Genomic DNA, 57,671 nt, shown 5'->3' with positions numbered 1-57,671 from the left:
TCAGCATCAGTTACCCTTTGATTTACCCGATATTCCTGCCACCTTTACGCAATTTAGAAAAGCGGTCGAAAAGCGCGACATTCCGCCACGTTTGCCGCTTGCGGTGCCAGAGTCCTTACCGCGCCCTATCGATGGCATAGTTACCGAGCCCGCGCCTTTATCGGATCGCCGTATTGCCCCTTATCAAGGTGGAGAGATTGCTGGTCGCGCGCAACTGAATCATTACTTGTGGGATACCCATCGTATTCAACGCTACAAAGAGACGCGAAATGGTTTGGATGGTTGGGATTTTTCATCCCGCTTATCCGCATGGCTAGCCAATGGTTGTTTGTCTGTGCGTTGGGTCGCTGCAGAGCTGGACCGTTATGAGCGCAATGTGGAGAAAAATGAGTCCACCTATTGGCTCTATTTTGAGCTCCTATGGCGGGAATATTTCCAGTGGATGTTGTATCACTACGGAGCGCGCTTTTTCCGCTTTAAGGGCATTGCCGATAAACGTCCGCTCACTACGTTTTATGCCGAAGCCTTTATGGCATGGCGTGAAGGCAATACCGATTTTCCGATCGTCAACGCTGCCATGCGCCAGCTAAAACACACAGGCTGGATGTCGAACCGGAGTCGTCAATTAGTCGCGAGCTGCTTGGTGWATGAGCTAGGTGTGGACTGGCGTTACGGCGCTGCTTACTTTGAGCAACAACTGATTGATTTCGATGTCGCCGCTAACTATGGTAATTGGCAATACCTCGCCGGTGTCGGTGCAGATCCTCGCGGCAGTCGTCGGTTTAATCTCGACAAGCAAACTGCACAATACGACCCTGAAGGAACGTTTATTGCTCGCTGGCTCGCCGATGAGGTTCCGTCACATTAGCGTTAGGGTTCAACTTGTGCGGCAGGTTCGGAAGCAGGCTGGTAGCTGTCGATAATGGCGATCACTTTATCGCTCACCCGACGAGAAAAAAGCAATGCAATGTGGGTGAGCGGAAAGATATCATGACTGCTCATGCCTTCGATTTTAGTTTCTTCGACCAGCACAGTGCCGTCGCAAACTTGGTTCTTTATCAGCAGCGATACTGGGCCCCACGGGCAATTTCCGGCAATACTGTGCAAAGGCGGTAATCCCTGCCAGGGCATCACCTCATCGGGCAATAAAATAGATTGGCTCCGTTGGAACAGCCAGCCGCCCCACCCTAAATCCTCAAATACTTTGGCCAGTGTTGCGCCTTGATGGGGGGTGCCGAGGGTAATCACCGCGTGCACCGCATCAGCAGGGTTATCGTCTAGTTGCGCACTCTGCTCCAAATAGCGGCGAATAATCAGCCCGCCCATCGAGTGGCCGATTAAAATCGTGGGCTGATGATCAATAAACGCATTGATGCGACGAGCAATTTGCTCAAAGTCCGGATCTAGGGTGTTATAAGAAAGGTTGAGCACCTCATGTCCTTGCTTTTCTAGGCGTTCACTTAGCGGGATCAAAAACACACCGTGCATGTACAGCCCATGAAGTGTCACTATTTTCATCCCATCTCCTTATTAAACCCTTACCGCTCATCATGTTGGTGATAGATGAGGGGTAACATGCCAGATAGTTCGCGCGCATTTACCATACCAAGCATAAGGTGCTACTGCATGAATTCGTGACCCAAAAAAAACGCCTCACGTTGAAAACGCGAGGCGCTTAACAGACTGTTCTTGGCCTATCGGCTTAGAAAATCAAATGTGCGACACCCGCGATCACCGGTAAGGTCACCAAGGTACGCAAAATAAAGATCACAAACAGTTCCCAGATTTTGACTGGAATTTTACTGCCTAGCAGCAAAGCACCAACTTCTGACATGTAAATCAGCTGGGTGACAGACATCGCTGCAATCACAAAGCGGGTCATTTCGTTGTCAATTTCCGCGGCAAGAATGGCAGGGATAAACATATCCGCAAAACCAATCACCATAGTTTCTGATGCTTTGACCGCCTCGGGAATATGCAGTAGCTCAAGCAAAGGAACAAACGGTGCACCCAGTACGTTAAAGATACTGGTGTACTCAGCCACCATCAATGCCGCTGTACCAATCGCCATCACAACAGGGAGTACGCCCAGCACCATATCAACCGCGTTTTGAGCCCCTTCTTTGAGCACGCTGTTCACCGAGCGAATTTTTTCAGCACGGTTAAGCGCGCACTGTAAGCCGTAGCTCAGCGTGGTATGGCCTTCAGGTAACACTTCTTCGTTCGATTGGCGGGTTGAGCCGTCAATCAACTCGTCTTTTTTCCAGCAAAGCGGCGGAAGACGAGGAACGATAATCGCTGCAGCAATCCCCGCCAGACACACTGCTAAATAGAACCAAGTAAACATGTGCATCAAGTCAACTTGGGCAATCACAACCAAGCTAAAGCTAATCGATACCGCAGAGAAGGTGGTGCCGACAACCGCAGCTTCACGCTGTGTGTAAAAACCTTGCTCGTATTGCTTGCTCGTCATCAAGATACCGACACTGCCGTCGCCTAACCAAGATGCCGCACAGTCAACCGCCGAGCGGCCAGGCAAGCCAAATAATGGACGCATCACTTTAGTGAAAACGGCGCCTAACATTTCCAGCAGGCCAAAACTGGTCAGCAATGGCAACAGCAATCCGGCAAAAATAAACACAGAAAGCAGGATAGGCAGCAAATCATTAAGCACGAACGCGCCAGTGAGCTCACCCATGATAAGTTCAGACCCGTAACCGAAGAAGGTCATGGCAACAAATACACCACCGATCACACGGGTGGCTAGCCAAATCGGTGAAACATTGAATAGGCCGTTGAGAAAACCGTGGCGAGTAATAAAGCGGGGTTTTGTTAGCGTAACAATCAATGAGGTGACCGCACTGAAAACCACCAATGCGGTGACCACAGCAGTTGCCGAGCCGCCCAATAAATCAAGAACGCTTCCGGCCATGACCGCAATGGGAATAGTGACACCATCGCCGAAGTTTACCGGCGTCATAAAGAGAAGTAAGCCAAGAAGCGATGGGATGGCGAACATCAGAATATTTCTCATCGAAGGCACCGTCGTCGAGAGAGAGTCAGTTTTTTGCATACGTCTGAATCCTGAATTTTTATTTGTATCACCGTGACAAAACGACGAATTGTCGATTAATTATTCACTCACAGTGACTATCTGCAATCGAGATTACCGAATCATGCATGCGATGTAAATGTTTATTTAGTCATAAATACTGAATAAATACATCTGTAGAGCACAACTACCACGGCTCAATTGCGTTTTATAGTTCATCAAACCTTCATTTGTGAAAAGTTTGTTACACTATTTTATTGACCAAGATCAGATTCCGTTAGCAACTTGTAGGGTATAAGGTGGGCCAGCTCACAGATTATCGTAACCACGTTTTTGGATAACGAGCTGATATACACTGCGTATTGGTCCTGCTAACCGATTTTAAAGTCAATACGTGCATATTCTTTGATCAACCAGTCACCAAAGTCATTGAGGAGCATCATAACAGCACGTTTTTTTACAGGTTTGCGATCTAGCAGGATAAAAAGTCGCTCAATTGCTTGTTGTTTAGCAGGATAATGCTTAATAAACAACTCTGCACAGTCAGGTAGTGATTCCGTCCACGTCCCTTCTTTATGCAATACCAAACCAAACGCACCACGAATTAAGGTATCGGCAATGCGCTGTGCTGCAGTCAGTTGCGTATTCCATGTCGTGGCCGCTTGTATTTTATGCTTGGCACGTGCGAGTTTACCGCTCAAATCGGGATTCATCGCTTTCGCCACTTCCCAACTCGCCTCGAAATGGCCAAAACTCTCGGAAAGATCTTGGCCATACAGGCACATTGCACGATGTTTAAAAAAGAAGCCCCAGTGAAAGATTTCGGCCAAATCACGAACTTGTGACACTGTCACTGTGTCGATATGACAGCCATCGATGACTTTGCTATGACTGGTTTTAATTCGCCACAATAAGGTATTCATGGCACTGGATTGGTCAAGCGTTAGTGGTTGGTGGCATACCACGGTTAAATGCAGGACAGACTCCCCCACTATCGCACGACGCCAGACAATATCGCCGCTCACGTAGACACTGTGAAGCCGCTTACCGATCAAAGCACGAAGCTGTTTGATCGCTTTGACCATGACAGGGATAAATTCGGGTTGTAACGGCGAGCGCCGATCCGGCTCTGGTAAATAAGCCGTTTGAGATTGCAACTGAGTCACGACTTTCACACAAGGTTGAATGCGTGCGCTATTGTTGGTCATCTGCATGGACAAATCAACGCTCTACCACCGAATCTCACCCTGTATCAACGCGCTTGCTTAAATTGAGTACAGGCGTTTGCGTAAAGTTAAGCATAATCCTTGCCAGCTGTCGCGTTGGATAATTGACGGGCTGAGAATTCGTAACCACCGTGGTATAGTCCGAGCACGCCCAGAACGAATAGAGAACACCCAATGACGCAATCAGCGCTAATGAGCTTGGATGAGATCCTCGAAACCGCCTTTGAGATCTTCGCGGAGATGGCACCAGATAATTTGGAGTATGACGATTTGGCGGCATACGAATCCCATTTTGAGGAAGACGGCGGCGCCATCGTGGTTGAAGTCGGCAGCGATTGGCCTGAGCATGTCGGGCCTGACATCAACCTCGCCCACTGTGCGGAAGTACAAATTGGGATGGCAAAAGAAGGCGCCTTGGCCGATGTGTTTGTGCGTATGCTACTCAGCCGTGATCCGGAAGAAAAATTCTGTCACTTACTATGGAAACGCAGCCCCACACAACTGCACTGATGGCAGACCTCACGTCTATGATTGACGTGGCAGCTCGCCTTTCTCGACCGCTATGGTCAGGATGAGAAATTAAAAACGGCAGCCCATGCTGCCGTTTGCATTTGTATCCTTAGTGGACTGGTGCCGAGGTGGGATCGTCCCCGTGTTGGTCCGCACGATAACTCATCATTAAGCCAATGCTCGCGAGTATGCCGAGAGCAAGCATCATTGAGCCCAGAGAAAGTTGACTCGCGACACCTAATCGACTGGCCGCTAGCGTCACAAGACCCGCAAGCAGGTTTTGAGCGCCCCCCAAGATAGCACCGGCTGTGCCCGCATGATAAGGAAATGGGCTCAGTGCCCCCGTGCTGGCCGCTGGGAATAACACGCCTGCACCGGCAAAATACACACAACCGCCACCAATTAAGCTATACACAGAAATCTCGCCCATTAGTCCTGATACAACAAGGATCCCTGCTCCCATTAATGCCATTACGCTACCCAGCGTCAATGTCGCGTAGTAGCCTATGGTATCGGCAAAGCGGCTAGATAGGCCCGATCCCACTAAATAGGCAGGCAGTGGCGCGACAAAAAGGACACTGATCAGCGTCGGTGATAATTGTAATCCATCAGACATAATCACCCCAGCGGCCGCTTCAAAGACCGACACGCCCGAGAAGACCGTAATCAAACACAATAGGTAACCTCGAAAACGCCGCGAGCTCATGACATGGCGGTAACGACCGATAAAATTACCGGGCTGACGAGCCTCTTGCGGTAACGTTTCGGTAAAACGCAGCGCCATCACTGCATAGACCACGATCGCTAGCAGCAGCAAGAAAAAGTAACTCGCCCGCCAGTTCAACACCTCGGTAAGGTATCCTCCTAATAAAGGCGCCATTAATGGTGAGAWAATAAGCCCCATACTCACCAAACTGTTGGCACGGTGCAACTTCGCGCCAGAGAAACAATCTCGGGTTAAGGTTCGCGCCATGGCGCCACCACAGCCAATCCCAGCGCCTTGCACCACACTACCCACTAAAAACCACGAATAGGAATGTGCTAACAGCGTGATCCCTGTCCCGACCAAGAATAAGGCAAGCCCGGCCAAAATAACGGGCTTACGCCCAATGCGGTCGGAGATGGGGCCATAAATAAACTGAGACAGCCCGTACGGGATCAAGTAGCACGCCATCACCGCCTGCAATAGCGCCGGTGATACCGAGAAATCTGCGGCCATCGCTGCAATCGATGGAACATACATGGTTTGAGTCATTTGACCCACCGCAGCCAGCATTACAATGAGCAGCAACAACTTACCCATAGGCATTGCCGAAGACATTCCTACACTCCTAAAAATGAATTATGCGAAATAATGATTTGATAAGTGGATGTTGCAAAGCTTTACGCTAGAAACACGAAAAACATCACAACCAAAGACAGCGCGATAATAGGCCTGAGCAGTGAGGAAAGCAATGGGCGATGAGTCGCCGCAACACGATTCTTTATCATAGTTGAGATTAGTTTTTATAATCTCAAATCCAGCGTCTGACGTGTGCCCGATATTCAGCAAATGCGTCAGGCCAATGCGCAGCGAGTCGCCGCTCTTCAGAGAAGATAAAGGTCATTGACAGGTAGGCCATATAGGCGGGAACCAAGCCCCAACACCAAAGAGAGTTAAAGTAGAATCCAGCGCTAACGATGAGCAATACCAAAGCGAGATACATCGGATTGCGCGTATAGGCATAAATGCCGGTTGTAACCAGGGCTGATGGCTCTTTGATTGGATCAACGGTGGTGTGATGACGATGAAATGCCCATTTCGCCGCCACCAGCAATCCAATGGCGAGCGTAAGAGGAAATACAGCCCAATATGGCGAACCTAATGTGAACGGAAAAGAAAAATAGTGGTTGAGCAACACACCGAAGCCCACGGTAAGTAACATCGCAATGGGCGGCAAAGGTGGGAAAATATACTGCCAAAATTGCGTTTTCATGACTCGTCCTTGAGTGAAAGCTTATATATCGCGCCGCACTGTATCGAAAAAGGGCAGTGACTGTCACTGCCCTTCCGTAAAGTTTGCGACTAAGCACAACTCACTACCACTTAGTCTTGCTCGATATTCAGACGATGTTTGCCATACTCAATTTTAGCTTTTAAATAATTGCGATTACCTTCTTTGAGGTGCGCTTTGGTGCCAATCACTTCTTTGAGGTCAATACCGGCAGCTTGGAGTTCTTCAATTTTTTTCGGGTTGTTGGTCACTAACCGAATGCGATGAATGTCCAAGGCTTTTAGCATTTGTGCGGCTTCAGTAAAGTCACGTAAATCGTCCGCAAAGCCAAGATGGTTATTGGCTTCGTAAGTAGTCATGCCTTGGCTTTGCAGCTCATAAGCATCAAGCTTATTGTATAGGCCAATTCCACGCCCTTCTTGACGAAGATAGAGGATAATCCCGCCATTTTCACCCATCTTTTGGATCGTTTCTTCGAGCTGCTCACCACAATCACACCGTGATGAATGGAATACATCGCCCGTTAAGCACTCAGAATGCATTCGCACTAGGGGAGTTTGATCGGTCACGTCCGCTTGTTTAAAAATAAGCGCAACGTGCTCCTGTCCAGACGCTAGTCCTTCAAAAGATAGAATTTCGGCAGGGATATGGCTCCCTACTCCAACGTTCAGAGGCACCCGAGCCCTTACTTTTACCATTAGAATTTGTCTCTTACTACTGACACCCGAATCAGGGCGTTAACATTACTACAGCGTTACCAGGATGCCAATTAGAAAATGTTATATTATAACATTTCCCACCCAAGTAATGGCTACCTCTATTGTAAACGCCGGACAACCTCTGCTGGATTACCTGCCACTATGGAAAAGGGTTCGATATCTGTATCCACCACCGATCCCGCCTCAATCACCACACCTTCACCAATCGCAACGCCTGCTTTGATCACACTGTTGCCTTCGATAATGACGTTATTGCCGACAATCACGCTTTGTGAGGTTTCACACTCTCCACGAGCAATGTCGAGCGGGAGTACGCGATGGCGCGTGGTATAGATACCCACATTGGGACCGATGCTGACATTATGCCCAATCCGAACATGGGCCCCATCAAGCATGGTGCAATTAGGTCCAATACTGACGTTATCGCCGATTTCGATATTCATTCCGTAGTGACAAAAAAACGGCGCATCAATATCCACATTGGATCCAATCCCTGCAAACAACTTGGTCGTTACTATCGCAAGGTTATCGGTGTCTTCAGGATCGATACGATTAAACTGTTGGCATAAGCGGCGCGCAGCATAGCGAAATAAGGTTAATTCCTCATCGGCTGGGGAATACGGTAACCCCCGCTGCATTTTTTCAAACTCCGTCATCGCCTATCCTTGGTGTGGTAACGCTATTGAGTTGGGCTCAAAAGCCTCACTTTTAACGGTTGATATGGTATTGAGAGCATCGCCGTATTGCGCCATAAACTGATTGCCAAGCGATAAGCCCAGTTGATAGTCCGCATCGAGTTGCTCAGGCTTGCTCAATAATGCACTGCTTTGTAGCGGTGCGCTCGGCGCGATTTGTAACACCTGTGCACGAGGTGGTGGCTCGGCTAAAAACTGTAATTCGTTTTGATAGCTTTGATAGTGCGTAGTGAGCATTTTGAGCATCTCGCTGCTCAGCGGTTTACCCGATAACGACTGCAACCGATAAATCGTGTCACCGCCAAAGAGCCAGCGTCCGCCGTTTTGCATCGCTTTTTCTCTCATTCCATCGCGAACACGACTCACCCATTGCTCACGGCTAGATTTGTAGCGTTCGGAGAGTTCGGCTAACTGCTTGTTCAACTCCTTTTGAAAGGTTTCAAATCGGGTTAGACGGTACTTAAATTCAAAATTAGAGAGATAGTCAGAAATCTTAAAATGCGGCTTTTTGGCTTCAAACTTGGTCCGTAATGTATCCAAAAAATGGCTCTGATCTTCTGGGCCGCCTTTGTCTTGCTCCAACGCCGGCTCAGTGCGAATCACTACAATAATATCCGCCCCACGGGCGAAGGCTTCTTTCGCCGGCACCGCGGCACTCACGCCACCGTCAACATAGCGCTTACCATTAATGCAAACAGGATGCGGATAAAGCAAAGGGATGGCACAGGTTGCTTTGAGTGCATCTGGCCAAGTGTCATCGGTAATCGAGAAAAAGGCCGGTTTCAGGGTATCAACCTCAGTCACGCACGCGTAGGCCTCTCTTCCGTTCAAGTGTAGCTTCGCTGTTTCAATGTCCAGCGCAGCCTCATGACCCGGCAATGCCGTACTAAGCGCCCAATCTAAATCCATATGGTGTTGGCGGCGCACGTACTTCATCAGGTGGAAAAAGCGCTCTTGCGTGGTGAGCTCAGTGATAAACCGATGCCCGTAGCGATGCTGCTGGCATACATACGCCGTCAAGTTGAGTGCGCCGGCAGACGTCCCTAAATAAAGTTGAAATGGATCAAATCGGACATTAAGAAATGCATCAAGCACGCCTGCGGTAAAAATCCCGCGTTGCCCGCCTCCCTGCAGTACCAGCGCGATACGCTGTGGCCGGGTAAAATGGCGCGGAGCAATTGGCATTGCCGTACCGGGAGAGTTGTCTGTCAAAGCTTGCTTACTTCTTAACACTTTCGCCCCTTATTCATCTTGCATAACGCTTTATGCGAGCAAAGCTCTTTATTAGCGTACAGCTCTTGATTAACGCATCGCTTTCAGTGTGTTAGCTCACTTCCAGCACGCTGGCCGCTGTGCATGGTAACGCTTACTGCGCAACGTAGCTACTCACAGTTAGGGCGCCAGTGTCCATTCTCGTTAACAGCGAACCGATGATAATTAAGACAACACAGCGACAGCAGCAAAAGTGAAAATCATACCCAGCGCGCAAACAGCGGTTGTCAGTGCGTATGCAAGTGTTTTATCCATGCTGATACTCCTTGTTGACATAATGATTAACCCCAAAGACGCCGCGGATCAGGTGCAATACCTATTAATCCAAGTATATACCCTCTCCTGTCAAAGCTGCACCGACGTCGACTAAGTGGGCTCTTACAAAGCTAAACTACTGATTAAAAGATGAAAAATATCGCTATTATGTAGCGAATAAAATGGCGAATCTGAGGCGATCATCATGTTTTCCCTATCCTCATCGTGAGGATCCGCGAGTAAAGATACCTGTGTGAACTTCAATTCAAGGGGGCATTTTGCTGTTTTTTTCGTCACCCAGACAGCAAATCAAAATAACGATCATTCGCCTCTATTGATAATTTTGACAGCTCAATCGTCTACATCAAAAGTAAAAGCCCAGCATGAAACACCACTTATAATTGTTTACACCAAGTTAACAAAAATTTTTGTGCTAACTGCTTGGTTTTGCGGCTATTGATTTAGGCCTGACCAGTGCTTAATCTGCCATCAATGCCCGTCCTAGATAAAAATTTCAACATACGGGCAACAGGAAGTTAAAACTTATAATTGTGGGAATGTGCTATTTCTTTCATATAAGCCATAAAACGATCTGCAGCCTCACAACACTGCGATACCTATATGGTGAAAGATGGTAGCGATTCGCAAAGGAGTAGATATGAAACGAGAACAATGGGGCTCGCGCGCTGGCTTTATTTTAGCCGCTGTCGGGTCAGCAATTGGCTTGGGGAACATTTGGCGATTCCCTTATATGGCCTACGAAAACGGTGGCGGCGCCTTTTTTATTCCATACCTTTTCGCCATGCTAACCGCCGGTATCCCCTTTATGATCATGGAGTTTGGGTTAGGCAAAAAACTCCGCGGCTCGTCGCCTGTGGTCTTTTCTAAACTCAATACCAAGTTCGAATGGTTAGGCTGGTTCCAAGTTCTGATCGCCGCAACCATCGGTATTTACTATGTTGCCGTCATTGGTTGGGCCATCTCTTATTTTGGCTTCTCGTTTGGCCAGGATTGGGGCACAGATACCAACGCGTTCTTTTTCTCTGACTATTTGAAGCTGGGAGAAAATTCACCCACCAACTTAGGCGATTGGCAATGGCATATTGCTATTCCGATGATCATCGCATGGGCAATCACTTATGCAGCCGTCTATCGTGGCGTCAAAGGCGGGATTGAAAAAGCCAGCAAGATTATGATGCCACTGCTATTCATCATGGTGATCTTGCTGATTGGCCGCGTAGTGATGCTGCCGGGTGCCCTCGATGGCTTGAACTACTTATTTGCGCCTGACTTTAGCAAGTTGTTAGATGCAAAAGTGTGGTCGGCCGCCTATGGGCAGATTTTCTTCACCTTGTCCGTTGGGTTTGCCATCATGCTGGCCTACTCCAGCTACCTGCCTGAAAAATCGGACGTAAACAACAACGCCTTGATGACAGTGCTGATCAACTGTGGCTTCTCCATTGTGGCGGGGGTATTGATCTTCTCCATTTTGGGCTACATGGCGGCAGAGCAAAGCAAAGGCATTACCGATGTTGTCAGTGGCGGCGTAGGACTTGCCTTTGTCACGCTACCAGCGGCGATCAACTTACTGCCGATCCCCTACATCCTCGGGCCATTGTTCTTCCTTGCGCTCGTCGTCGCTGGGCTGAGCTCACACATTTCGATTATCGAAGCAGTGACTGCATCGATCATGGATAAGCTGAACCTTGCACGTGAAAAGGCAGCGACAGCCGTCTGCGGCGTTGGCTTCGTGGTTTCGATGGCCTTTGCAACTAACGGCGGCTTGTTGCTTCTCGATTTAGTGGACTACTTCGTCAACAACGTAGCGCTGCTAGCAAGCTGTTTGATTGAGCTCATTGTCGTCGGCTGGTTGGTGAAACTTTCCGATATTCGCCAATACGTTAACCGCGTATCTGAGTTTAGTGTTGGCCAGTGGATGGAAGTGTGTATCCGCTTTGTCAGCCCAATTATGTTGGCCGTGATCATCACCAAAAACTTGATCAACACGGTTAATGAAGGATACGGCGGCTATGCACAGTTCGAACTCATCACCCTAGGTTGGGGGCTCGTCGCAGCCATGGTTGTGGTTGGCATCATCGTGAATTCAACCACAACGCCCGCACGCGATATGGAGACAGAATCATGACCACAGGCGCAATTGTAATGATGATCATTGGTTTCGCGGTCACATGGGGTGGCGCGGCACTGTGTATTCACAAAGCGATGCACAGCGATAGCGAGTAATCCTGTCTGGCATCTCACTAAGGTTTCTAAAGCCCTCTTCGGAGGGCTTTTTCGTTTCCAGCGATTTTATTCTTCGTTTGCCTGCATTCTCGTTCGTCCTGTCTAGGGTATGTGGTCTGACCTTGATCAAGTCGCTGATTAATTATGCAAAGTGCGTCATTGTCAGTAGCATCACAGGCCCAAACCACCGATAATGGCGCTCATTGATGTTGGTAAGAAAGGGTATCGGCGCTATGGCTGCAGCCAAACGCATTTTAGTGGTTGATGACGATGTAGAAATTCGCGAGCTTTTGCAGGCCTATCTGTCCAAAGCAGGATATGAAGTGACCACCGCGCAAAATGGTCATGAAATGCGCTCGAAGCTTGCGGTCCAATACCCAGACCTTATCTTACTTGACGTGATGCTTCCCGGTGATGATGGGTTTACCTTATGTAAAGCCATTCGCAAAGACTCCAGCGTGCCAATCATTATGCTCACCGCGGTGTCTGATGAAACCGATCAAATCGTTGGCTTAGAGCTGGGCGCGGATGATTATATTGCCAAACCCTTTAGTCCTCGCCAGCTCATTGCGCGTATTCGTGCTTTGCTTCGCCGCACCCAACAATTGCAAGAAACGACCTTATCGCGGCCGAAAGCGATTCGGTTTGGGCAATGGCGCTTGGAGCCGGCGACACAACAGCTCCATCAAGTGGTCACCGGCATGGAGATTGAACTCTCGGCATCGGATTATGCGCTGCTGATGTTGTTTATAGATAACCCCCACCAATTGTTAGATCGCAACGCGATTAGCCAAGCCACCCGAGGCCGCGACGCTCAGCCACAAGAACGAGGCATAGATGTCCAAGTAAGCCGCCTACGACAGCGCCTGCGTGATAATGGTAAAGCAAACCTAATCAAAACCGTCCGCGGTGCGGGCTATATGTTTGTCGCTGAGATCCAATATGAATCATGAGTGGTTACAACGGCTCGTGCCGCGCTCTCTCCTCTCGCGTACGCTGCTCCTTACCCTATTGTCCGTCGTGCTCGCACAGGTGATCGCGACATCAATTTGGTACACCCAATCCAAACGCACGCAGCTGGCGGGGTTAGAGTCCGCGTCAGCCAGCTTGGCGAATATGTTCGCGTCGACAACCACCTTTTTTCAGTCCTTGCCCGTCGCGTACCGCCATATCGCATTAAATCAACTACGCAATATGGGCGGAACCCGTTTTTTTGTCTCTTTCAACAAAGAAAAAATCAACATCACCCCTATAGAAGAGACYCAAGCGAAACAGGTAGCGGTCAATACCGTCTCGCAAGTGCTAGAGGCGCAACTGCCCGCGCTGAGCACCATTGACGTGGAATTTTCCCGCCCCGAGACGCTGCGCGTCTTAAACAACGACATATTACTCCGCGACCTACCCAAATCATGGGCGCATCATACTCTGAGCCTTGAGCCACTTAATCCCCCTATTTTGGTGGTGCAAATGGAGCTCAAAAGCAATGAGTGGATTTACATCGCAGCCCTGCTCCCCGCGCCGTATGTCACCTTAGACGATACGTTGATCACGGCGGATCAGGTGGTCTTTATTGTGGTGATCACCGCGTTACTGTTGTTGTTTACTTACAGTTTAATTCGTCAACAAGCGCGGCCACTCAAACGCTTAGCGAAAGCGGCGAACCTGTTTAGTACAGACATTGAACAACCACCACTCAAAGAAGAAGGCGCTGCAGAGATCGCGATTGTGACGCGCGCATTCAACCGTATGCAGCGTCGATTACAACGGCATTTGCGAGAGCGTGAAACCCTGTTTCGCTCGATGTCACATGATTTAAAAACCCCGATAACCCGATTACGTCTGCGGGCAGAATTGATTGATGATGACATCCAAGCCGCCAAAATGAACAAAGACTTGGATGAGCTCGAAATCATGGTAAAAGGCGCCGTTCAAACCGTGCGTGATACCGACATTCACGAAAACATGGCCGAGATTGATGTGATTGATTTCTTGGCGGTAATTGCCGAGCCCCACAATCAAGATCGGGTGCGTGTCACCATCGAATGTGAGGCAGTGAAAGGCTTTACCTGTAAACCTCTGGCGTTTAAACGCTGCCTATCTAATTTGATTGATAACGGCGTTAAATACGGCGAACAAGTCACCATCTATGTGATGGATGCCGAACATACGCTGGATATCACCCTAATCGACCAAGGGCCAGGGATCCCGGAAGAAGAGCTCGACTCGGTATTTGACCCCTACGTGCGCCTTCACACCGATAACGAGGGCTCAGGGTTAGGGCTTGGCATTGCGCGTGATATTATTCATGCCCACGGCGGTGACATGGTACTCAGCAACCGCAATGAAGGTGGCCTGCAAGTCGATATTAGTTTTCCACGGGTAGAAGAATAATGCGATTGACTCTTAAAACACTGTGCGCCAGCGTCATTCAATCGACACTGCTGTATATTACGCCTGCCGCCCATGCCAGCGAGGTGGAAGTGCTCCATTGGTGGACATCGGCGGGAGAAGCCAAAGCGGCCTCCGTTTTACGCGCCGGGATCGAGCAACGCGGTCATCAGTGGCGTGATTTTGCGGTCGGCGGACAAGCGGGGATCAGCGCGATGAATACCTTAAGGATCCGCGCAATCAGTGGTAATCCTCCCCTCGCCGCACAAATTAAAGGACCAGAGATTACCGAATGGGCGCGTTTAGGCTTTTTACGCAACCTCAATGACATTGCGGAAGCAGAACACTGGGAAGACAAAATTCCAGCCCCGCTTCGTGACGTGATGCAATACCAAGGGGATTATGTCGCGGCCCCAATTAATATTCACCGCGTCAACTGGCTCTGGATCAATCTACGTGCCTTCAAGGACGCGGGGGCTGCCATTCCCCATGATTTTGAAAGCTTTTTTACCGCTGCCGATAAACTACAACAGGCTGGCTATATCCCACTGGCATTAGGCGGAGAACCTTGGCAGGTAGCGACCTTATTCGACACACTCGCCTTATCCGTGATGGGGCCTGAACATTATCAACAAGCCTTTCTCGACTTTGATCGCGAGGCGCTATTAAGTGACGGTGTCACAAAATCATTTTCTCTATTGGCCAAAATGCGCCCCTACACCGACTCCGACAATCTCGGCCGGAATTGGAGTGACACCACACGATTATTGATCGATAACCGAGCAGGCATGCAAGTGATGGGCGATTGGGCGAAAGGTGAATTTCTTGCAGCAAATCAGCAAGAAGGAAAAAACTTTACCTGTGTCGCGGTCCCCGGTACGGAGCAAGCGTTTAGCTATAACATAGATAGCTTTGTCTTTTTTAAGCCAAACAATGCCGAAGAGCGACAAAGCCAAACGGATATGGCTGAATACTTGTTAACACCACAGTTTCAGCGCGATTTCAATCGCTACAAAGGCTCACTACCAATTCGCCTTGATATCCCACTTCCGAACGGGGACACCTGTGCCGAAAAATCGCGTCAGGCCTTTCTCTACGCCGAGCAGCACAACACACTTAGCCCAAGCATGTCGCATGGATTGTCGACCACCCGCTACGTCCAAAGTGCGATTTTTGATGTGATTAATGAGTTCTTTTATAACCCTAAGCAAACACCCGAGGAGGCGACCCAAGCCCTCTATCGCGCCATTTTATCTGCGCAGGCCTAATTCAACAGATTAGGCCTCATCCGTTGGCCCATCATGCTGACACAGTACGCGGGGAATGGTGTCATCCAATCCGGTGTAATTGGTAAAGACACAATCAAACGTCGCAAGCGATGTCACACGAACCGGCGCTTGGCGTTGCCATTTTGAGCGGTCTGCCACCAGCCACCGCGCGGTTGCATTGGCTAAAATCGTCTCACTCACCGCCGCTTCGTCGGGAGTAAACTCGCACGCCCACCCTTGTTCACTGACAGCCGCACARCCAATAATGGCAATATCAGGCTGAAAACGAGACAAAAATTGGATTACCGAATGGCCAACCATATCTTGATCATTGGCGCGTAGTTTTCCCCCAGCTAACCATACATCAATATGCGGATTCGCCCCCAACCGATGCGCCACCTTAAGGTTATTAGTCACCACCCGCAGATCTTTGCGAGAAAGCAACTGATCCGCCACCGCCGACGCTGTGGTGCCGATACCTAACATCACGGTGACACCATCAGGGATACGCGCAGCAACCGCCTGAGCAATGGCTTCTTTTTCGCGTGAATGGCTTTGTAAGCGTCGCTGATAGTCGGTATTGGCCAACGCTGCCGGCACACTGATCCCGCCATGATGGCGTCGCGCTAACCCGAGTGCGCACAGTTGATTGATATCACGACGAATAGTTTGGGTAGTCACCGAAAACTGGGCCGCCAAGGTATCCGTTTCTAAGTGTTCTACCTCATTGAGCTGGCGCATAATCGCCTGCTGACGTCGGTTTAAATCGGCCACGTCTGTCAACGTATTCCTCTCCTAGATTCGCTCATTCCGTTGGCGCAGAACCTAAATAGTTAGATGGCGCGTCAGTGATCATCATATCGACCCCCCACTCCCAAAGGTGCGCAACCTCTTCAGGGTGATTAGGGGTGTAACACTTAATCTTTAAACCGCACGCTTTAATCGCTTTGGCTTGTAACTCTGTTATGCCGCGATAGTGACAATGGATACTGTAGGTCGCGAGATCTTGATAACGGTGCCAGTCTTCGGGCACCACATCCCATAAAATCGCTCTTGCCACGCTCGGCATCGCCGTTTGACAGTAGGCAAGCGCCTCGAGAGAGAATGAAGAAAGCAGTACCCGCTCGAGTGGGAAACCGGTTTCACTCAGCGTGGCGGCAACCGCATCACACAAACGCGGAATATCTGTTTCAGGGTAAGTTTTTATTTCGATATTGATGTGCAATTCATCGGCAGCCACTTGGGCTAGCACGGCTGCTAGGGTAGGAACGCGCTCGCCTTGATAATTCGTATCAAAATATCCGCCAGCATCGAGCTGCGCAAGCTGGGCATAAGGTGTTTCCCCTAGCCGACCCACACCATTGGTGCAACGACTCAGTGTGTCATCATGAAACACAACGGGTACCCCGTCTTGTGTTAGTTGGACATCGATTTCAACCCATTCCATTTCCCACAAGCGCACTTGGCGAATCGACGCCAAGGTATTTTCAGGAGCATCCGCGGCGACCCCCCGGTGGCCACAGAGTTGTTTGGGGCTAATTTTCATTTGAACATTTCTCTTTAGTCAGTAATGGCAGCGCCAATTTGGCACGCAGTGGACGCATTGTCGCCGAACTAGCTTACAGTTTTGTTACTTACAGGTGTCAGATATTTCAGTGTTTTCATGCACAAAGTCTGCGCCTGTTAACAGAGGTTTAACCTTAAGTGCGACCCCAGTCAAAAGTCATCAAATCGTCATCTCCCTTTTCACACCCGTTCATATTATGTTCACTTCTGTTCATTAAGTTGCGTCATGTTCACACCCACTCAAAAGGAGTTATGCATGAAAACCCAACGCTTAACCGCGATCTCTTCGGCCCTTCTGTTGGCCTCTTTTTCTGCCAACGCAGCAACCGAAATTGAATGGTGGCACGCGATGGGCGGGAACCTAGGCGAAAAAGTGAATGAAATCGCTGAAAAGTTCAATGCCAGTCAGGATGACTATGTTGTTAAACCGGTATACAAAGGCAACTATACCGAAACCATGACCGGCGCCGTCTCCGCGTTCCGCGCCAACAAACAACCTCATATCGTGCAGGTGTTTGAAGTTGGCACCGCGACCATGATGTCAGCAAAAGGCGCCGTCTATCCGGTGTACAAGCTGATGAAAGATGCCAACGAGCCCTTCGATCAATCTGATTATCTTTCGTCTGTCACCGGCTATTATTCGGATGAAGACGGCAACATGCTGTCAATGCCTTTCAATAGTTCAACGCCCGTCCTGTATTACAACAAAGACTTGTTTAAACAAGCCGGTGTTCAGCCTCCTAAAACCTGGGAAGAAGTTGAAACCGCATCGAAAAAGCTCCTCGCGAACGGCGCGAAATGTGGCTTTACCACAGGTTGGCAATCGTGGGTACAAATCGAAAACCTAGGCGCTCGTCACAACGCACCGATTGCGACCAATGACAACGGCTTTGCCGGTATCGACAACAAAATGTTGATCAACAAAGCACCTTTTGTCGATCACATTCAGAAGATGGCCGATTGGCAGCAAGCTGGCATTTTCGAATACGGTGGCCGCCGCTCTGACAGTGCACCACTGTTTTATAGCGGTGAGTGTGCCATGTACATGAACTCATCGGCCTCTTATGCCGGTGTGAAAGAAAGCGTCAAGGACTTCGAGTTTGGCGTTGCAAAACTGCCGTACTGGAACAAAGCGGTCGAGCAGCCACGCAATACCATTATCGGTGGTGCCACTCTATGGGTTCTGCAAGGCCACGAGTCTGAAGAATACAAAGGTGTCGCCCAGTTCTTCTCTTTCCTCTCAAAGCCTGAGATCCAAGCTGATTGGCACCAGTTTACTGGCTACTTACCCATCACCCATGCAGCGTACGAGCTGAGCAAGAAACAAGGCTTCTATGCGCAGAACCCAGGGACTGACATTGCTATCAAGCAAATGACAGAAGTCGAGCCAACCCCTGCATCAAAAGGGATTCGCTTGGGCAACTTCGTGCAGATCCGCGATGTGATCAACGAAGAGCTTGAAACGGTTTGGTCTGGCGACAAATCGGCACAAGAAGCGCTCGACGAAGCGGTTGAGCGTGCCAATGGTCTGCTGTCTAAATTCGCGAAAGCGAACAAATAAGTTAGTTGTTGTATGAAGGAGCGGTGCCTTAGGCCCGCTCCTGTTATTGAGAAAGCCTATGTCCAATAAACCCACATTTAACCATTGTGCGTTTCCAATACTGCTCCTCACGCCTCAGTTATTGATTACGTTTATCTTCTTTTTATGGCCCGCCGCACAGGCCATTTGGCAATCAACCTTATTAGAGGATCCATTCGGCCTGAGCACCGAATTTGTCGGGGTGGAAAACTTTATCGAACTGCTCGGTGATTCAAGCTACTACGGCTCCTTTTTTAACACGCTGTTTTTTAGTTTTGCCGTCGCAGGCACCGCGTTGATCTCTGCCCTTATCCTCGCAGTCATGGCCGACCGTGTGATTAAAGGCGCCACAGGCTACAAAACATTATTAGTATGGCCCTATGCCGTCGCACCAGCTGTCGCTGGGGTACTGTGGCTCTTTATGTTTAACCCGACCGTCGGTGTATTGGCACATGCGCTGAAAGCGCTGGGGCTAGACTGGAACCCGTTTACCCACTCGGGAGACGCAATGACCATGGTGATCATTGCCGCAACATGGAAGCAGATAAGCTACAACTTTCTGTTTTTCCTCGCAGGGTTGCAGTCTATTCCTCGCTCCTTGATTGAAGCGGCTGCCATTGATGGCGCCGGCCCGGGTAAACGGTTTTTTACCATTATCTTCCCGCTGCTCTCGCCCACCTCTTTCTTCTTACTGGTGGTCAACTTGGTGTATGCCTTTTTCGAAACCTTTGGCGTGATCCATGCCATGACACAAGGTGGCCCGGGACAGTCCACCACCACCTTGGTTTACAAAGTCTACTCCGATGGGTTTGTCGGCCTAAATCTGGGCTCATCAGCAGCGCAATCTGTGGTGCTCATGCTCTTGGTCGGTGCGCTGACCGTTATCCAATTTAAATACGTTGAAAAGAAGGTGGCTTACTGATGGTTGAACGTCGCCCTTGGTTAACTTTTTTCTCGCACTTGGTATTGATGCTGGGTGTTGCGTCAGTGGCCTTGCCAGTATGGCTTGCCCTTACTGCCGCTACGCACGATAGCAGTGCGTTTGTCAGTGGCATGACGCCGCTGTGGTTTGGGGACAAAGGTTTGTCGGTGTTTCAAGAGGTCCTTACTGAAGGCACTTCGCGCGAACTCAAGATCTCGGTCGCTGGCATGTTGTGGAATTCCTTTTTAATGGCGATGGGAATTTCACTGGGCAAGCTGGCCATTTCTATTTTATCGGCCTATGCGGTGGTGTACTTTCGTTTTCCCGGTCGCATGCTGGCTTTTTGGGTGATCTTTATGACCCTGATGCTGCCTGTTGAAGTCCGCATTATGCCCACGTTTCAGGTGATTGCTGACCTCAATATGCTCAACTCAATGCCAGGATTAACCATTCCGTTAATTGCCAGCGCCACTGCCACTTTCTTATTTCGTCAGTTTTTTATGACGGTCCCGGGAGAAATGCTGGAAGCGGCTCGCATCGATGGTGCAGGCCCCTTTAAGTTTTTCAAAGACATTTTATTGCCGCTTTCGCGAACGAATATCGCGGCCTTGTTTGTAATTACCTTTATCTATGGATGGAACCAATACCTTTGGCCCATTTTGATCACCACCGACGATCAGTACTACACCATTGTGATGAGTATTCAACGCATGCTTTCAGTCGGTGATGGTGAAGTGGAATGGAACCGCGTAATGGCGACCACATTGATGGCCATGCTTCCCCCCGTTCTAGTCGTGTTGGGGATGCAAAAGTTGTTTGTAAAAGGTTTGGTGGAGACGGAGAAGTAAATGGCGACGGTAACCCTGAATAACATTAAGAAAACGTACCCAAACGGGTTTAAAGCAATTCATGGCATTGATTTAGCCATAGACGATGGCGAGATGATCGTGCTCGTCGGTCCGAGTGGGTGCGGTAAATCGACCTTGCTACGCATGATTGCCGGTCTGGAAGGGATCTCGCAAGGCGATCTGATTATCGACCAGAAAAAGGTCAACGACTTGGAGCCCGGCGAACGTGATATCGCAATGGTGTTTCAAAACTACGCGCTCTATCCGCATATGAGTGTGTTCGACAACATGGCCTATGGCTTGCGTAACCGCGGAACACCAAAGGACAAAATCCAGCAATTGGTCCAAGAAGTTGCGACCATGCTTGAACTCGACCACTTACTAGACAGACGCCCAAATCAACTCTCTGGCGGCCAACGCCAACGTGTTGCCATGGGCCGCGCCATTGTGCGTCGACCAAAAGTCTTCTTGTTCGATGAGCCGCTGTCAAACCTGGATGCAAAACTGCGGGTACAAATGCGGCTCGAGATCAAAAGCCTACAACGTAAGCTGAATACCACGGCGGTGTACGTCACCCACGATCAGGTCGAAGCCATGACGTTAGCCGACCGCTTGGTGGTCCTTAATGGTGGCAACGTCGAGCAAATTGGTACGCCAATCGAGGTTTATGACGCACCGGCAAGCTTGTTTGTCGCCACCTTTATTGGCTCACCCGCCATGAACATTGTTGCTGGAAGCCTCGAGCACGGTCAGCTCAATATCGGCGCACACACACTGGCAACCTGTGATGTGGTAGGTCATCAATCCGTCTCTGTTGGGTTACGGCCAGAACACTTGAAAGTAGTCGATGCGAGCAAAGCATTGTTCACCATGACGGTAACCCTCACCGAGTCACTCGGTGCAGATTTACTGGTTTATGGACACATACGTGACACCAACAGCTTGCTGACGCTCCGCCTTGAAGGCCATACCAAAGTGAAAGAAGGCGATCAGTTGCCGCTGACGATAGCTGCTCACAACCTGCATGTATTCGACGGTGAGCATGGCAAGCGACTGGATGTCACCTTACAACAACCAGAACGTCAGATTGAGACGGTATCCTAACATCGGAGTATCCCCATGACCGCCCCTTTGCCGATTGCTCAATTGTCACAGTCTGCTGCAGACTGGCGTGATCTGCGTTGGTTGCTAACAGACGTGGACGACACGCTCACTTGGCAGGGGGCGCTGCCTTGGCAAACGTTACAAGCACTCACCCAACTTCGCGATGCGGGAATCCGCGTGATACCGGTAACGGGGGCATGTGCAGGATGGTGTGATCATATTGCGAATGCATGGCCCGTTGACGCCGTGATTGGAGAAAATGGTGCATTCGTGATGCAGCGTCAAAACGGAACCTTAAACACCACCATCAATCGCGCGGCCCAGCAAGCACAGGCAGAATTACTCGCTTTCGTACAAACGCTTTTATCTCAGTATCCGGCACGGTGCATTGCCAGCGATCAAGCCTACCGTGTCGCAGAAGTGGCGATTGATATAGGTCAGCACACTCCGGCTGCGCCAAAGGATGAAATCCGAGCCCTTCTTGATGCGCTCCACGCCTATGGTGCCAATGCGACAGCAAGCTCCATTCATATCAATGCCTGGGTGGGTGATCACAGTAAGAAGGTATCGAGTTTTTGCTATTTAGCCGAGCAAGGCTTATCCGGTAAACAATACAGTGAACAGGTTGCGTTTATTGGCGACTCGCTAAATGACAGCCAAATGTTCGCTTCGTTTCCCTTGAGCGTCGGCGTCGCGAATATCGCGCACCATTTACCCTCACTGTCCCATCCCCCGCAGTGGATCACCACCCAACCGGGCGGTTTTGGCTTCGCGGAATTTGCGCACCAACTTCTCACTCTCAAGCGTCAATAACCGGCTAACCGAAGGCGCGCTATGTCGGGATAATAGGACGCAATTTGATATCGTTCGGACGAAAAATCACCACTAAATCTGCGACCTGCCTCATACCTAGCTCGACAGATGACTTTTTATATCAATGTTTTATTTAACTTTAACAAAGGCTCGTTCTACAATGTCGCCCGTTAACGTTTAAACTAACGCCCAAAACCTCACGTATCGCTCGCGGTTATGTCGCCCTGTCACCACCAACTGTGGCAGTGAAATGCATAGAGCGATGATAATAACGATAAGGATAATGTTATGAAACGCTATGCCCTAGCGCTGTTAGCAGCGGTAATGCCAGCGATGTCACAGGCRGCTCCCGTCGAGAATGCGGATTGTTATACCGCCAAATACCACGATTACGTTGACGCCTCGATCAACTGGTACCAAGATTTAGTATCCTTGACCGTCAGTAAAGACGAGTCGTTAAAAGACGTTGCCGATTGKTTCTTACGTGGCCGAGAAAACCATTTTAAGCTCAACGCACAAGCCTTTGACTATTATCTCAGCAACGATACCGCCAAGCTAAGCCTCGATGCCCCGGTTGAATCTTGGCTGCAACTCACGCAAGAAGACGTCAAAGCCCTTTCACAATCATCATTGCCACCGGCTAAGCTCGCCAAAGAAGTCTTTGAGTTTCGCCAAGGCGAGGCCATGGAAGGGAACTATGCGCTGCGCAGTGCACTTGCTGACTTGCTCAGCCATCCCAAAGAAATTGATACCGCGCTTAATCAGTACAACAACCAAATGGCCGCGATTAATCAGCGCCAGTGTAAATAGTCTGTACGCTTAAACGCCACCTAGTTTTGAATGGTTGCAGGCAGAGCCGGTTCACTCCGGCTCTTTGTCCATCTACCGGTGAACAAAGCACGACGTCATTTCGCTTTCACTCCCCTACGCATTAGGGATAACACCTTGCTGACTGATAAAAAAAGCCTGATGCTAGCCGGTTTTTTTGCTATGTTGTGGCCATTTCTCAGCAAGTGCTCTCGTGACCATCAGTGACCCTGTCACTTAATGATGGCCAATCTTGAACTGCGAAGCAGATACAAAAGAAGAATTCCATGGCAACACAAAACAAAGCTGCGGACGCCACACCGGAAACGCTGCACCGGATTTTTACTGTTCCAGAAGCGCCCGATTCAACACTGAGCAAAATCGAGCAAGAGATCTCGCAAAACCTCAATCGATTTTTGCAAAACCATATTGCCGCCAGCGATCGCTCTTTGGCAGATATTGAAAGTGACTTTAGTGATCCGACGATCCCTGAAGATCCTGCGTTTGTGTCCGACCATACCCAGTTTTTGCTCGATAAATTGGTCGCACAGTCTGTACATACTTCCTCGCCGCGATTTATCGGTCACATGACATCGGCGCTGCCGTACTTTTTGATGCCGTTATCTAAAATTATGATCGGGCTAAATCAAAATACGGTGAAAATCGAAACATCGAAGGCCTTTACGCCATTGGAGCGTCAAGTCTTGGGCATGTTGCATAACTTGATTTACGGCCAAGACGATGCCTTCTACCAAAGCTGGATGCACAGTGCTAACCACTCTTTAGGGGCATTTTGTTCGGGAGGCACCATTGCCAATATGACCGCCCTTTGGGTCGCCCGTAACAATGTATTGAAACCAGACGGTGATTTTCCCGGCATTCATAAAGCGGGACTATTCAGTGCCATGCGCCATTATGGCTACCAAGATCTGGCCATATTGGTGTCTGAGCGCGGTCATTATTCTCTCGGCAAAGCCGCCGACGTATTAGGCATCGGTCGAGACCAGCTGATTTCTATTCCTGCTGATGGCAATAACCGCATTTGCATTGATGCACTGGAAGAGAAAATTGTTGAGCTTAACCAAGCCAATATCAAGCCAATTGCGATTGTCGGTGTCGCAGGGACCACAGAAACAGGCAACATTGATCCGCTTAATGCCCTCGCAGATATTGCCGAACGTGAAGGGATCCACTTCCACGTCGATGCGGCTTGGGGAGGTGCGACCTTGATGTCAAATAATCAGCGACATAAGTTAGCGGGCATTGAACGGGCCGACTCCGTCACCATTGATGCGCATAAGCAACTCTATGCGCCTATGGGTGCCGGTATGGTGCTGTTTAAAGACCCGTCTCTCGTCGCATCGATTGAGCATCACGCTGAATACATTTTGCGTAAGGGTTCAAAAGATTTGGGCAGCCACACGCTTGAGGGCTCACGGAGTGGAATGGCGATGCTGGTGTTCGCATGTATGAACATTATCTCGCGACGTGGTTATGAGTTGTTGATCGATCAGAGCATCGATAAAGCCTCTCATTTTGCACGCATGATTGACGCTCACTCTGACTATGAGCTGATTTCTGAGCCCGAGTTATGCCTACTCACCTATCGTTTTGTGCCTCAACGTGTTCAAGCGGCGCTTGCGATTGCCAGTGATGAACAGGTCGATTTGATGCACGACCTGCTCAACGATCTGACCCAATTTATTCAAAAACGTCAGCGCGAGTGCGGCAACACCTTTGTGTCACGGACGCGTCTCACCCCAGAGCAGTGGCAACGTCGCACCACCACGGTTTTCCGCGTGGTATTGGCCAACCCTCTTACGACCCATGACATTCTCCATGAGGTGTTAGAAGAGCAAGCCCGCATTGCAAAGCAGAGCGAATTTGCCTATCCGCGCCTGATGACACTGGCCGAAAGCATTCTCAAAGCGTGTTAACCCATTGCAATGATGCTGGGTAAGAGACAAAAGGCAGTCATCGACTGCCTTTTGTTATTTGAGCGGTCCCGTTTTCGGGGGATCGGTCGATTGTAAACAGTGTGTTTGGCCCAAGGCTAACTCCCGCTCATGTTCAATTTGCAGTCTCGCTTGCCGCCATTGCATCAGCACTTGCGATTCGTTCATGGCCTTGCCGGGCTCAGAAAACAAAAAGCGCTGCAGGGTGTGATTGAACTCATGCGTGTTTTCCTGTTCATCATAGGTCACCCCCATTAGCTCAAATGCACGCGCTTTCTCTCTGTCTGTGCCGATCACAGTATACCGCTGCGCAATATCTAAAGTGTTGTCGTATCGACAATGGACCAGAGCTTGTTGCGCACCACGCAATTCTTCATTAAGGCCAATGGTGCTGTAATTACGCCATAAGTCAGAAAACTGCGGTACCGCGCAGCCGGTTACGGCCAGCGATACACTTAAAATAATCACCTTTTTAATCATGACCTGTCCCTGATTGACCCTGACTTCACTGATGACCTAAAACAATGCAATTTAAATGCCGACTAAGACTGGCGCGTTCCGATAACCACCTCTCCCGATTGCTCAAACATGGCCACCTCTTTACGGCGGCGGCCAAGCAAGATGGGTTTATCATCATAGAATAGAAAGTTCTTCCAGTATTTTTTAAAGATTCCCCAGCGAGACTCCACAACATTGTGTTTGTCATAGCAAAAATAGATCACAATGTTGTCCTCCCAGGGGAAATGCGCCAAGAACTCATCAGGAAGATCCTCATCATTATCCCATGCGCTCTGCCATACCAAGCGGTTTTTCCAAACGCTTTGGTGAGTTGGCCAATCTTGTTTGCCAAAATGATCGGGCGTAGGACTGTCTTTACTGACAAATTCTTGCCATAGCTGTCCAGCACGGGCCTCCGTCATGGGTTTAATTTCGGCGAGATCGCTCTCTGCAATCGGTAATGATTGATGGGTGAAGATCCACTTGCGCTTATAGTCGGATAAAGGGATGTAGTTCATGGTGTTGTTCGTTATCACATTGGCGTAAGACGCCACTTTACCATATCCACGGATCGGTTGTTACTGACGCGCTCGCATACAAAAACGGCAATGCGCGAGGCATTGCCGTGAATGACTAAATAGCAGTGGTTAATGTTAACTGTTTACCGCAATCTCGTCGGTTGATTTAATGTCTTCATCGCTACCCACTTTGCGGTGGCCTTGATCAAGGTGAACCATTCCCACTAAATCATCATTGCTCACTTGGAACGCTTGACCAAACCCTTTTACGTACAAGCCATTTTCTGGCACCAAGCGGAATAAGCGAAAGTCTTCCAACCCACTTAAGTTACCAATAATGTCACCAAAGCGTGCTTTCAATGCCTCAATACCTGCATGCCACGCCTCAGTATTGCGCGTCACCATCTCGGCTTGAGCGTCAAAGCTGAGTCGTTGACGAGCAAAAATCTGCTTCGCGCTGCCCTCATCTTCGATCATCATCAAAGACAGGTTGGGGTTTTCTTGCAGGTTACGGGCATGACGAGCAATTTCACTGATCAAGATATAAAAGCCATCTTCGCGCTGGGCAAAAGGGGCATAACTGACATTGGGTTTGCCTTGCGCGTCGAGTGTTGCAAGCTGCAGGGTACGGCAGTTTGCACGAAATTCTTTAATTTCAGGGCCAAGACGGTTTTGTAGGCGCTCTTGTTTAGTAGCTTGATCCATGATTATTGCTCCGATTCTGTCAATTGAGAGGTTGCCAACTGCGTTTTTAGTTGATTGAAGGCTTCAATCTGATGTTCGAGAAGCTGACGCTTTTCGTCACGCCCCAAGTAAATTTTGAAAATTGACTCACCTTGTTCGGTGAAAAAGCCGATGTAGTGGGTTACTTTGCCGCGAAAAGGCTTACTGACAAATGCAATACCCGCCATGCGCTCTAGCTTTAGGTGGCCATGCATTTCGCCCGGCTTTCCCATTAAGTTGTAGTAGCCATAAGCGATCTTGCCTTTAGGGAAAGGCGCCTTCACTTCAAATATCGAGCCGCCAGAATGCACGATCGCGGTCACCGGACCGCCCCACTCGGCCACTTGACTTAACACCGTTTCGGCGTGTTGCCCATCTACCCAGGTTTGATACTCGGATGGCATCGCGCGTACCACCTCACCTTCACTGACACCCAGCGTATTCGCCATATCCGCGGGCAGCATGGAGGCGTTCTCGGTGAGTAAGGCATTGACTTGCTCGGTCAATGTAGTTGTCATGGTTTACTCCCAGCCTATTGTTATCGTTTTCTGTTGGGCAGGGACAACCCTGCCCATGTTTAGTGTTTGATTAAAATTGATAGCGAACGTTGAGTTTAATATCCCGACCCGGTGATGCGACTTCAGACCACGCCGTGGTGTAATACTCATCGGTGAGGTTTTCGATCGCGAGATCAAATTTCACACCATCCCAAGCACCGTTAGGGCTATAGCTTGCATACAGGTCCCACAAGGTATAACCGTCATAGCTCTTCTGATCGGGGTTCTCGTCTTGATCCGCGTAATGAGACACTCGCGCACCCAAGTTCACCGGTAACGTCGCTAAACGATAATCCGTTTCCGCGACCAGTTTATGTGCGGGAATTTGCTCCAAGTAACGGCCATCCGCTTTATCCTTGCCTTCCATTTGGCTATAGCTCAAATCGTTTTTAAACTGACCATATTCATGATGGAAGCTCAGCTCTACCCCCTCCAATTTGGCATTGCTTACATTCTGGCGGGTGGTGGTCGCTCCCATAAAATCCACGTTCATTTCGATAAAATCTTCGACATCATTGCGGAAAACACGCGCATCGATATAGCCACTATCCAGATAAGCCATCGGAGCAAACTGATAGGTCAGCGCTAATTCTTTGTTTGCACTGTGTTCAGGCTTAAGGTTTGGATTAGGGACAAAACGGTTAATCAGTTTTGAAGGTCCCATCGGCACCACAAAATGGGTTCCACTGGCATACATTTCCTCTAAACTTGGCGCGCGAAAAGCTTCCTGATAGCTTGCCGTCAACGCCAACTGTTCGGTCACATTCCACGTCAGTGCAGTAGATGGTGACCATTGGCTGTCACTGGCATCCTCAATGGTTGATGTTGCTCGCGTGTCTTCATTTTTGTAATCGTCAAATCGCAGACCGGCAGTCCATTGCCAAGCTTCTGCAAGCGGAATCTCTAGCTGACCAAACACGCCAATGCTTCGCGCTTTCGCATCTTGTCCCTCAGGGCGCTCTCCCGGCGCACTTTTATCGTCACGCTGAGTTTGGTAGTGATCGAGATAACCATCAAATCCTGCGATAAATTCAATATCGTTGAATTGAGCACGATTGGTGAGTGACAATCCTAAGGTTTGCATTTGGTTGTCATCATGCTCATCGGTTGCGACACGATATTCTTGCATTTGCGTATCGTTCCAATAGACACGAGATGAAAGGTCAACCCAATCATTCATTGGTGTGTATTGATACGCTACAGCAAGGCTTTGGTCTTGAGTTTGGCGATGCACCAATGGATAGTTACTTGACGGGTCTTGAACCGAGGGATTCGACGGTGACATGGCATCACGGTCGCCTTGGCGCGCCGAGAAAGTCCACTGGTGCACAAGAGACGGTGTATAAGTGACCTTCGCAAGTCCTCCTTTCTCACGACTCGCGGAGTAGGATAAAGCTTTACCATTGCCCAGTTGATTGTCATCAGCATCGTGATAATAGCTCTGCACTAGCCAATCAATCTTATCCGTGCGCCCAAATACAGCGCCACTCGTACGCGATGCATTGTCGTTACTGTGGAAACCTTGCTTCAAGTAGCCACCAATATCTTGGTCAGCATCCAAGAAGTCTTGAGCAGATTTGGTGTTTTGCGCAACAATCCCACCAATCGCTCCTGAACCCCACACTGTGCTCGCGGGACCGCGAACAACATCAACAGTCTTGAGTAACTCCGGGTCGATAAACAAGCTTGAGCGATGCCCCAGAGAGAAATTCTGGCGTACACCATCAATCAGTTGGACCACGCGTCCGTTATCACTACTGAGCCCTCTAATCACTATGGCTTGTGATTCATCTCGCCCGCCACCGGCAATGGTTACATTGGGCAAATGGCGAATCAGATCCGCCACACTGGTTCCCTGCCGCTTTTCAATCTCTTCGAGTGATACCGTGCTCACAGCAGCAGCGCCGTTCGCTTTTTGTGCGTCAATGCGGCTCGCATACACCGATATAACGTCTGATGACGAATCCTCCGTGTTTTGCGTATCCGCAAACGCCGAAGGAATAAATGCCAATGTGCCAAGGGCAGCACCAATAGCAAGTTTGATCGCAGAAGGCATGAATAGGTTTGAGACATCCGTTTTTACCAGCATGGGTCTTCCTGTGCGTTAATTACAAATGAGAATCATGAACAATTTGGCAGGATTGTATTGATCATTAATGGCAATGTAAACGATAATTGCTCGTAATTAGGTTTGTAACTCATAATTACATTCCTGTTCGCTAACAGTGTGTAATGGACAGACGTCGAGCATTGCACTCACATTGACTGGTTTAATAAATAAAGGAATTCATCATGGCAACTGCCGCGGTTAGACTGCTTGCCCTCGTCTCTGCACTACTCTCACTCTCAGTCACAGCATCACCACGCATAGTCAGCGCAGGGGCTGGTGTAACAGACTTACTGGTTGAATTAGGCGCGACAGAACAGATAGTTGGCATTGATGTCACCAGCCATCTTCCGAACAAAGAAGTGCCGAATGTCGGCTACCACCGCCAACTTGCCGTCGAAGGTGTGCTGTCTTTATCACCGACTCTAGTCGTAGGCTCAGATGAAATGGGCCCTACCCCGGTTTTGGAGAAAATCGAAGCGTCAGGGGTAACCGTGGCTCGACTGTCTAGTGAACCCAGCGTCGAGACACTCAAAACACGGATTAAAAAAGTCGCGAGCCTGACTCATACAGAGTCCAAAGCCGCAGCCTTACTGGCCGATATAGACACCAAGCTTGCGACATTGAGAGCGCATGCCCCTAAAACCTCGCTCAAAGGTGTCTTTCTTTTGGTTCACCAAGGACGTCCTGCCAGTGTCGCGGGAGCCAATACCTCACCGGATACCTTGTTGTCGCTGATGGGTGCGACTAACCCTGCCGCCGCGGCGCTCAGTAGCTATAAACCACTGTCGCCAGAAGCGTTACTTGGCTTTGATCCAGACTTTATCTTGGTCATGCAGCGTTCTCTCGACCAGCTAGGCGGTGTTGAAGGGCTCGCTGATGCCGTGCCTTTACTCAATGCCACGCGCGCATTCCAACAGCAGCGAATTATTCCAATTGACGGCAGTGTATTAGTGGGAGGGCTTAGCTTGAAATCACTGGATGAAGCCATTCGTATTCAGCGCGCTGTCGTTGGAGAGAACGACTAATGCAWGCGTCTTTTCGATCCTCACAGTCGCATGTTTTTCCGGCGCTCATCGTCGCACTTGTCGTCGTAGGGATAACATCTATTGCGGTGGGACAATGGCAACTTGGCTGGCTGACCAGTTTACAGAGCTTAACCCCTTGGCATGACAATATTGAGCCGCATGTGCTCGCCATCGTTCAACAAGTTCGATTACCTCGAACCTTGCTGTGTATTTTTATCGGTGCATTGCTCGCCGTTTGCGGCACTTTGATGCAGGGGCTTTTCCGCAACCCGCTCGCTGACCCGGGTATTATCGGTGTCTCTGGCGGCGCATCATTAGGAGGCGCACTGGGCTTGCTATTGCTCTCTTGGGGCAGTATCGAGGCCAGCTTTGTGTTTTCGGTGCCTGCCTTTGCGTTTATCGGTGCACTACTGGCAACCCTATTTGTATACAGAATTGGCACAACGGCCATGGGCAGTTCGGTAACCATCATGTTGCTAGCGGGCATTGCGATCAGTGCTTTGTCCGGCGCTGCATTAGGCTTGATTAACTATGTTGCGGATAATCAAACGTTACGAGACATCGCCCTTTGGTCGATGGGGTCACTGACCGGTGCGACTTGGGGACAGATTGTTCTCACTGGCATCGCTGCATGCTTACTCACGGTATTTGCCTACCAGCGCGCACGCCACTTAAATGCCCTTTTGCTCGGTGAAAACGAAGCGGCGTATTTGGGCATTGATGTACACCATTTAAAACGCCTACTCATTGTTGTGACTGCGGCGGGAATGGGCATTGCGGTAAGTGCTGCCGGTCTTATCGGCTTTGTGGGTCTAGTGATCCCACACATTGGACGTTTAATTGCCGGCCCGGATCATCGCACACTGGTGCCCTTATCAGCCATTCTTGGTGCCCTGTTACTGACCTTGGCCGACATTGTTGCCCGTGTCATTGTCGCACCCGCCGAATTGCCGGTTGGCATTATTACCGCCCTAATGGGGGCTCCTTTCTTTCTATGGCTTCTTATTCAACAACGAAAAGCAGTGGTTCACGAATGACAGATTCTGCCCTTCAAATCTCCAAGCTCAGCTATGCGCTTAACGGCCGTCAACTGCTAAGCGAGATTAATCTCGCCTTTACTGCCGGCCAGTTACACGTTTTACTCGGGCCGAATGGTGCGGGGAAAAGTACACTGTTAAAGCAATTGATTAGCGACAAACATCAACATGGCAGTGTGCAGTTTTGGCAACAGCCAAAGAGCCAGTGGCAAGGCGAAGAATTTGCCCGACGAGTTGCCTTCCTGCCCCAACATAGCGGGCTCACGTTTGCATTCTCAGCACAAGAAGTGGTCGAGATGGGGGCGACACCACTAAAGGCAAACCGAGAACAGATCGCGGCCCTGGCTAACGAGCAACTAACGGCATGGGATATTAGCCATCTTGCTCATCGACCGTATCCGATTTTGTCTGGCGGTGAAAAACAACGCGTACACATGGCGCGCGTGTCATTACAGCTGGCACAAACCGCACCGGATCAAGCGATTCTGATGCTGGATGAACCCACTTCGGCCTTAGATATTACCCATCAACATTACACCCTAAAGCGCTGTCGAGCACTCGCTGACCAAGGAATGACAGTACTCGTAGTGTTGCACGACCTGAATTTGGCGGCGCAATACGCCGATCAACTGCATTTTCTGAAAGCAGGTCGAATCGTCCTATCCGGCGATCCGTGGCAGTGTTTTAGTAGTGATAGAGTGGCAGACATCTACCAATACCCGCTGACCGTATTGACGCACCCAGAGCATAACTGCCCACTGATCGTGTCTTAATTGACAAATACATCATAGCTGGCTCACAAAACCGCCTGTTGGTCCGTTTTCGCTGATCAGACCAATTGCGAGTGTGCGCCAACCTAAGTAAACTGAGAGCGCAACCGATTAGCTATGAGAATGGATGAAATCGGATTCGTTACCTTCGCAACCGTCTGATGTGCCGGGATTGTGAAAGACATCGCCGCTGAGAAACAGCGGCGTTTTTCTGTAAGGTCGCGAGTAACGATCCCTACGCATTACTACAAAGAAGAATCAAGATGGCAACGATTAAAGATGTCGCGCGTCTCGCCGGTGTATCGACCACGACGGTGTCGCACGTGATAAACAAAACCCGCTTTGTCGCAGAGAAGACGACTGAGAAAGTATGGCAAGCGGTTGAAGAATTGAACTACGCCCCAAGTGCTGTGGCGCGAAGCTTGAAGTGCAATACAACACGTACACTGGGTATGTTGGTGACTAAATCCACCAACCCCTTTTTCGCCGAACTGGTTCACGGTGTGGAAGACTATTGCTATAAGCAAGGCTACACGCTGATTCTCTGCAATACCGAGGGTAACCTTGAAAAGCAACGCGACTACCTGCGTATGTTGTCTGAAAAACGCGTCGACGGACTCATTGTGGTGTGCTCTGACCTCAACGAAGATTTGATGCTGTTATTAGAAAAAAAACGCGATCTGCCTATGGTCGTGATGGATTGGGGCAGTCATCATATCGATACAGACCGTATAGAAGATAACGCTGAATTGGGCGGTTACCTTGCTACCAAACACTTTATTGATAATGGTCATACTAGGATTGGCTGCATTTCTGGCCAAATGGATAAAAATACCTGTAAGCATCGCTTAAACGGTTATTTCCGCGCGTTAAAAGAAGCCAACATTCCAGTAAATGAAAATTGGTTGATTGAGGCAGATTTTGAAGCCGATCAAGCGCAAATTGCAGCGAAGCAATTWGCGACAATGTCAGACCGCCCGACCGCTGTGTTTTGTTTTAATGACATTATGGCATTAGCGGCCATTAGTACATTTAACGAGCACGGCTTGAAAGTGCCAGATGATATATCGGTGATTGGTTACGATAATATTGATCTCACCGAGTATTTCTCGCCACCATTGACAACTATTCACCAGCCCAAACGCCGCCTAGGCAAAACGGCCGTCAAGCTCTTGCTCGCGCGAATTGCCAACAACGAGACTCAACAGCAAGTGTTCGAAATGCAACCTGCACTAGTGAGTCGACAGTCAGTTAAAACACTATCTTAATGTTTTAACGAAATTTTTATGAAGAGCACCGTCAATGCCTTGGCGGTGCTTTTTTACGCGACTACTCTTCCTATAGTGCTTTTACTCTAGTTCATCAATTACACCCACCCTGAACCAAGATCACACTTTGCGTAATAGGAGAGGACGACATCGGTGTCTAATTATTATATGCTTAATAGCGATTGAACAAGGCAAACCATGGCGAAAGCATGGGACGCAAAGCCTCCGGCCTAATGGTAATTTGACATGATGTCAAAATATCAACGGTAGCGGGGTTGCCAACATATCAAAGCTGACAAATTTGATGGCTCGTTGACAATTCTGCGATCTTGCCTTGTTACATTATGACGTCTTTTTTAGGCATTAGTAATTCATCGAGATTTTAATCAAATGGATAAACCAGCTTTAAAGAACGCAATGAAGTTATTTGCCAAATTGGGCAGTATAAAGTCCCGTTCAATGTTTGGTGGGTTTGGTATCTTTTGTGAAGACACCATGTTCGCACTTGTCGTTAACAACACTCTCCATTTACGTGCTGGAAAAGAAAACGAAGCACTATTAAAAAAACAAGGCTTATCACCCTACGTGTATAAAAAGCGGGGCTTTCCCGTTGTGACGAAATATTTTGCGATTCCTGAATACTGGTGGGATGACCAAGATAAACTGCTCACTGAAGCCAAAGAAGCGCTGGATGTCGCGACACGCGATCGTACTTTGAAAAAACAAGCCGCACCGTCTCGTTTAAAAGACTTGCCTAATTTACGGCTCGCGACCGAGCGCATGCTGAAAAAAGCAGGTATTGAGACGCCTGAAAGCTTACAGCAACAAGGTGCCGTCAATGCCTATAAAGCGCTCCTTTCTGCGCATGAAAAAGAGCTAAGCTTGGAGTTACTGTGGTCACTAGAAGGTGCGATTACTGGCAAGCATTGGTCTGTGGTTCCACCCCAACGTCGCCAAGAATTATTACAACATTTAGAAAATTAATTCCTCACAACCCCCATACCTCTCTACCTTTTTTGTGAGCAATGTTCGCGTCCAACACCGCCTTTATGGCGGTGTCGCTTTTTCTGAACGAGCTAAACGCTCAATAAATCATCATTCAAACTAATTTCTGACTAATAGCGAAAGTTTCTTGCGATCGGTCGGGTCTGGTTAAAGGTACGATTAAGGACACAGTTCCTCAATGTAACCGACAAATCAGCCAGTTAATTCAGCTACAGTACCTAAAGTAATAACTGGGACCCATTTACTATCGGACGAGACACAGTATGCCAGTAAAAAAGATATTGCTTGGTTTAGTGGTGGTGGCGCTTGTAACACTTTGGTTCAGTTTAGATCTCAGCCAGTGGCTCACGCTTGAAAACGCCAAAGCACAACAAGTGGCATTGAATGATTACATTATCGAAAACGCGACCATCGCAAGCCTGGTGTTTTTTGTCGGCTATGTGGTGATGACCGCCCTGTCCTTACCGGGTGCGGCAGTGGCCAGTCTATTGGGCGCGGCACTCTTTGGCTTTTGGTGGGCATTAGTGTTGGTCTCCTTTGCCAGCTCGATTGGCGCTACCCTCGCCTTCTTGGTCAGCCGTTTTATGCTACGTGACTGGGTCCAAGCTAAATTTGGCAGTAAGCTCGACACCATTAATCGCGGCATAGAGAAAGACGGTCGCTTGTATCTGTTGACCCTCCGCCTGATCCCGATTTTCCCGTTTTTTCTGATTAACTTGGTGATGGGACTAACCTCGTTCAAAACCCGCACCTTCTATTGGGTTAGCCAGTTAGGGATGCTGCCAGGCACCGCGGTATACGTGAATGCAGGGACCCAACTGGCCCAAATCGACGCACTCGGCGATGTGGTGTCTCCGTCGGTGCTTGGCTCTCTCGCCTTACTGGGTGTCTTCCCACTACTGGCAAAGTGGGTCATGGCTTGGATCACGCGTCGTAAACGCTATCAAGGTTGGAACAAACCCCAACAGTTTGACCGCAATATGGTAGTGATTGGTGCCGGTGCAGGCGGCTTGGTATCGAGTTATATCGCTGCAGTGGTAAAAGCAAAAGTCACGCTGGTTGAAAAAGGTTCGATGGGAGGAGACTGCCTAAACACCGGATGTGTTCCCTCAAAAGCGCTAATACGCGCGGCAAAAACCATGCGAGAAATTGGCAAGGCCAAAACGTTTGGCATTCATACCCAAACGCCAGCTGTTGATTTTTCGGCCGTGATGGCACGGGTTAAACAGGTTATAACCCACATTGAGCCTCACGATTCGGTCGAGCGTTACACCAAACTCGGCGTGGAGTGTGTGCAAGGTGAAGCGCACATCGTTTCGCCATGGGAAGTTGAGGTGAACGGCGAGCGACTGACCACTCGCAACATCGTGATTGCCACAGGCGCACGCCCCATGCTGCCCCCGATTCCCGGTTTGGCTGAGGTCACGCATTACACCTCGGATACGATTTGGTCTCTGGCTGAGCTGCCACCACGGTTGTTGGTTTTAGGCGGTGGCCCCATTGGCGCGGAATTGGCGCAAAGCTTTTCATGCTTAGGCAGCCAAGTGACGCTCGCGGAAATGGCTGACCAACTTCTTAGCCGTGAAGACAAAGATGCCGCACAGCTAGTTGAGCAGGCGTTAGAGCGTGACGGTGTCACGGTTTTAACACAGCACAAAGTCAAAGCATTTGAACACAGTGATAATGAGCAAATCGCGTTACTCGATGGCCCTGACGGTGAGAAGTCTGTCTCATTTGATGCGGTGCTAGTCGCGTTAGGGCGCAGTGCCAACACCAAAGGATTTGGTCTCGAAAAGCTCGATATTCCAGTGACCGAGCGTGGCACTATTCAAATCAACGAGTATCTGCAAACCGTCTATCCGAATATCTATGCGGTAGGTGATGTAGCGGGGCCGTTTCAGCTCACCCACGCCAGTGCCCACCAAGCGTGGTATGCCGCCGTGAATGCACTATTCGGGCAATTTAAACGCTTTCGTGCTGACTATTCAGTAATGCCTTCCGCGACCTATACATCGCCAGAAGTCGCGCGTGTGGGCATCAATGAAAAAGAAGCCAAAGCCAATCAGCAAGAGGTGGAAGTGACCTATTACGGCATTGATGATCTGGATCGCGCGATCGCTGATGGAAATGACCACGGTTTTATTAAGGTACTGACACCGAAAGGAAAAGATACCATTCTGGGGGTGACTATTGTTGGCGAGCATGCAGGCGACTTGCTCGCAGAATTTACTCTCGCCATGCGGCACGGGTTAGGACTGAATAAAATTTTGGGCACCGTCCATCCGTATCCAACCATGAGTGAAGCGGTGAAGTATACCGCTGGAATGTGGAAACAAGCCCATGCACCCGAGAAGCTGCTTAACTGGGTCGAAAAATATCATCGTTGGATGCGTCACTAATTGAAAAGGAAGATGACAATGAAACACTGGATAGCGGCGTTAACATTGGCAATTGCGAGTACTGCCAGTTTTACTGCCTCTGCAAGCGCGGAAAACAACAGTTGGGAAAGTATTGAGCAACAAGCCAAAGGTCAAACTGTTTACTTTAACGCATGGGGCGGCAATCAAGAGATCAATGCTTACCTGCGCTGGGCAAGCCGCGAGTTACAACGCGATTACGGTGTCACCCTGAAACATGTCAAAGTGGCGGATATCGCTGAAACCGTCAATCGCCTGCTTGCCGAAAAGACCGCCGGTAAGGATAGCGGCGGCAGTGTCGATATGGTTTGGATTAACGGCGAAAACTTCAAATCGATGAAGGAAAATGATTTGCTGTACGGCCCTTTTGTCAGCACGCTCCCCAATTGGCAAATTGTCGATAAAAGCTTACCGGTTGAAGAAGACTTCACGGAGCCTACAGACGGCCTCGAAGCACCCTGGGGGGTGGGACAGCTGGTGTTTATCCATGATCAGAAAACCTTGGCCAACCCACCTCGCTCTTTCGCCGAACTGTTAAGTTTGGCTAAAGCATTCCCTGGCCGTATTAGTTACCCCAAACCCCCTGAGTTTCACGGCACCAGTTTTCTGAAAGCGGCGTTACTCGAGCTCACGGACAGCCGCGAGGCACTTTACTTGCCGGTTGATGAGGTGGATTTTGACGCCGTGACCGCACCATTGTGGCGCTATCTCGACCAACTGCACCAAGTCTCTTGGCGCGAAGGCGCGCAGTTCCCATCGGGTAGTGCTGAAACTATCCAATTGTTGGACGATGGTGAGCTTCTCGTCGCGATAGCGTTTAACCCCAATGCAGCAAAAGCGGCGGTGGCCTCTGGAAAACTTGCCCCATCAGCGCGTGCGTTTGCCTTTGACCAAGGCGCGCTGTCTAACATTCACTTTATGGCGATTCCATACAACGCCAATGCCAAAGCCGGTGCCATGGTCGCCATCAACTTCTTAATGAGCGAAAAGGCACAGCTGCGCAAAGCCGATACCCAAGTATGGGGCGATCCACCCGTCGTGAAGCTGCCTGACACCGCCGAAGTTAGCCGCTTTAACACCCAACCCGAGCCACACCCAAGCTGGCAAACCGCGCTTGAGCGCGCTTGGCTGAAACGCTACGGCCAATAGAAAGAGGTTGATATGGCACGTTTGCTGTTTGCCATTACCCTAACGGTGTGCTGCCTACCCTTGTTGCCAGGGGTGGGCGGCTTATTCGCGACCGCCTTTGCATTCTTACCCACACTAGGGCTGACAGAGGCTAACTTTAGCGGCTGGCAAGCTGTCATGGCATGGCCGGGGCTATCACAATCTATTCAGCTAACGCTCATCTCGGGGTTAGGCAGTAGCCTGCTCGCGGTGGCACTTAGCTTTATGATTTTACAGGCTACTTGGCACACGCCTATTTGGCAAAAGATCAGTGCACGCTTGCCTGCGCTACTGGCATTACCACACGTCGCGTTTGCGATTGGTCTGGTTTTGCTGCTATCCCCGTCGGGTTGGCTATTTCGCCTGTTAACTCCCCTTCTCGGCGATCAACCCGTGACTTGGGCGCTGGTACAAGACCCTTATGTTATTGGGCTCACCTTGGCGCTGACGCTAAAAGAAACTCCGTTTTTACTATTGATGAGTCTATCGGTGCTGCGTCAAATTGATGTGTCTAGACTGACGATGGTATCAACCAGTCTCGGGTATAACCGCACCRCAACCTGGTTAAAAGTCATTCTTCCGCTTTGGCTGGCCAAAATGCGTTTCCCGATTTTTGCCGTCATCGCCTACAGCCTGTCAGTGGTTGATGTGGCGATGATCCTTGGGCCGAATACGCCGCCTACCTATGCGGTATTGGTATGGCAGTGGTTTAATGACCCGGATTTAGCACTATTTCCCAGAGCATCAGCCGGTGCCCTGCTGTTATTTGTTCTGTGTGGCTTAGCCTTATTGCTATTTCGCTTTTTGGCGTGGCTTGGTTGCCAATGTCTCAATCGCTGGCAATACACGGGCCGCCGCCACGCATGGTTACCCGGCAAATCACTCTGGTGGCCGGTGTTTATCACTCCCCTTGCAATTATGCCTGTGTTGCTGATGTGGTCATTCGCGCTGCGCTGGTCATTTCCCGATTGGCTACCCAGCCGATATAGCTTACGGTTTTGGGAGCAAGAGCTTAGCTATGTGTGGTCATTGGCGGGGAACAGTATTGTTCTGGCGGTGATCAGCGCCAGTGTCGCCTTGCTATTTGCCATCGGATGTCTGGAACGGTCAGTCAATCAGCAACGCTCAGTGCCGAGAGCGATCATCGCTATTCCATTATTGGTTCCTCAACTCTCTATCTTGTTCGGTATTCAGGTGGCGGTGTATAGCCTTCCCGGCCAGTGGCACGTGCCGGCAACCCTTTGGGCTCACATTTTTTTCGCGTTTCCTTATGTGTACCTCGCACTCGATGGGCCGTGGCAGCAATTTGATATGCGTCTTATGCAAACCGCCAGAAGCCTCGGTGTCAGCGCCACGCTTGCATGGTGGCGAGTGAAACTGCCACTCCTTTTGCCCGCCATTATTTTGGCGTGGGCGGTCGGCGCGAGTGTCAGTTTGGCACAATACCTACCCACACAATTGCTGGGCGCGGGACGCATTAATACCCTGACCACAGAGGCGGTTAGCTTATCGAGCGGCCTCGATCGCCGTATCAGTGGCCTGTATGGGCTGATGCAAGCGATGCTTCCTCTCATTGTTTTCGCCTTAGCCACTGTGCTGAGCCGCGTGGCTGAACGCCGTCTTTTACCTACATCAACACCAACTATCTCAGGAGCTGAACACCATGACACTGTGTGTCAACCAACTCACCATAAACGCGCCTGATCAATGCTTGGTGCGTGATTTGTCATTCTCGGTCGCCCCGGGAGAAATACTCACCGTAATGGGTCCCAGTGGCTGCGGAAAATCGAGCCTGCTGAGCGTATTGGCAGGACACATTCAACCGCCCATGCATTACAGCGGCCAACTAACCTTAAATGGTGAACCCTTTGATCACTTGCCGCCGGAGCAGCGCCGTATCGGGATTCTGTTTCAAGATGATTTACTGTTTCCACATTTAAATGTGTGGCAAAACTTGGCGTTTGCGTTGCCATCCTCGATGAACAAAGTACAAAAACGTGATCAAGCTATCGCAACATTAGGGTCTGTCAATTTAGCGGAGTTTGCCGATTATGCCCCCAGCCAGCTCTCCGGCGGGCAGCGCGCGCGGATCAGTGTGTTGCGTGCATTACTCGCCGCGCCCGATGCTATCTTGCTTGATGAACCCTTTAGTAAGCTGGATAAGCCGCTACGACGGGATTTTCGGGCCTTTGTGTTTGAGCAAATTGCGCAGCGAAACATTCCTGCGTTGATTGTGACGCATGATGCCGAGGATATTGCGGATCAGAGCCGCTGTTTAAATTGGCCGGCTCGCCCGACTGACTCCGCACCGCAAGAGGAGATGCAAAATGCTTGATCGTTACGCCATCACGGTGATCCGCTGGCCATTGAAGCAGGCAGCGGTGCGGCTTACAAAATGGGAGCTAAAACCCGATACCGTCACGCTCTCAGGCTTTTTGATTGGCTTGCTGGCCGTGCCCGCTCTCGCGCTGCAAATGTATTGGCTGGCGCTTGTGTTTATTATCATCAACCGACTTTTTGATGGCCTTGATGGTGCGCTCGCCCGCGAGCAAGGGCTCACGGACGCGGGGGGCTTTTTAGATATTACCCTCGATTTTATCTTCTACGCGGCCATTCCTTTTGGCTTTGCCCTAGCCGATCCGGCCAATAACGCCATCGCCGCCAGTTTTTTGCTGTTTTGCTTTATGGGGACTGGCGCAAGTTTTTTAGCGTTTGCAATTATGGCCAGCAAACACCAGATTGATAACCCGGTTTACGCCAATAAGTCGATGTATTACATCGGCGGGATCACCGAAGGAACGGAGACCATCGCGAGTTTTGTGTTAATGTGCCTTTTCCCAACATACATGGCGTGGATTGCCGGCATCTTTGGCGCAGCCTGTTTAATTACCGCAGCAACACGAGTCTGGGCGGGGTACCAAACGTTGCGTACGCTCGATACGCCCTCCTCCTAGCTTATAGCCACTGGTGCTGCAGCTGCTCTTTATCGCCTAAGTAATCTAGCAGCCAGCGCACCGGTGGTGATTCTTTATCCGAGCGCCATGCAATGCAGCACGGACTACTTAATAGCGGCTCTTCAAGCGCAAGCTCCACCAGCTCTCCTCTCGCAATCGCATCTTCTGCCATGTGTGAAGGCATCACACCAATGCCTAACCCTGCCTTAAAACATTGCATGGCACTGTGCCAATTCGGTACCGTGAGGCGGCGCTGATTATCCAATAGCCAAGTGGTACGGCGCGGTAAGCGGCGCGAGGTGTCTTCCAAACAGATAGCTGGATACGGCGCGAGCTGATCATTAGCCAGTGGCTGGGCACACTGGACGAGTGGATGCGAGGGGCTCACCACAAACCGCCAACGCAGGGTGCCCATTTCCCGATAGCGAAACGCCCCGCTCACTGGCACGGCAGCCGTGGCACCAATCGCAATATCGGCTCTATCATCCGCCAACGCATCCCATACGCCGTTAAACACTTCCATGGTTAGTAACAGCTCGACATCAGGAAACGCATCGTAGAAATCCCGCACCAGCGTATTGACGCTATCTTCGCGCACGACGTTGTCCAGCGCTAACGCGACACTTTGTGTCCAACCATTGGCCACACGTTGTGTTTGCTGGCGAATAGTTTCCATGTTCTTAATCATCTCACGCGATTGAGAGACAAAAAACTCTCCCGCCGCCGTCAACCGAACCTGACGATGAAGCCGCTCAAACAGGGTAACCGCCAGTTTGTCTTCAATCTGGCGCACCGTGTAGCTCACCGCACTCGGCACTTTGTGCAACTCGTCGGCCGCCGCGGAAAAGCTTCCTCGCCGTGCGACCACGTCAATCACTTGAAAATCTTGGTAAGAAAACATTCAAATCAATTTTTTTGAAAGCAATGTTCAAATCATAGCGTTTCACAGCATAGATTGTTAGTCATAAACTGCTTGTTACACTAATCTTTGCATCAAGAGATAAAAAATGAACAAACAAGTGCCGTTTATCACTCTGTTCTGGCTAGCAGGGTTAAGTATGCTGGGCTTTTTAGCCACTGATATGTATCTGCCCGCTTTTGAAGCCATGCAAGTCGATTTTGCTACATCGTCCGCAAATATTGGGTTAACCTTAAGTATATTTTTGCTTGGTATGGCTTGCGGTCAACTGGTTTATGGTCCGCTGTCCGACCGCGTTGGCCGTAAGCCTGCGCTATTGATCGGCTTGCTTCTTTATATTGTCGCGACTGTCGTATGCCTTTTTGCGAGTAATATTTATCTGCTACTCGGTGCACGTCTTGTTCAAGCATTGGGCGCATGTAGCGCGATTGTGATTTGGCAAGCGGTGGTCATTGATCGCTATGAGGGTAAACTGGGTCAGAAAGTGTTCGCCACTATCATGCCATTAGTTGCCTTATCTCCAGCTCTAGCACCATTATTAGGTGCCTACTTGCTCCAGCATTTTGATTGGCGCAGTATTTTTGTGGTTTTATTTGTACTAGGACTTGTTTTCGTTGCTCTTACTCTACGTGAAAAAGAAAGCTTAGCTAAGCCAGTACAAGAYACTAAAATTATTGATAAACTTAAGRGTGACTACCARCAAGTTTTTAAATCAAAAAARTTCAYCGGWAATATGCTCATTTTCGCGGGTTGTTCCGCAGCATTTTTTGCCTATCTGACAGGGTCACCGTTCGTGATGTCCGCCATGGGTTATACCGAAGCGGATATTGGTCTGAGCTATATTCCACAAACCATTGCTTTTGTCGTCGGTGGTTATGCCTGTCGTCATGCCCTCAACAAGCTTAAAGATCACAGTATCTTGCCTTGGCTGCTTAAGCTGTTTGTCATCAGTGTCGTGGTTATCTTTTTGATCAGCTGGCGTACCGATGTCACCAACATCTGGGCAATTTTAGGTCCGTTTTGTTTCCTCGCGGCGGCGAACGGCGCCATTTACCCACTGGTCGTCAATCGCGCATTGGAAGATTTCAAATCCTGTAGCGCGACCGCTGCGGGGCTGCTGAACTTCTTGCAAATGATGATCTGCTTCTTGGCGAGCGCCGTGGTGTCTGCGTTTGCGGCCTCCGGCTTGATCGCCGTCACCACCGTCATGCTATCAACCTGCGCGGTGGTCATTATTGGCTTTGGCTTGGTCTGGCATGCAAACCGTCAAGCGCAAACGCTAGCAGCCGCGTAATACCACTGATTTTAGAGACTAAAAAGGCGTCTTTCGGGACGCCTTTAAGTGGCTTATTGCTTATCCGCTGGACTGCGGCATCGCGCGAGAGATGATCGCGGTCATATCAATGTGCGAAGGGAGCGTACCATATTGATGATATTCTGACGTTTCGACACGCGCTTGCACGAAGGACTCGGCAATGTCTGGTTCTCCATAACGCAACAGTGTCGCAGCTTGCCACAGTATCGCCATTTTCTCTATCACTTGGCGAGCACGATAAGCTAACATCTCAGCATTACCTAGGTGTCGTTCCAGAAGATCTACCGCTCTATCAAAAGCGTCATTCGCCCCTGTCGCACAGCGTAATTCTGCAATGAAGACCGATAAGGTATCCGGCTCTCGAGTCAGCACTCGGAGTAAATCCRAACATTGCACATTACCCGATCCTTCCCAAATGGCGTTAACAGGGGCCTCACGATAAAGCCGACTGGCGACATTTTCGTTTACATAACCCACCCCACCCAAGCACTCCATCGCTTCGTAGGTATGCTGTACCGCGCGCTTACAAATCCAATATTTACCAATAGCCGTGCCAATCCTAACCAAGGCGGCTTCATGTGGGTTATCCAGTTGTTCAAGCGCCCGAGCCAATCGCATGGAGAGCGCGAGCGCGGCTTCTGACTCTAAGGCCAGATCAGCCAAAACATTTTGCATTAGTGGCTGATGGTGCAAAGGTTTACCAAATACCTCACGACCTGCAGTATGCCAAATGGCTTCTTTGGTGGCTTGTGCCATAAGAGCGCTAGAGCCTATCATGCAGTCATAGCGCGTTAATGCCACCATTTGAATAATGGTTTTAATCCCCTTTCCTGGCTCACCTAACAGCCACCCCTGCGCATCACGAAACTCAATTTCCGAACTGGCATTTGATTGGTTTCCTAGTTTGTCTTTTAAACGTTGAATGTGAATCGGGTTTTTACTCCCGTCTTCTCGCCAACGTGGAACCAGGAAGCAGGACAAACCGTGGTCAGTTTGTGCGAGAAYAAGAAAGGCATCACTCATGGGTGCTGAACAAAACCATTTATGCCCCACCAGTGAATAACGTTTACCTCCTCCGGGCGCTTCACAAGGCGTTGCATAGGTTGTATTAGCCCGCACATCCGATCCTCCTTGCTTTTCGGTCATTGCCATTCCGATAGTGACACCCGCTTTCTCAAACCAAGGAATGTTACGTCCATCGTAGCGACCACTCACGATTTTAGGCAGCCATTTTTCTGCGATATCTGCTTGAGCTTGTAATGCGGGTACGCTGGCAAATGTCATGGTGAGCGGACAGCCAGAGCCCGGATCGGCATGGGTGTGAAGAAATGCCATGGCAGCACGAACCACATGACGCCCCGAGGCTTTTTCACACCAAGGCATGGCGCAATGGCCATACTCGATAGCATGTGCCATGAGTTGATGATACGCAGGATGATAATCAACCTGATCAATGCGATAGCCAAAGCGGTCAACAGGCCGGAAAGTGGGCAGAAACTGATTAGCATCCATACCCGCCTCTAACAGGTCGCCGCCAATACGTTCACCAAACGAGGTTAAACGGTCTTTTCCCCATTGCCCGCCAAATTGCGCGACCCAATACTGTAAAATACGGTCCGCAGTGAAGGCATTATAATTTTCCAACGGCTTTGGTTGATTAAAAACAACATGTGTATCCGATTGATGGTTTTTGCTTTCCATAGCTTGTTGCGCTCTCCATGTCATTATCGAAAGTCATCATGTAAGTAGACGACGCGTTCACCTTTATGACTGTCACTCGTCCAAGACAAGGCTGCCGTTATCATCAAACTGCCAACAATCGCCATAAGCGACTTCCCAAAGGTAGTTATCCGGATCGGCAAAGTAGCCGCTGTAGCCTCCCCAAAAAACGTCTTGTGCGGGTTTAACAATACGACCGCCACATCGCTCTGCCAACGCCAACACCTCATCCACTTCCTCTTTGGACCGCGTGTTATGGGCCAACGTAATGCCACCAAAACCCGTCTCCGCCACAGCTGTGCCAAGTTTAATGTCATCAGCCAAGGCATCAATGGGGTACAGCGCCAAGCGTGTGCCTGCCGTACTAAAAAACACAATCCCCTCTTCGGGATGACTATGCGTGGGAAATCCCAACTGGCGATAGAAATCATAAGAGTGAGAGAGATCTGCAACCCCCAATGTGATGATACTAATTCGTGCTTCCATACCGTTGCTCCTTCGCTTAATCGGTAGGGGCATTACCTCGCTTCGATATCACACTGTAGCGTGTCAGCCAACCGGTAAGTGTGCGAATAATCACAGCCTTACAGAGTGCCTAACTGGACATGGCGCGTAATGTTTTTCAGTGTGACCCCTGCAGCTGCAAGACGAGATTGCATATCATCCAGTGCGCGCTGGTAGCCATCACTTTGCTCAAAGCTAGATAGCGTTTGCCTGTCTTTAAACATCAGCCGCACGGTTAAGCTTTGTGGAAAGCGTTGATAATTCACCTCATGCGTGAGCCATTCAAACCCCTCGACCTTTTCCATTGTCAACTCACAGACGTCAGTCAGTGCTTCTCGAATAGCTTTGTCATACTTCTTGTCTGTTTTTCGCATGATGCTTCTCTTCTACTGCTGGGTTTTCTTGTGTTTGGGATCCGTGCGGCTGTGCTCGACAAAAATCAGCTCTTCGGTGGCAAAGCCTCGCTGTTTCGCCGCTGCAATAAACTGCTCTTTCACGGACTCCGAGACAGTTGGCGTGCGCGATAACAGCCATAGGTAATCGTGGTCAGGACCCGAAATAAAGGCATATTGGTAATCATCATCCAAATCAAACACCACATAGGAGCCATAGAAAGGACCAAAGAAGGATACCTTTAGGTACCCCGTCTTATCGTTTTCAACGAAGTACGCCTTGCCTTCTGCCTCTTGCCATTGACCCTCTTCACGGCTGTAGCCACGATTAATCACTTTGACGCCGCCGTCTTCACGTAAGCTGTATGTTGCGGTGACATCCGATAAACCCCGCTCAAAAGAGTGATCCAGTCGCGCGACCTCATACCAAGTGCCTAAATAGCGGTTAAGCTCAAAGTCGTTGACGGGAGTGACTTGTTTCGGCATGCCTAAACACCCAGTTAACATTAAGGACAATAACCCAATCATCCAGCCTCTTTTCATTGTTATTCCCTCTTTAAATCCAACATGATGAGTCTTACTCAGCAACAGGTTTGATCGTTTACATGCTTTGTCAATTTTTGGTCAACTCGCTGTTTTTCTGCTTGCCAAGGCGCCAAAGTGGTGCTTATATAAGCGCTCTTTAGTCACAGAGGTAATCACAATCCATGGACAGCGACCGATGTCGTGTTATGCCCTCCCCCGCTTCCTTTAACGAGGAGGTAATCGTATGTTAACACTCTTTATGGAACCCCAAACCTGGGTGGTCTTTTTTACCCTTCTGACCCTTGAAGTGGTGTTGGGTGTCGATAACTTAGTCTTTATCTCCGTATTGTGTGAGCGTCTCCCCAAAGAGAAACGCCGCTTCGCGCGTACCTTGGGTATTGGTCTTGCCGTGATCAGCCGGATTGGCTTGTTGCTATCCATCGCTTGGGTCATGTCGTTGACTGCGCCACTGTTTACGATTGGTACGGAACCGGTTACCGGTAAAGACCTTATCATGCTGTTTGGCGGTGGCTTTTTGCTGCTAAAAAGTGCCAAAGAGCTGTGGGTATGGCTGGGTCATGGCGAACCCGTGAGCCACTCGACACAAGTACGCACCGGTATGGCAGTGATTTTGCTGCAGATCGTTGCGGTAGATGCGGTGTTCTCGATGGACTCAGTGATCACTGCGGTCGGTCTCACCCAAGATGTGCCCGTGATGGTCGCCGCCATTATTACCGCCGCCATCATTATGATGATCGCGGCCGAACCCGTAAATAATCTGGTCAGCCGTTATCCTGGGTTTAAAACCTTGGCCTTGCTGTTCTTAGTGCTACTCGGCGTGCTGCTGATGGCCGAAGGTGCTGGCATCCATATCAACAAAGGCTACGTGTACGTTGCGATGGCATTTGGTTTGATACTTGAGCTCTGCCACATTCGATTGCGTAACAAGCAGCGCTTGAACATCAAGCGTATTCGTCCGCACTTTTCGTTAAAAGTGTCACGTCGGATTGCTGACAGCCGTTAATTCTCAGGGGCCGTCGCCACACTCTTGATGGCGGCGGCCCTATCTTTAAACTGGATTTTTCCCACACAGCATTGACCCAATTGCGCATAGTGCGCTTGGACACGCGCCACGAGCTGCTCAAGTGGCATGACTTGCCCACTTGGCTGCCAGTGCTGCCCCCCGTCTTGGCTCAACCAGCAAATGCCTTGGCTATCCACCAGCCGATCGTCTTCAGTGATCACGCTGTCACTCAGCGCCTCAAGCGACGCCGAGTCTGACGCGTAAGATAGTTCGTCATCGCCATGCCAAATCAGCAGTGCTGGATATTCAAGAAACGCATTCATTGCTTGGGCTTAAACATGGCCAAATTGAGTTCAACAGACGGACCCATCCAACCCACGTGAGCCGTATGGTCAATGTAGTCATCGCCCGTCACGCCATGCAAAAACACGGTTAAATCACCGCGATGCACCTCAAGCCATGCCATCACCTCGTCAAACGCAGCCTTATCAAAGGCGATTTGGAAGCTCCATCTTGGGTGTGGGCCAACGCATTTGCGATGAAAGCGGCCAAGGTCGATGGGCAGTGACGATGCAGCGGCAGCCTGATAGATAATATCCGCCTGCGCTTCGGTCTCGGCCTCATAGTAGACATGCGCGTGGTAAGCCTGATGGACATTGGGAAAAGCGTGTAAAGAAGACATAAGCATCATTCGATTCAATACGGTGGAATTGAGAATAGTTTACGTGAAACCAAGGCAAAGAAATAGTGACGAACGGTGTGGCTATTTAATCATGGCGTTAGTCAATACAACATCATGTCATGATAATAAGAAAAAAGCGGCCGAAGCCGCTTATAAAGGATACTGCTATTTCGTTACGGTCACTTAATTTACTACTGAGCCATCAATGTTCCCCGGATTGAGTGCACCCGCAGCGCCAAACTCAACCGCTTGACGGATCATTTCAGCGTGCACGGCTTGCTCAGCAACTGCCTCCGATTGCGGGAAGATAAAGGTGCTATGGCTCGCGTTTTCCCCTTTAAAGGTGACAAAAGAACTACTCCCTGCCTGCACAGGCGAACCCGTATCCACTGCTTCGCTAGGCACTTTATCAAGGAACTTTCTCGCTAATGGCTCAGAACCAGCGAAATTATCAACGATGCCCGGAACCGTGTAGGCGACGTTGTTCGGTACCGTGTCATCCCCATCGACTTGTTGCATATAAATCGGCGTGGTGCTGCCATCAATATAGCTTGCATTTGTATAGGGATCGACGGTATCGAGTAGCGTCTGTGCGGCATAATTAAATTGCTGAATCACACCCTGAACCTCGGCTTTCGCACTTGCTGAGCCGGTTGACTCGAATGTCTCGTAACAGCTCACATTATTTTCTGCGCTATTATCGAGCGTGCAATTGTCACCGGCAAAGGTCTGATAGGCGGCACTGCCTTTAAAAGCAACGCTGTGCTTAATCAAAGGACCAAACTTGTCTGACCCGAGAAGCAAGTTAGCAATCTGCCCCCCAGAATTCGCCACGCTTAGCGCAGAGAAACCATAGTATGTGCCCGCCGCATTGTCACGGTTTGCCGCCGCAAACGCAGTGGTACCAACAATACCGCCCAGTGAATGACCTAGTAGGCGTGAATTCCGAATGTTTAGATCTAATACTGTATTTGTGAGGTTCGATTCATCGTTATGTAACGCTGCACGCACACCCATTAGATCCAGCGCACTCTGACGTACATTATCACGCGCCACGGCCAAGTTGTTAAGGTTCAGGTACGCTGTCACATCCACGTTGGCAGAGCGCTTCGCATCTAAGCTACGCTCGCCATGAAGCGGCAAATCAATCGCCATAATGGCTTGATTGGCATTGGCAAAGTTAGGCGCAAAGAAGTACGCATTTTCTTTTGCCGAGGTAATGCCGTGCTGATAAACCGTGAGTTGGGTATTGCTATCAACGGTTGCTGGTGTAAACAGCAAGAAGGGCACCTCTTGCACCGATTTAATCTGCGGCACTGGGCTGTAGCGGGTAATAATCCGCTCAGGGTCTAATTGACTGCCGTCGGCTTTGGTTAGCGTCACACCAGCCAACTTGAAAAGCTCGTTGACGATCTGTGATTTATCGTTACCGGTTAACACAGCAACATCGACACCCGCCTCAGTCAACTGCGCGGCAATGGTCGCTTTTTGCTCAGGGTCTTGCAGGGCATTCAACACCTTCGCCAAGCTAGGGGTGGCAGACTCAAACGGTTGGCTATTCCAGTTGCTATCCGTTTCCAAATAGTAAGGTAGCTTGATGGTGCCTTTGCTCACATTAACATTGACGCCGTTAAACGCTGCTTTAAGCGTCGCCTTAATATTATCGGCATCATTGGGATCGAAGTACTTGGTAAACTGGGCATCGGCGTCCAATGCCGTATCGTAATCCTGAGTGCCGGTAATATCGATGGTGTAGGCATCCGATAAATCAGCATTATTGGGGTTGGCGCCCGCTTTCCACACAGCAGCAAGGTTCCCTGCAGTTAAGCCATTTGCCGTCGCTAGCTTGGTGTAGTTAAGCTGTCACCTACCGATTGGGTGGAGAACCAGGTGGAGTAGACGATGGGTGAATTAGCCCCCGCGGCCTGCGCCAGCTGTTCAACACCTTTAATAACCGTTGCCGGTTTTTCTAACGCAGTATCGGTATAATCTTTATTGGTCGACTTAAGCGATGCATAGCTCGTTGACGTACCGACGGGATTGCCATTGATATCCCTCATCTCATCGGTAATCACCACAATGTATTCACTGCTCGGTGCTAAGTCGCTAGTGGGTAATATCGTCAGTGTGTCTGTCGCCGCACTGGTGATAGCATTGAAATCGCTACCGAGCGTTAGCACCTTTTCTGGCCGCGGATTCTCCCCAGTCAGCGATTCAGTTAGCTTCACCAGATAAACACCGCCAGAGACAGGGCCATCGGCCAACCCCGCGCCTTTAAAGTCGAACACCAACGGCATGGTAGTCGACCAACCATCCATGGTATTCATCGCCGCACGCGGATTGCTTAGTGTATTATCTCCATCAGTGGGTAAATTTAAAGTGCCGTCGTTTGGGTTCATTAATAAAAAGGTGGGCACCGGGACAGATTGATTTTTCCCCTGTAAGGTAAAATCGATCTTGGTGTCACGATCAAGTAGGGCTTGGACCTCAGCATTAAAGTCAGGATTGGTCGAGCTGGTCTTATCATCCCCACAGCCTGCCAATAAAAGCGCAGCAGCCACTATCGATAACGAAAAAGAATGCTTTAACATGAACGGGCTCCCATTTTAAAAGGTATAATTGAGTTGCACTGCGCTTAAATACGCATCGCCTTTCGATGAAATATCTACAGGGCCGCTACCTTTACTCGTCTCTGTAAAGTTTCCATCACGGCTTCTAATCCAGGTAATCGCCGCATCAATGGTTAGATCTGCATTGTATTGGTAGGTAAAGCCAGTCGAATACCAATAACGGTCCGAATCAGGAATACTCAGGGTCGCTTTACCCGCTTTTTCATCAAAGGCGATCCCTGCGCGCCCCGTCCACGCATCATTAAACTGATAGGTACCGCCGAGTGAAAGGCGTACGTTATCTTTATATTGTTCGTCTTTATAAAAGCACTGGTTCGCTGTGCCATCATTACACTGGCTAGACGTTGCTTTTAGCTCTTTAAATGAACGCCAGCCTGTCCGTTTCCAGCTGTAATGCATGGCAAAGTCATCGGTTAACTGATGAAACCCTGATACTTCATAAATTTCCGGTAGGTCGAGCTCTAGATCACCCTTCCCCTTCGACGGTGAAGAGATCCCTGTGTCAAAAGTATTGAGATCACCGTCTTCAAATTCGAGTGCCACTTCAGAGCGGTAGCCAAATCCAATGCGATGATCATCATTAAAGTGATAGGTGGTGCCCACATTAAAACCATAACCAACTGCATCACCTTTTAACGACAGTAAGTTATCTCGCTTATCTCCACCCAGCGCAGCGGCTAATGCGCCTTTATATCGGGTGAGTTCTGCTTTGGCATATACCAAGCTTAATCCTGCGCCGACACTCCAATTGTCGTTCACTTGATAAGCAAGTGCAGGGTTTAGGTTTGTGGTCAATAAATCCGTATGACCGGCAATATCACCTATTTGAAGGTCATCCGGATAATCTGTTGCAACACCATAAGTGGTATATAAGCCGATACCCCATGCCCATTTATCGGTTTGTGGCGACACATAGTAAAACGCGGGCACGGCTTTGACCGGCGCAACGTCTTTGGCTTCTTCGTTATTGGTTTTATCTTTGATTCGAATATGGGGATCAACAATATGAATGGCACCGGAAACTTGGCGTTTTTCTAATAACATCATATTGGCCGGGTTTCGGGCGAGAGTGGATGCGTTATCAGCAATGGCGGCTTCGCCAGAATAAGCACGTCCAAGGCCAGTTGCTGAATGTTCAGCGACCTGAAACCCTGCCCCATGAGCTTGAGTCGCGGCGATAATGCCAACCGCTATCGTTGAGAGCTGCTTCTTGTTCACTAGTCGGACCTCCGAGGTCTCTTGTTTAGTCTTAGACTTGGATGTTATTTGTATGTAAACAGTATGTCAAACGATTGAATTATCTCGATCAATGACAAGGCTGAGGATTATAGGGCCTAGATCACAAAGTAAAAGTTGTTATTAATTGGTAAGACCAGTATGCCGAGATTGAGCAAAATCGACGCAGAGTTAGACTAAAACCCCATCAAAACGCGGTATTTTCAAAGCGTGAATAAGCGTAAACTCGACGGTAGGAGTACAACGTTCAATAACACAATGACAAAGGAGCCACCATGATTGAGCAAGGACAACCTTTACCGACATCCACACTCAGCGAACTCACTGCTGAAGGAATGCAAACCCACGATATCCCTGCCCTTTTCGCCAACAAGAAGGTTGTGCTGTTCGCGGTGCCGGGTGCCTTTACCCCGACCTGTTCAGAGTCACACTTACCGGGCTTTGTGGTGAAAGCGGATGAGATTAAAGCAAAAGGCGTCGATATGATTGCTTGCGTCTCCGTCAACGATGCCTTTGTGATGCAGGCGTGGGGCGAAGCACAAAACGCCAATCAGATTCATATGCTGGCTGACGGTGATGGCAGCTTTACCAAAGCACTAGGCTTGGAAATGGACTCAGGTAAGTTTGGGGGCATTCGCTCGCAGCGTTATGCGATGGTGATTGACAATGGCATCGTCACGCATTTGAACGTTGAAGCGCCAAAAAGCTTTGACGTCTCCAGTGCCGAGGCGATTCTCGCCCTGCTGTAGCGGTTAGCTGGCGGTGGCGTCTTCTCGCCACCGCTTCGTTATTTACACTGACTTTTCAGTGACTTTACGACGAAGTACATACTTTTGCACTTTGCCCGTCGAGGTTTTCGGGAGCGCGGTAAAGATCACCTTTTTCGGTGCCTTGAAGTGCGCCATTTGTTCTCGACAAAAAGCAATAATGTCTGCTTCAGTTACGGCTGATGCTTCGGTCGTTTTGACAAACGCACAGGGGACCTCACCCCACTTTTCATCGGGCATCGCAATCACCGCCACTTCTTCAATATCAGGGTGTCGGTACAGGACGTCTTCCACTTCGATACTGGAAATGTTCTCCCCGCCACTAATGATAATGTCTTTAAGTCTGTCCTTGATTTCGATGTAATTATCGGCATGCCATACCGCTAAGTCGCCAGTGCGAAACCAGCCGTTACTCATGGCATCTTCCGTCGCGCTCGGATTCTTTAGGTAGCCTTTCATGACGATGTTACCGCGAACAAAAATCTCACCCAACGTGCCGCCATCTTTTGCCACTGGTTTAAACGTCACCGGATCGGCAACCATCAGTCCACCTTGCATTGGGGCCCTTACACCTTGGCGCGCTTTCATGCGTGCTTTTTCTTGTTGCGAGAGTTGATCCCAGTGGTGTTGCCAGTCACACACCACACAAGGGCCGTAGGTTTCAGTGAGGCCATAAACGTGGGTCACTTCAATCCCCATCGCTTCCATCCCTTCAATCACAGAAGCCGGTGGTGCCGCCCCTGCGGTCATTGCTTTAACCGTATGGTGAATCTCAGCTTTTAGCGCCGGATCTGCGTTATTCATCATGTTCAGCACAATCGGCGCACCACAGAAATGGGTCACTTTATGGGTTTTTATCGCATCAAAGATAGGCTCTGCCCGCACATGCCGTAGGCTGACACTTACCCCCGCCGTTGCAGCCACCGTCCATGGGAAACACCAACCATTACAATGGAACATGGGTAGCGTCCAAAGATACACAGGGTGCGCATCCATATTCCAAGACAACACATTACTCACCGCATTCAGATGGGCACCGCGATGATGATAGACCACCCCTTTTGGGTTGCCGGTTGTGCCTGAGGTGTAATTGAGTGAAATAGCTTGCCATTCATCGTCTGGCAATGCGTACTGATAATCACAATCGCCTTGTGCTAAAAAAGTCTCGTACGTAATTTCACTGATACATTCGCCATGTGGATAGAGCGGATCATCAATCGCAATCACCAGTGGACGGTGTTTGATCATTTTTAATGCCCGCTTTGCGACTGCTGTCATCTCCTTGTCGACGATAAAAACTTTGCTTTCCGCGTGTTCAAGAATAAACGCGACGGTTTCCGCTTCTAGCCGAGTGTTAATAGTATTGAGTACGGCACCTGTCATCGGCACGCTAAAATGCAACTCAAAGACTTCGGGAAGATTGGGGGCCATCACCGATACCGTATCACCCAGTCCGATGCCGGCCTGGCTTAATGCCGAGGCAAATTGGCGACAACGCTGATCCACTTGCTGCCAACTCCAACATAAATGACCATGAACGCTAGCCGGATAATCTGGATAGACGCTAGCGGCTCGCTCGAGGAAAGAGAGTGGGCTCAGTGTTTGATAATTGGCTGGACTTTTGTCCAAGCCAAGTTCATAGATGTTACTGGCTGACATAACGCGCTCCTTGCTGACTTTGTCTAGATAACTAGATCAACCTAGCATGTCATCAAGCTTACGCTATACAACTTAAGTCGATATGGTGGCGAGAACACAAAAAGGCCCAGCAATGCTGAGCCTCGGTAATTAATGATACGTGAAGTTAGAAGTGTAATGACGCGCCAAGCACAACTTTGCGCTCTTCGCCCAACGTGGTTTTATTTTGTACACCACCGGCGAGATAGCTTTCGTTGAAGAGGTTTTCAACATTCACACTCAGTTTCAAGTCCGTTTGTTCACCGGCTTTGATAGTATGGCCCACACCTGCATTCACCGTGGTGTAACCTGGCTTATGATAAGTGTTTTTCATATCGCCATAACGGTCACCGACATAACGCGCACCTACGTTCACATAGGTTTGGTTATCGACATCATAGCGTGACCAAATGCTGGCGCCCCACTCTGGTGTGTCAGCAGGCTGTTTGCCATCGTTCGCCGGGTTGAATGGGTCTTCGATGCGCGCATCTAAATACGTCGCTGAGCTATGCACTGACCAACTGTCAGTCACTTGACCGGCAAGGCTGACCTCAACCCCTTTATGCGTTTGTTTACCTAATTGTGTGGTGCGTGAAGTGAGACTGCCTTGTCCGGTTATTGCCTCTTTGACCACTTTATTTTCTTGTTCAATTTGGAACAAGGCGGCACTGAATAACGCTTGGTCGTTCAGTAACGCTTGCTTGTAACCGAGCTCGTATAACTTACCTTTTACCGGATCCAGCGCCATGCCGTCATTGATATCGGTATCACTATCCACCGGGTTTTTCGGTTCAAAGCTCTCGGAATAAGTGACGTACAGGGTTTGTTCCGGTGACGGATGATACATTACCGCGGCTTTAGGCAACACGTTATAATACGTGTCCGTCTCGTTATCCTCGCGATCGTAGCGAAGCCCTGCAAGCAGCTGCCATTGTGGATTCAATGTCATTAAGTCTTGCGCATAAAAACCAATGGAATCAGTAGGATCAGGATCACGCGGAGTTGCTGTGCCATAATGGATGTCCGGCTCCGGATACGCACCACCAATCACGGCGGTTTGGTTTTTCTCCATCACACGCTGACCGACATAGTCATTACGCAGCGCATTGGAACCAATCAGCACTTGGTGATCGATATTCCCGAACTGAAATGCACCGGTGACATCAATATAAGCCGTATCCAGTACCCAATTGTCGTGACGGTCCATGGCAAAGTATTTGAACGATTGGGTATTGGCGTCATAGGTTTCACGCTGTCCAAATCCTTCATGGTAATGACGTTTATAGTCTTGGCGATTGTAGCCTGCTTTGACTTTCCAATCCGGCGTTAATTGGCTGACAATATCGACTCCGTAGTTCTCGACATCAATGTCCATGAACGACCAAGGTGCTTCCCAGATAAATTGGCTACCCAGTTGCGGTTTACCATTGATAATGTTGGCGCCGTTATCGCTGCTGCTGTCATCAATCACACGATCATAATGAAGAGAAAGCTGGGTATCGGGCGTGATGTCATAATCTAGCATCAAGCCTGCAATTTGACGATCGAGCTCAGGTTCACTGCCATCTAAATAGCGACGTAATGAGCCCTCGCTTTGCTTCGATAGCACCACCCGACCACGTAAGGTGCCGCTCTCGTTGAGAGAACCCGATGCATCGGCGACGGTGTGTTGATAATCGTTAGTACCGACTTTCTGGCTGATTGACGCTTGGAACGCTGCGGTTGGACGTTTGGTGACCATATTTACCAAACCACCCGGTGCGGACTTGCCATAGAGCAAACCTGCTGGTCCTTTTAATACCTCAACGCGTTCCATCAGCTCAACAGGATGACGATAATAAGACCATTGCTGCTGGCCATTACGCAGGTAGCCTGTTCCAGTATCAAGTTCAAAACCACGTAGCATGAAAATCTCACGATTGCGGTCCGTACCACCTACACCAATGCTGGCGTCATTTACCAACACATCTCCTAGTGTCGTGGCGTTTTGCTCTTGAATCAGCGTTTGATCCATCACAGCCACTTGGCCCGCTGTTTCTAGTTGGCTAACATCCATGCGCATTGCTGTTTCATTGCTATTGGCGTTGAAACGAGCCTGATGGCCTTCAACCACATAGACTTCATCAACCGGTTCTGTCGAGTTAGTTGCAGCTGCACTGGATAGGGGTGACAGCGCGACAGCCACAAAAACGGCAAGAGGGTGTTTTTTCAACATGAGACTTCCTGTAGCTAACGATTATTTGAACACACCGAAAAATAAACGATAACCAGTCTCATTTCTATTTGTTTTCACCTGTACGCAACTGATTGCACATTTCTTAGCCAGACTTGTATAGATCATGTTACAAAGACGCTAATTTTCATCAGCTTATTGATGATCCACTGTTTGATAATCTCGGCCTATAGCGCGTAACCAGCGGGCGAGATCTTGCGTGGCTATGACCCAAGTTTGATCATGACAAAAAGGCTGGCATTCCACCGCTTGGACTTGCCATATCGCATTCGCGATCACCAAACTCACGCGATGCTCAGGATCATTCATCACATCAAATACCGATACGGCACCTGATTGCGCTTGCAAATAGGTGTCGAGTTGCTGCGACGAGGCAAACGATAAGCGAGACGTGCCCAAGGCTTCACTCAATCCGGCTAAATTAACGGTGGCTTTGCCCGGTAACACCACCAAGAAAAACTGTTTACCCTTTCTGTCTTTCAACAGTAAGTTCTTGGTCGGGTTTGCATCAGTATGCAAACCGAGCGCGTCTGCTTGTTCACACGTATAGACAGGCTGATGGCGGTATATTTTTACTGAAATACCGTGCGCTTTGAGGCTTTGAAGCAGCGCAGCCTGTTGACCTGAAAGTGGTGGCGTCCCTGTCATAATCTTCCTTATTAGTTTGCTAGCTCGTCCCCATCCGTCCCTTACAGGCACAGACTGTTAGTTTTATCGTACGCCCAGCAAGCCCATATTCACTATTAGGCTTTCTTATGTGACTTAAGAATAATTAAATACAC

Annotated in this window: 53 protein-coding genes, 1 pseudogene and 1 riboswitch (1 of these 55 running past the window's edge); of the genes and pseudogenes, 27 read left to right on the top strand and 27 right to left on the bottom strand. The window is 49.5% G+C overall.

Annotation, left to right across the window (positions count from 1 at the left end; genetic code table 11):
- Positions 1-868: the 3' portion of a DASH family cryptochrome gene (locus BZG83_RS03320; RefSeq protein WP_077479365.1), read on the top strand. The gene continues 404 nt to the left of window position 1, outside the view; the window shows 868 of its 1,272 coding nt (coding positions 405-1,272); its start codon lies off the left edge, out of view; the stop codon is at positions 866-868.
- A gap of 2 nt (positions 869-870) precedes the next feature.
- Here the strand turns inward: BZG83_RS03320 and BZG83_RS03315 are convergent, their stop codons facing one another.
- The 3 genes from BZG83_RS03315 to BZG83_RS03305 form a co-directional block, all read right to left on the bottom strand.
- Positions 871-1,518 (bottom strand): esterase/lipase family protein, encoded by a 648-nt coding sequence (locus tag BZG83_RS03315; RefSeq protein ID WP_077479364.1) that lies wholly within the window; start codon positions 1,516-1,518, stop codon positions 871-873.
- Positions 1,519-1,702: 184 nt separating this feature from the next.
- Positions 1,703-3,073 (bottom strand): YjiH family protein, encoded by a 1,371-nt coding sequence (locus BZG83_RS03310; protein WP_235608149.1) that lies wholly within the window; start codon positions 3,071-3,073, stop codon positions 1,703-1,705.
- A 350-nt stretch (positions 3,074-3,423) separates the two neighbouring features.
- Positions 3,424-4,266 (bottom strand): hypothetical protein, encoded by an 843-nt coding sequence (locus tag BZG83_RS03305; protein WP_241825755.1) that lies wholly within the window; start codon positions 4,264-4,266, stop codon positions 3,424-3,426.
- Positions 4,267-4,452: 186 nt separating this feature from the next.
- On the opposite strand from BZG83_RS03305, the gene BZG83_RS03300 reads away from it, so the two are divergent.
- Entirely contained in the window at positions 4,453-4,788 is a 336-nt protein-coding gene (locus tag BZG83_RS03300) for a DUF440 family protein (RefSeq protein ID WP_077479363.1), read from the top strand.
- Positions 4,789-4,897: 109 nt separating this feature from the next.
- On the opposite strand, the gene emrD is transcribed toward BZG83_RS03300, so the two are convergent.
- The 5 genes from emrD to BZG83_RS03275 form a co-directional block, all read right to left on the bottom strand.
- Entirely contained in the window at positions 4,898-6,109 is a 1,212-nt protein-coding gene (gene emrD, locus BZG83_RS03295; protein WP_077479362.1) for a multidrug efflux MFS transporter EmrD, read from the bottom strand.
- A 193-nt stretch (positions 6,110-6,302) separates the two neighbouring features.
- On the bottom strand, positions 6,303-6,764 hold the full coding sequence (locus BZG83_RS03290; protein WP_077479361.1) for a methyltransferase family protein: 462 nt from the start codon (positions 6,762-6,764) through the stop codon (positions 6,303-6,305).
- Positions 6,765-6,874: 110 nt separating this feature from the next.
- A complete protein-coding gene (locus BZG83_RS03285) occupies positions 6,875-7,480 on the bottom strand; it encodes a GTP cyclohydrolase II (protein ID WP_077479360.1) in 606 nt (201 codons plus the stop codon).
- Positions 7,481-7,599: 119 nt separating this feature from the next.
- The gene (locus BZG83_RS03280; protein WP_077479359.1) at positions 7,600-8,157 is read right to left on the bottom strand and encodes a sugar O-acetyltransferase; all 558 of its coding nucleotides are present in this window, start codon (positions 8,155-8,157) and stop codon (positions 7,600-7,602) included.
- A gap of 3 nt (positions 8,158-8,160) precedes the next feature.
- On the bottom strand, positions 8,161-9,429 hold the full coding sequence (locus tag BZG83_RS03275) for a patatin-like phospholipase family protein (protein WP_241825754.1): 1,269 nt from the start codon (positions 9,427-9,429) through the stop codon (positions 8,161-8,163).
- Positions 9,430-10,381: 952 nt separating this feature from the next.
- Here BZG83_RS03275 and BZG83_RS03270 point away from each other — a divergent pair.
- The 5 genes from BZG83_RS03270 (at position 10,382) to BZG83_RS03255 (ending at position 15,623) form a co-directional block, all read left to right on the top strand.
- Positions 10,382-11,869: a sodium-dependent transporter gene (locus BZG83_RS03270; RefSeq protein ID WP_069587598.1), complete on the top strand. Its 1,488-nt coding sequence runs from the start codon at positions 10,382-10,384 to the stop codon at positions 11,867-11,869.
- Complete coding sequence (locus BZG83_RS16500; RefSeq protein WP_096628241.1) at positions 11,866-11,967, top strand: MetS family NSS transporter small subunit; 102 nt, start codon at positions 11,866-11,868, stop codon at positions 11,965-11,967. The genes BZG83_RS03270 and BZG83_RS16500 overlap by 4 nt, the downstream gene beginning before the upstream one ends.
- 233 nt (positions 11,968-12,200) lie before the next feature.
- A complete protein-coding gene (locus BZG83_RS03265; RefSeq protein ID WP_069587752.1) occupies positions 12,201-12,920 on the top strand; it encodes a response regulator in 720 nt (239 codons plus the stop codon).
- The gene (locus BZG83_RS03260; RefSeq protein WP_077456085.1) at positions 12,910-14,358 is read left to right on the top strand and encodes an ATP-binding protein; all 1,449 of its coding nucleotides are present in this window, start codon (positions 12,910-12,912) and stop codon (positions 14,356-14,358) included. The genes BZG83_RS03265 and BZG83_RS03260 overlap by 11 nt, the downstream gene beginning before the upstream one ends.
- Positions 14,358-15,623, top strand: coding sequence for an ABC transporter substrate-binding protein (locus BZG83_RS03255; RefSeq protein ID WP_077479357.1), 1,266 nt, complete (start codon positions 14,358-14,360; stop codon positions 15,621-15,623). The genes BZG83_RS03260 and BZG83_RS03255 overlap by 1 nt, the downstream gene beginning before the upstream one ends.
- Positions 15,624-15,632: 9 nt before the next feature.
- On the opposite strand, the gene BZG83_RS03250 is transcribed toward BZG83_RS03255, so the two are convergent.
- Positions 15,633-16,397: a DeoR/GlpR family DNA-binding transcription regulator gene (locus BZG83_RS03250; RefSeq protein ID WP_274532431.1), complete on the bottom strand. Its 765-nt coding sequence runs from the start codon at positions 16,395-16,397 to the stop codon at positions 15,633-15,635.
- A 31-nt stretch (positions 16,398-16,428) separates the two neighbouring features.
- Positions 16,429-17,169, bottom strand: coding sequence for a glycerophosphodiester phosphodiesterase family protein (locus BZG83_RS03245; protein WP_077479356.1), 741 nt, complete (start codon positions 17,167-17,169; stop codon positions 16,429-16,431).
- Between the two features lie 276 nt (positions 17,170-17,445).
- On the opposite strand from BZG83_RS03245, the gene ugpB reads away from it, so the two are divergent.
- From ugpB to panP, 7 genes are all read left to right on the top strand, one after another.
- A complete protein-coding gene (gene ugpB, locus BZG83_RS03240; RefSeq protein WP_077479355.1) occupies positions 17,446-18,750 on the top strand; it encodes a sn-glycerol-3-phosphate ABC transporter substrate-binding protein UgpB in 1,305 nt (434 codons plus the stop codon).
- Between the two features lie 58 nt (positions 18,751-18,808).
- Positions 18,809-19,690, top strand: a complete 882-nt coding sequence (ugpA, locus tag BZG83_RS03235) for a sn-glycerol-3-phosphate ABC transporter permease UgpA (protein WP_077479354.1) — start codon at positions 18,809-18,811, stop codon at positions 19,688-19,690.
- Positions 19,690-20,538, top strand: coding sequence for a sn-glycerol-3-phosphate ABC transporter permease UgpE (gene ugpE, locus BZG83_RS03230; protein WP_077479353.1), 849 nt, complete (start codon positions 19,690-19,692; stop codon positions 20,536-20,538). Before ugpA ends, ugpE begins: the two co-directional genes overlap by 1 nt.
- On the top strand, positions 20,539-21,642 hold the full coding sequence (ugpC, locus tag BZG83_RS03225) for a sn-glycerol-3-phosphate ABC transporter ATP-binding protein UgpC (RefSeq protein ID WP_077479352.1): 1,104 nt from the start codon (positions 20,539-20,541) through the stop codon (positions 21,640-21,642).
- A 15-nt stretch (positions 21,643-21,657) separates the two neighbouring features.
- A complete protein-coding gene (locus BZG83_RS03220; protein WP_077479351.1) occupies positions 21,658-22,455 on the top strand; it encodes an HAD family hydrolase in 798 nt (265 codons plus the stop codon).
- 288 nt (positions 22,456-22,743) lie between these two features.
- A complete protein-coding gene (locus tag BZG83_RS03215; protein ID WP_077479350.1) occupies positions 22,744-23,265 on the top strand; it encodes a hypothetical protein in 522 nt (173 codons plus the stop codon).
- A gap of 284 nt (positions 23,266-23,549) precedes the next feature.
- Positions 23,550-25,199, top strand: coding sequence for a pyridoxal-dependent aspartate 1-decarboxylase PanP (panP, locus tag BZG83_RS03210; protein ID WP_077479349.1), 1,650 nt, complete (start codon positions 23,550-23,552; stop codon positions 25,197-25,199).
- 54 nt (positions 25,200-25,253) lie between these two features.
- Here the strand turns inward: panP and BZG83_RS03205 are convergent, their stop codons facing one another.
- The 5 genes from BZG83_RS03205 to BZG83_RS03185 form a co-directional block, all read right to left on the bottom strand.
- Positions 25,254-25,697: a hypothetical protein gene (locus BZG83_RS03205; protein ID WP_077479348.1), complete on the bottom strand. Its 444-nt coding sequence runs from the start codon at positions 25,695-25,697 to the stop codon at positions 25,254-25,256.
- A 62-nt stretch (positions 25,698-25,759) separates the two neighbouring features.
- Positions 25,760-26,233: a DUF2947 domain-containing protein gene (locus BZG83_RS03200; RefSeq protein ID WP_077479347.1), complete on the bottom strand. Its 474-nt coding sequence runs from the start codon at positions 26,231-26,233 to the stop codon at positions 25,760-25,762.
- A gap of 135 nt (positions 26,234-26,368) precedes the next feature.
- Positions 26,369-26,938 (bottom strand): heme utilization protein HutZ, encoded by a 570-nt coding sequence (hutZ, locus tag BZG83_RS03195; RefSeq protein ID WP_077479346.1) that lies wholly within the window; start codon positions 26,936-26,938, stop codon positions 26,369-26,371.
- A gap of 2 nt (positions 26,939-26,940) precedes the next feature.
- Positions 26,941-27,474, bottom strand: coding sequence for a heme utilization cystosolic carrier protein HutX (gene hutX / locus BZG83_RS03190; protein ID WP_077479345.1), 534 nt, complete (start codon positions 27,472-27,474; stop codon positions 26,941-26,943).
- Positions 27,475-27,544: 70 nt separating this feature from the next.
- Positions 27,545-29,602, bottom strand: a complete 2,058-nt coding sequence (locus tag BZG83_RS03185; protein WP_077479344.1) for a TonB-dependent hemoglobin/transferrin/lactoferrin family receptor — start codon at positions 29,600-29,602, stop codon at positions 27,545-27,547.
- Between the two features lie 203 nt (positions 29,603-29,805).
- On the opposite strand from BZG83_RS03185, the gene BZG83_RS03180 reads away from it, so the two are divergent.
- The 10 genes from BZG83_RS03180 (at position 29,806) to BZG83_RS03135 (ending at position 41,266) form a co-directional block, all read left to right on the top strand.
- Positions 29,806-30,648: a heme/hemin ABC transporter substrate-binding protein gene (locus tag BZG83_RS03180; protein WP_077479343.1), complete on the top strand. Its 843-nt coding sequence runs from the start codon at positions 29,806-29,808 to the stop codon at positions 30,646-30,648.
- Positions 30,648-31,685: a FecCD family ABC transporter permease gene (locus BZG83_RS03175; RefSeq protein ID WP_077479342.1), complete on the top strand. Its 1,038-nt coding sequence runs from the start codon at positions 30,648-30,650 to the stop codon at positions 31,683-31,685. Before BZG83_RS03180 ends, BZG83_RS03175 begins: the two co-directional genes overlap by 1 nt.
- Positions 31,682-32,458, top strand: coding sequence for a heme ABC transporter ATP-binding protein (locus tag BZG83_RS03170; RefSeq protein WP_077479341.1), 777 nt, complete (start codon positions 31,682-31,684; stop codon positions 32,456-32,458). The genes BZG83_RS03175 and BZG83_RS03170 overlap by 4 nt, the downstream gene beginning before the upstream one ends.
- A 260-nt stretch (positions 32,459-32,718) precedes the next feature.
- Positions 32,719-33,723 (top strand): substrate-binding domain-containing protein, encoded by a 1,005-nt coding sequence (locus BZG83_RS03165; RefSeq protein ID WP_077479340.1) that lies wholly within the window; start codon positions 32,719-32,721, stop codon positions 33,721-33,723.
- A gap of 180 nt (positions 33,724-33,903) precedes the next feature.
- A riboswitch (cyclic di-GMP riboswitch) is annotated at positions 33,904-34,006 on the top strand.
- 107 nt (positions 34,007-34,113) lie between these two features.
- Positions 34,114-34,707 carry a TfoX/Sxy family DNA transformation protein gene (locus tag BZG83_RS03160; RefSeq protein WP_077479339.1) on the top strand — a complete coding sequence of 198 codons (594 nt, stop codon included), beginning with the start codon at positions 34,114-34,116 and terminating at the stop codon, positions 34,705-34,707.
- 284 nt (positions 34,708-34,991) lie between these two features.
- The gene (lpdA, locus tag BZG83_RS03155) at positions 34,992-37,127 is read left to right on the top strand and encodes a dihydrolipoyl dehydrogenase (RefSeq protein ID WP_077479338.1); all 2,136 of its coding nucleotides are present in this window, start codon (positions 34,992-34,994) and stop codon (positions 37,125-37,127) included.
- Positions 37,128-37,139: 12 nt separating this feature from the next.
- The gene (locus tag BZG83_RS03150) at positions 37,140-38,294 is read left to right on the top strand and encodes an ABC transporter substrate-binding protein (RefSeq protein WP_077479337.1); all 1,155 of its coding nucleotides are present in this window, start codon (positions 37,140-37,142) and stop codon (positions 38,292-38,294) included.
- A 12-nt stretch (positions 38,295-38,306) separates the two neighbouring features.
- Positions 38,307-40,016 carry an ABC transporter permease gene (locus BZG83_RS03145; RefSeq protein ID WP_077479336.1) on the top strand — a complete coding sequence of 570 codons (1,710 nt, stop codon included), beginning with the start codon at positions 38,307-38,309 and terminating at the stop codon, positions 40,014-40,016.
- Positions 39,976-40,647 (top strand): ATP-binding cassette domain-containing protein, encoded by a 672-nt coding sequence (locus tag BZG83_RS03140; protein ID WP_077479335.1) that lies wholly within the window; start codon positions 39,976-39,978, stop codon positions 40,645-40,647. Before BZG83_RS03145 ends, BZG83_RS03140 begins: the two co-directional genes overlap by 41 nt.
- Positions 40,640-41,266, top strand: coding sequence for a CDP-alcohol phosphatidyltransferase family protein (locus BZG83_RS03135; RefSeq protein WP_077479334.1), 627 nt, complete (start codon positions 40,640-40,642; stop codon positions 41,264-41,266). The genes BZG83_RS03140 and BZG83_RS03135 overlap by 8 nt, the downstream gene beginning before the upstream one ends.
- A 1-nt stretch (position 41,267) precedes the next feature.
- Here BZG83_RS03135 and punR read toward each other — a convergent pair whose 3' ends face one another.
- On the bottom strand, positions 41,268-42,167 hold the full coding sequence (gene punR / locus BZG83_RS03130) for a DNA-binding transcriptional activator PunR (RefSeq protein ID WP_046073314.1): 900 nt from the start codon (positions 42,165-42,167) through the stop codon (positions 41,268-41,270).
- 106 nt (positions 42,168-42,273) lie between these two features.
- Here punR and punC point away from each other — a divergent pair, with 106 nt between their 5' ends.
- Complete coding sequence (gene punC / locus BZG83_RS03125; RefSeq protein ID WP_077479333.1) at positions 42,274-43,479, top strand: purine nucleoside transporter PunC; 1,206 nt, start codon at positions 42,274-42,276, stop codon at positions 43,477-43,479.
- 60 nt (positions 43,480-43,539) lie between these two features.
- On the opposite strand, the gene BZG83_RS03120 is transcribed toward punC, so the two are convergent.
- The 4 genes from BZG83_RS03120 to BZG83_RS03105 form a co-directional block, all read right to left on the bottom strand.
- Entirely contained in the window at positions 43,540-45,201 is a 1,662-nt protein-coding gene (locus BZG83_RS03120) for an acyl-CoA dehydrogenase family protein (RefSeq protein WP_108744044.1), read from the bottom strand.
- Positions 45,202-45,273: 72 nt separating this feature from the next.
- Positions 45,274-45,705, bottom strand: coding sequence for a VOC family protein (locus BZG83_RS03115; RefSeq protein ID WP_077479331.1), 432 nt, complete (start codon positions 45,703-45,705; stop codon positions 45,274-45,276).
- A 98-nt stretch (positions 45,706-45,803) separates the two neighbouring features.
- A complete protein-coding gene (locus BZG83_RS03110; RefSeq protein WP_077479330.1) occupies positions 45,804-46,097 on the bottom strand; it encodes a hypothetical protein in 294 nt (97 codons plus the stop codon).
- Between the two features lie 12 nt (positions 46,098-46,109).
- Complete coding sequence (locus BZG83_RS03105; protein WP_077479329.1) at positions 46,110-46,658, bottom strand: lipocalin family protein; 549 nt, start codon at positions 46,656-46,658, stop codon at positions 46,110-46,112.
- Positions 46,659-46,884: 226 nt separating this feature from the next.
- Between BZG83_RS03105 and BZG83_RS03100 the strand changes: the two genes are divergently transcribed.
- Positions 46,885-47,664 carry a TerC family protein gene (locus BZG83_RS03100; protein ID WP_077479328.1) on the top strand — a complete coding sequence of 260 codons (780 nt, stop codon included), beginning with the start codon at positions 46,885-46,887 and terminating at the stop codon, positions 47,662-47,664.
- Here the strand turns inward: BZG83_RS03100 and BZG83_RS03095 are convergent.
- The 4 genes and pseudogenes from BZG83_RS03095 to BZG83_RS03080 all read right to left on the bottom strand — a co-directional run bounded on the left by BZG83_RS03095 (position 47,661) and on the right by BZG83_RS03080 (position 52,194).
- Entirely contained in the window at positions 47,661-47,987 is a 327-nt protein-coding gene (locus BZG83_RS03095; protein WP_077479327.1) for a DUF4144 family protein, read from the bottom strand. The two genes, BZG83_RS03100 and BZG83_RS03095, sit on opposite strands and share 4 nt — an antisense overlap.
- Positions 47,984-48,346: a DOPA 4,5-dioxygenase family protein gene (locus tag BZG83_RS03090; RefSeq protein ID WP_077479326.1), complete on the bottom strand. Its 363-nt coding sequence runs from the start codon at positions 48,344-48,346 to the stop codon at positions 47,984-47,986. The genes BZG83_RS03095 and BZG83_RS03090 overlap by 4 nt, the downstream gene beginning before the upstream one ends.
- Positions 48,347-48,529: 183 nt before the next feature.
- Positions 48,530-50,937, bottom strand: a pseudogene (locus BZG83_RS03085) (VolA/Pla-1 family phospholipase).
- A 15-nt stretch (positions 50,938-50,952) separates the two neighbouring features.
- Positions 50,953-52,194, bottom strand: coding sequence for an outer membrane protein transport protein (locus BZG83_RS03080; protein ID WP_077479325.1), 1,242 nt, complete (start codon positions 52,192-52,194; stop codon positions 50,953-50,955).
- 293 nt (positions 52,195-52,487) lie between these two features.
- On the opposite strand from BZG83_RS03080, the gene BZG83_RS03075 reads away from it, so the two are divergent.
- A complete protein-coding gene (locus BZG83_RS03075) occupies positions 52,488-52,961 on the top strand; it encodes a peroxiredoxin (protein ID WP_077479324.1) in 474 nt (157 codons plus the stop codon).
- Positions 52,962-53,003: 42 nt separating this feature from the next.
- Here BZG83_RS03075 and BZG83_RS03070 read toward each other — a convergent pair whose 3' ends face one another.
- The 3 genes from BZG83_RS03070 to BZG83_RS03060 all read right to left on the bottom strand — a co-directional run bounded on the left by BZG83_RS03070 (position 53,004) and on the right by BZG83_RS03060 (position 57,537).
- Positions 53,004-54,638: an acyl-CoA synthetase gene (locus BZG83_RS03070; protein ID WP_077479323.1), complete on the bottom strand. Its 1,635-nt coding sequence runs from the start codon at positions 54,636-54,638 to the stop codon at positions 53,004-53,006.
- Positions 54,639-54,783: 145 nt separating this feature from the next.
- The gene (locus BZG83_RS03065; protein WP_077479322.1) at positions 54,784-56,871 is read right to left on the bottom strand and encodes a TonB-dependent siderophore receptor; all 2,088 of its coding nucleotides are present in this window, start codon (positions 56,869-56,871) and stop codon (positions 54,784-54,786) included.
- A gap of 153 nt (positions 56,872-57,024) precedes the next feature.
- Positions 57,025-57,537: a prolyl-tRNA synthetase associated domain-containing protein gene (locus BZG83_RS03060; protein WP_077479321.1), complete on the bottom strand. Its 513-nt coding sequence runs from the start codon at positions 57,535-57,537 to the stop codon at positions 57,025-57,027.
- Between the last annotated feature and the right edge of the window lie 134 nt (positions 57,538-57,671).

This window comes from Salinivibrio sp. PR919 (assembly GCF_001995355.1).
GTDB classification, from domain to species: domain Bacteria; phylum Pseudomonadota; class Gammaproteobacteria; order Enterobacterales; family Vibrionaceae; genus Salinivibrio; species Salinivibrio proteolyticus.
Note: the sequence above shows the minus strand (reverse complement) of the source record. Positions and strands in the feature narration are given on the sequence as shown.

Excerpts from the sequence above, each read along its gene's own strand:
- BZG83_RS03315 (WP_077479364.1), bottom strand. The coding sequence starts at position 1,518 with ATGAAAATAGTGACACTTCATGGGCTGTACATGCACGGTGTGTTTTTG.
- BZG83_RS03310 (WP_235608149.1), bottom strand. The coding sequence starts at position 3,073 with ATGCAAAAAACTGACTCTCTCTCGACGACGGTGCCTTCGATGAGAAAT.
- BZG83_RS03305 (WP_241825755.1), bottom strand. The coding sequence starts at position 4,266 with ATGCAGATGACCAACAATAGCGCACGCATTCAACCTTGTGTGAAAGTC.
- BZG83_RS03300 (WP_077479363.1), top strand. The coding sequence starts at position 4,453 with ATGACGCAATCAGCGCTAATGAGCTTGGATGAGATCCTCGAAACCGCC.
- BZG83_RS03290 (WP_077479361.1), bottom strand. The coding sequence starts at position 6,764 with ATGAAAACGCAATTTTGGCAGTATATTTTCCCACCTTTGCCGCCCATT.
- BZG83_RS03285 (WP_077479360.1), bottom strand. The coding sequence starts at position 7,480 with ATGGTAAAAGTAAGGGCTCGGGTGCCTCTGAACGTTGGAGTAGGGAGC.
- BZG83_RS03280 (WP_077479359.1), bottom strand. The coding sequence starts at position 8,157 with ATGACGGAGTTTGAAAAAATGCAGCGGGGGTTACCGTATTCCCCAGCC.
- BZG83_RS03270 (WP_069587598.1), top strand. The coding sequence starts at position 10,382 with ATGAAACGAGAACAATGGGGCTCGCGCGCTGGCTTTATTTTAGCCGCT.
- BZG83_RS16500 (WP_096628241.1), top strand. The coding sequence starts at position 11,866 with ATGACCACAGGCGCAATTGTAATGATGATCATTGGTTTCGCGGTCACA.
- BZG83_RS03265 (WP_069587752.1), top strand. The coding sequence starts at position 12,201 with ATGGCTGCAGCCAAACGCATTTTAGTGGTTGATGACGATGTAGAAATT.
- BZG83_RS03255 (WP_077479357.1), top strand. The coding sequence starts at position 14,358 with ATGCGATTGACTCTTAAAACACTGTGCGCCAGCGTCATTCAATCGACA.
- BZG83_RS03245 (WP_077479356.1), bottom strand. The coding sequence starts at position 17,169 with ATGAAAATTAGCCCCAAACAACTCTGTGGCCACCGGGGGGTCGCCGCG.
- ugpB (WP_077479355.1), top strand. The coding sequence starts at position 17,446 with ATGAAAACCCAACGCTTAACCGCGATCTCTTCGGCCCTTCTGTTGGCC.
- ugpA (WP_077479354.1), top strand. The coding sequence starts at position 18,809 with ATGTCCAATAAACCCACATTTAACCATTGTGCGTTTCCAATACTGCTC.
- ugpE (WP_077479353.1), top strand. The coding sequence starts at position 19,690 with ATGGTTGAACGTCGCCCTTGGTTAACTTTTTTCTCGCACTTGGTATTG.
- ugpC (WP_077479352.1), top strand. The coding sequence starts at position 20,539 with ATGGCGACGGTAACCCTGAATAACATTAAGAAAACGTACCCAAACGGG.
- BZG83_RS03220 (WP_077479351.1), top strand. The coding sequence starts at position 21,658 with ATGACCGCCCCTTTGCCGATTGCTCAATTGTCACAGTCTGCTGCAGAC.
- panP (WP_077479349.1), top strand. The coding sequence starts at position 23,550 with ATGGCAACACAAAACAAAGCTGCGGACGCCACACCGGAAACGCTGCAC.
- BZG83_RS03205 (WP_077479348.1), bottom strand. The coding sequence starts at position 25,697 with ATGATTAAAAAGGTGATTATTTTAAGTGTATCGCTGGCCGTAACCGGC.
- BZG83_RS03200 (WP_077479347.1), bottom strand. The coding sequence starts at position 26,233 with ATGAACTACATCCCTTTATCCGACTATAAGCGCAAGTGGATCTTCACC.
- hutZ (WP_077479346.1), bottom strand. The coding sequence starts at position 26,938 with ATGGATCAAGCTACTAAACAAGAGCGCCTACAAAACCGTCTTGGCCCT.
- hutX (WP_077479345.1), bottom strand. The coding sequence starts at position 27,474 with ATGACAACTACATTGACCGAGCAAGTCAATGCCTTACTCACCGAGAAC.
- BZG83_RS03185 (WP_077479344.1), bottom strand. The coding sequence starts at position 29,602 with ATGCTGGTAAAAACGGATGTCTCAAACCTATTCATGCCTTCTGCGATC.
- BZG83_RS03180 (WP_077479343.1), top strand. The coding sequence starts at position 29,806 with ATGGCAACTGCCGCGGTTAGACTGCTTGCCCTCGTCTCTGCACTACTC.
- BZG83_RS03170 (WP_077479341.1), top strand. The coding sequence starts at position 31,682 with ATGACAGATTCTGCCCTTCAAATCTCCAAGCTCAGCTATGCGCTTAAC.
- BZG83_RS03160 (WP_077479339.1), top strand. The coding sequence starts at position 34,114 with ATGGATAAACCAGCTTTAAAGAACGCAATGAAGTTATTTGCCAAATTG.
- lpdA (WP_077479338.1), top strand. The coding sequence starts at position 34,992 with ATGCCAGTAAAAAAGATATTGCTTGGTTTAGTGGTGGTGGCGCTTGTA.
- BZG83_RS03150 (WP_077479337.1), top strand. The coding sequence starts at position 37,140 with ATGACAATGAAACACTGGATAGCGGCGTTAACATTGGCAATTGCGAGT.
- BZG83_RS03140 (WP_077479335.1), top strand. The coding sequence starts at position 39,976 with ATGACACTGTGTGTCAACCAACTCACCATAAACGCGCCTGATCAATGC.
- BZG83_RS03135 (WP_077479334.1), top strand. The coding sequence starts at position 40,640 with ATGCTTGATCGTTACGCCATCACGGTGATCCGCTGGCCATTGAAGCAG.
- punR (WP_046073314.1), bottom strand. The coding sequence starts at position 42,167 with ATGTTTTCTTACCAAGATTTTCAAGTGATTGACGTGGTCGCACGGCGA.
- BZG83_RS03115 (WP_077479331.1), bottom strand. The coding sequence starts at position 45,705 with ATGGAAGCACGAATTAGTATCATCACATTGGGGGTTGCAGATCTCTCT.
- BZG83_RS03110 (WP_077479330.1), bottom strand. The coding sequence starts at position 46,097 with ATGCGAAAAACAGACAAGAAGTATGACAAAGCTATTCGAGAAGCACTG.
- BZG83_RS03105 (WP_077479329.1), bottom strand. The coding sequence starts at position 46,658 with ATGAAAAGAGGCTGGATGATTGGGTTATTGTCCTTAATGTTAACTGGG.
- BZG83_RS03100 (WP_077479328.1), top strand. The coding sequence starts at position 46,885 with ATGTTAACACTCTTTATGGAACCCCAAACCTGGGTGGTCTTTTTTACC.
- BZG83_RS03095 (WP_077479327.1), bottom strand. The coding sequence starts at position 47,987 with ATGAATGCGTTTCTTGAATATCCAGCACTGCTGATTTGGCATGGCGAT.
- BZG83_RS03090 (WP_077479326.1), bottom strand. The coding sequence starts at position 48,346 with ATGTCTTCTTTACACGCTTTTCCCAATGTCCATCAGGCTTACCACGCG.
- BZG83_RS03075 (WP_077479324.1), top strand. The coding sequence starts at position 52,488 with ATGATTGAGCAAGGACAACCTTTACCGACATCCACACTCAGCGAACTC.
- BZG83_RS03070 (WP_077479323.1), bottom strand. The coding sequence starts at position 54,638 with ATGTCAGCCAGTAACATCTATGAACTTGGCTTGGACAAAAGTCCAGCC.
- BZG83_RS03065 (WP_077479322.1), bottom strand. The coding sequence starts at position 56,871 with ATGTTGAAAAAACACCCTCTTGCCGTTTTTGTGGCTGTCGCGCTGTCA.
- BZG83_RS03060 (WP_077479321.1), bottom strand. The coding sequence starts at position 57,537 with ATGACAGGGACGCCACCACTTTCAGGTCAACAGGCTGCGCTGCTTCAA.